General features: G+C 68.0%; 62 protein-coding genes, 1 other RNA gene and 1 pseudogene (1 of these 64 running past the window's edge). 16 read left to right on the top strand and 48 right to left on the bottom strand.

Annotated features, from left to right (window positions below; all coding sequences use genetic code 11):
• The 5 genes from J7346_RS06995 to J7346_RS06975 all read right to left on the bottom strand — a co-directional run.
• A protein-coding gene (locus J7346_RS06995; RefSeq protein WP_209119129.1) for an MFS transporter crosses the window boundary here: on the bottom strand, window positions 1-376 show its start. The gene continues 1298 nt to the left of window position 1, outside the view; the window shows 376 of its 1674 coding nt (coding positions 1-376); the start codon lies at window positions 374-376; its stop codon lies beyond the left edge, outside the window.
• A gap of 189 nt (window positions 377-565) precedes the next feature.
• Window positions 566-703: an entericidin A/B family lipoprotein gene (locus tag J7346_RS06990; protein WP_209119128.1), complete on the bottom strand. Its 138-nt coding sequence runs from the start codon at window positions 701-703 to the stop codon at window positions 566-568.
• Window positions 704-803: 100 nt separating this feature from the next.
• Entirely contained in the window at window positions 804-2525 is a 1722-nt protein-coding gene (locus J7346_RS06985) for a sensor histidine kinase (protein ID WP_209119126.1), read from the bottom strand.
• 1 nt (window position 2526) lies between these two features.
• Window positions 2527-3129, bottom strand: a complete 603-nt coding sequence (locus J7346_RS06980; protein WP_209119124.1) for a sigma-70 family RNA polymerase sigma factor — start codon at window positions 3127-3129, stop codon at window positions 2527-2529.
• On the bottom strand, window positions 3126-3326 hold the full coding sequence (locus J7346_RS06975; RefSeq protein WP_209119122.1) for a NepR family anti-sigma factor: 201 nt from the start codon (window positions 3324-3326) through the stop codon (window positions 3126-3128). The genes J7346_RS06980 and J7346_RS06975 overlap by 4 nt, the downstream gene beginning before the upstream one ends.
• 198 nt (window positions 3327-3524) lie before the next feature.
• On the opposite strand from J7346_RS06975, the gene J7346_RS06970 reads away from it, so the two are divergent.
• From J7346_RS06970 to J7346_RS06960, 3 genes are all read left to right on the top strand, one after another.
• The gene (locus tag J7346_RS06970) at window positions 3525-4310 is read left to right on the top strand and encodes a response regulator (protein WP_209119121.1); all 786 of its coding nucleotides are present in this window, start codon (window positions 3525-3527) and stop codon (window positions 4308-4310) included.
• Between the two features lie 239 nt (window positions 4311-4549).
• Complete coding sequence (locus J7346_RS06965; protein ID WP_209119119.1) at window positions 4550-5566, top strand: NADP-dependent oxidoreductase; 1017 nt, start codon at window positions 4550-4552, stop codon at window positions 5564-5566.
• A 27-nt stretch (window positions 5567-5593) separates the two neighbouring features.
• A complete protein-coding gene (locus J7346_RS06960) occupies window positions 5594-6019 on the top strand; it encodes an acyl dehydratase (RefSeq protein WP_209119117.1) in 426 nt (141 codons plus the stop codon).
• Between the two features lie 59 nt (window positions 6020-6078).
• Here J7346_RS06960 and J7346_RS06955 read toward each other — a convergent pair whose 3' ends face one another.
• From J7346_RS06955 to ffs, 10 genes are all read right to left on the bottom strand, one after another.
• Window positions 6079-7047: a TraB/GumN family protein gene (locus tag J7346_RS06955; protein ID WP_209119116.1), complete on the bottom strand. Its 969-nt coding sequence runs from the start codon at window positions 7045-7047 to the stop codon at window positions 6079-6081.
• Between the two features lie 45 nt (window positions 7048-7092).
• Entirely contained in the window at window positions 7093-7674 is a 582-nt protein-coding gene (locus J7346_RS06950; RefSeq protein ID WP_209119114.1) for a hypothetical protein, read from the bottom strand.
• Between the two features lie 3 nt (window positions 7675-7677).
• On the bottom strand, window positions 7678-7869 hold the full coding sequence (locus J7346_RS06945) for a helix-turn-helix transcriptional regulator (RefSeq protein WP_209119112.1): 192 nt from the start codon (window positions 7867-7869) through the stop codon (window positions 7678-7680).
• 7 nt (window positions 7870-7876) lie between these two features.
• Window positions 7877-8317: a hypothetical protein gene (locus J7346_RS06940; protein ID WP_209119110.1), complete on the bottom strand. Its 441-nt coding sequence runs from the start codon at window positions 8315-8317 to the stop codon at window positions 7877-7879.
• An 89-nt stretch (window positions 8318-8406) separates the two neighbouring features.
• Entirely contained in the window at window positions 8407-9639 is a 1233-nt protein-coding gene (locus tag J7346_RS06935; RefSeq protein ID WP_209119109.1) for a DNA recombination protein RmuC, read from the bottom strand.
• Between the two features lie 46 nt (window positions 9640-9685).
• A complete protein-coding gene (recR, locus tag J7346_RS06930) occupies window positions 9686-10288 on the bottom strand; it encodes a recombination mediator RecR (protein ID WP_209119107.1) in 603 nt (200 codons plus the stop codon).
• 7 nt (window positions 10289-10295) lie between these two features.
• Complete coding sequence (locus J7346_RS06925; protein ID WP_209119105.1) at window positions 10296-10625, bottom strand: YbaB/EbfC family nucleoid-associated protein; 330 nt, start codon at window positions 10623-10625, stop codon at window positions 10296-10298.
• Window positions 10626-10671: 46 nt separating this feature from the next.
• A complete protein-coding gene (locus J7346_RS06920) occupies window positions 10672-11355 on the bottom strand; it encodes a hypothetical protein (protein ID WP_209119103.1) in 684 nt (227 codons plus the stop codon).
• 121 nt (window positions 11356-11476) lie between these two features.
• A complete protein-coding gene (locus J7346_RS06915; RefSeq protein ID WP_209119101.1) occupies window positions 11477-13336 on the bottom strand; it encodes a DNA polymerase III subunit gamma/tau in 1860 nt (619 codons plus the stop codon).
• Window positions 13337-13397: 61 nt separating this feature from the next.
• An RNA gene (gene ffs, locus J7346_RS06910) (signal recognition particle sRNA small type) lies at window positions 13398-13493 on the bottom strand.
• A gap of 73 nt (window positions 13494-13566) precedes the next feature.
• Here ffs and nudC point away from each other — a divergent pair.
• The gene (gene nudC, locus J7346_RS06905) at window positions 13567-14493 is read left to right on the top strand and encodes an NAD(+) diphosphatase (RefSeq protein WP_209119099.1); all 927 of its coding nucleotides are present in this window, start codon (window positions 13567-13569) and stop codon (window positions 14491-14493) included.
• Window positions 14494-14505: 12 nt separating this feature from the next.
• On the opposite strand, the gene J7346_RS06900 is transcribed toward nudC, so the two are convergent.
• Entirely contained in the window at window positions 14506-15240 is a 735-nt protein-coding gene (locus tag J7346_RS06900; protein ID WP_209119097.1) for a 3-deoxy-manno-octulosonate cytidylyltransferase, read from the bottom strand.
• Between the two features lie 187 nt (window positions 15241-15427).
• On the opposite strand from J7346_RS06900, the gene J7346_RS06895 reads away from it, so the two are divergent.
• The gene (locus tag J7346_RS06895) at window positions 15428-16129 is read left to right on the top strand and encodes a cytochrome c family protein (RefSeq protein ID WP_209119095.1); all 702 of its coding nucleotides are present in this window, start codon (window positions 15428-15430) and stop codon (window positions 16127-16129) included.
• Window positions 16130-16142: 13 nt separating this feature from the next.
• On the opposite strand, the gene J7346_RS06890 is transcribed toward J7346_RS06895, so the two are convergent.
• On the bottom strand, window positions 16143-16919 hold the full coding sequence (locus J7346_RS06890) for an NlpC/P60 family protein (protein ID WP_209119093.1): 777 nt from the start codon (window positions 16917-16919) through the stop codon (window positions 16143-16145).
• 74 nt (window positions 16920-16993) lie between these two features.
• Entirely contained in the window at window positions 16994-18388 is a 1395-nt protein-coding gene (locus J7346_RS06885) for a leucyl aminopeptidase family protein (protein WP_209119092.1), read from the bottom strand.
• A 224-nt stretch (window positions 18389-18612) separates the two neighbouring features.
• On the opposite strand from J7346_RS06885, the gene J7346_RS06880 reads away from it, so the two are divergent.
• The 4 genes from J7346_RS06880 (at window position 18613) to thrS (ending at window position 22163) form a co-directional block, all read left to right on the top strand.
• On the top strand, window positions 18613-19377 hold the full coding sequence (locus J7346_RS06880; RefSeq protein ID WP_209119090.1) for a tetratricopeptide repeat protein: 765 nt from the start codon (window positions 18613-18615) through the stop codon (window positions 19375-19377).
• Window positions 19378-19416: 39 nt separating this feature from the next.
• Window positions 19417-19893, top strand: a complete 477-nt coding sequence (locus tag J7346_RS06875) for an iron-sulfur cluster assembly scaffold protein (protein WP_209119088.1) — start codon at window positions 19417-19419, stop codon at window positions 19891-19893.
• A gap of 72 nt (window positions 19894-19965) precedes the next feature.
• Window positions 19966-20244, top strand: a complete 279-nt coding sequence (yidD, locus tag J7346_RS06870) for a membrane protein insertion efficiency factor YidD (RefSeq protein ID WP_209119086.1) — start codon at window positions 19966-19968, stop codon at window positions 20242-20244.
• The gene (thrS, locus tag J7346_RS06865; RefSeq protein WP_209119084.1) at window positions 20241-22163 is read left to right on the top strand and encodes a threonine--tRNA ligase; all 1923 of its coding nucleotides are present in this window, start codon (window positions 20241-20243) and stop codon (window positions 22161-22163) included. Before yidD ends, thrS begins: the two co-directional genes overlap by 4 nt.
• A gap of 9 nt (window positions 22164-22172) precedes the next feature.
• Here the strand turns inward: thrS and J7346_RS06860 are convergent, their stop codons facing one another.
• Window positions 22173-22382, bottom strand: coding sequence for a hypothetical protein (locus J7346_RS06860; RefSeq protein ID WP_209119082.1), 210 nt, complete (start codon window positions 22380-22382; stop codon window positions 22173-22175).
• A gap of 99 nt (window positions 22383-22481) precedes the next feature.
• Here J7346_RS06860 and J7346_RS06855 point away from each other — a divergent pair, with 99 nt between their 5' ends.
• Together J7346_RS06855 and J7346_RS06850 are read left to right on the top strand one after the other, a co-directional pair.
• The gene (locus J7346_RS06855) at window positions 22482-23204 is read left to right on the top strand and encodes a Crp/Fnr family transcriptional regulator (protein ID WP_209119080.1); all 723 of its coding nucleotides are present in this window, start codon (window positions 22482-22484) and stop codon (window positions 23202-23204) included.
• 71 nt (window positions 23205-23275) lie between these two features.
• Window positions 23276-23776: a ferritin-like domain-containing protein gene (locus J7346_RS06850; RefSeq protein WP_209119079.1), complete on the top strand. Its 501-nt coding sequence runs from the start codon at window positions 23276-23278 to the stop codon at window positions 23774-23776.
• 55 nt (window positions 23777-23831) lie between these two features.
• Here the strand turns inward: J7346_RS06850 and J7346_RS06845 are convergent, their stop codons facing one another.
• The 6 genes from J7346_RS06845 to J7346_RS06820 form a co-directional block, all read right to left on the bottom strand.
• Window positions 23832-24209, bottom strand: a complete 378-nt coding sequence (locus J7346_RS06845; protein WP_209119077.1) for a hypothetical protein — start codon at window positions 24207-24209, stop codon at window positions 23832-23834.
• A gap of 124 nt (window positions 24210-24333) precedes the next feature.
• Window positions 24334-25731 (bottom strand): dihydrolipoyl dehydrogenase, encoded by a 1398-nt coding sequence (gene lpdA, locus J7346_RS06840; protein WP_209119075.1) that lies wholly within the window; start codon window positions 25729-25731, stop codon window positions 24334-24336.
• The gene (locus tag J7346_RS06835; RefSeq protein ID WP_209119073.1) at window positions 25728-26195 is read right to left on the bottom strand and encodes a hypothetical protein; all 468 of its coding nucleotides are present in this window, start codon (window positions 26193-26195) and stop codon (window positions 25728-25730) included. The genes lpdA and J7346_RS06835 overlap by 4 nt, the downstream gene beginning before the upstream one ends.
• Window positions 26196-26638: 443 nt before the next feature.
• Window positions 26639-28372: a 2-oxo acid dehydrogenase subunit E2 gene (locus tag J7346_RS06830; protein WP_209119071.1), complete on the bottom strand. Its 1734-nt coding sequence runs from the start codon at window positions 28370-28372 to the stop codon at window positions 26639-26641.
• Window positions 28373-28374: 2 nt separating this feature from the next.
• On the bottom strand, window positions 28375-29442 hold the full coding sequence (locus J7346_RS06825; protein ID WP_348521472.1) for an alpha-ketoacid dehydrogenase subunit beta: 1068 nt from the start codon (window positions 29440-29442) through the stop codon (window positions 28375-28377).
• A 56-nt stretch (window positions 29443-29498) separates the two neighbouring features.
• Window positions 29499-30731, bottom strand: coding sequence for a 3-methyl-2-oxobutanoate dehydrogenase (2-methylpropanoyl-transferring) subunit alpha (locus tag J7346_RS06820; protein WP_209119067.1), 1233 nt, complete (start codon window positions 30729-30731; stop codon window positions 29499-29501).
• 144 nt (window positions 30732-30875) lie between these two features.
• Between J7346_RS06820 and J7346_RS06815 the strand changes: the two genes are divergently transcribed.
• From J7346_RS06815 to J7346_RS06805, 3 genes are read left to right on the top strand one after another with little or no spacing between them, the layout of a single operon-like run.
• A complete protein-coding gene (locus J7346_RS06815; protein WP_209119065.1) occupies window positions 30876-31364 on the top strand; it encodes an Lrp/AsnC family transcriptional regulator in 489 nt (162 codons plus the stop codon).
• 10 nt (window positions 31365-31374) lie between these two features.
• Window positions 31375-32691 carry a hypothetical protein gene (locus J7346_RS06810; RefSeq protein ID WP_209119064.1) on the top strand — a complete coding sequence of 439 codons (1317 nt, stop codon included), beginning with the start codon at window positions 31375-31377 and terminating at the stop codon, window positions 32689-32691.
• A 2-nt stretch (window positions 32692-32693) separates the two neighbouring features.
• Entirely contained in the window at window positions 32694-33629 is a 936-nt protein-coding gene (locus tag J7346_RS06805) for a pirin family protein (RefSeq protein WP_209119288.1), read from the top strand.
• Here the strand turns inward: J7346_RS06805 and J7346_RS06800 are convergent.
• Window positions 33601-34809, bottom strand: coding sequence for a hypothetical protein (locus J7346_RS06800; protein ID WP_209119062.1), 1209 nt, complete (start codon window positions 34807-34809; stop codon window positions 33601-33603). The two genes, J7346_RS06805 and J7346_RS06800, sit on opposite strands and share 29 nt — an antisense overlap.
• Before the next feature lie 166 nt (window positions 34810-34975).
• On the opposite strand from J7346_RS06800, the gene J7346_RS06795 reads away from it, so the two are divergent.
• On the top strand, window positions 34976-35956 hold the full coding sequence (locus J7346_RS06795; RefSeq protein ID WP_209119061.1) for an LLM class flavin-dependent oxidoreductase: 981 nt from the start codon (window positions 34976-34978) through the stop codon (window positions 35954-35956).
• Here the strand turns inward: J7346_RS06795 and J7346_RS06790 are convergent.
• The 20 genes and pseudogenes from J7346_RS06790 to J7346_RS06695 form a co-directional block, all read right to left on the bottom strand.
• The gene (locus J7346_RS06790) at window positions 35953-36912 is read right to left on the bottom strand and encodes an alpha/beta hydrolase (protein ID WP_209119060.1); all 960 of its coding nucleotides are present in this window, start codon (window positions 36910-36912) and stop codon (window positions 35953-35955) included. The two genes, J7346_RS06795 and J7346_RS06790, sit on opposite strands and share 4 nt — an antisense overlap.
• A gap of 4 nt (window positions 36913-36916) precedes the next feature.
• Entirely contained in the window at window positions 36917-38863 is a 1947-nt protein-coding gene (ftsH, locus tag J7346_RS06785) for an ATP-dependent zinc metalloprotease FtsH (protein WP_209119058.1), read from the bottom strand.
• Between the two features lie 69 nt (window positions 38864-38932).
• On the bottom strand, window positions 38933-40171 hold the full coding sequence (gene tilS / locus J7346_RS06780) for a tRNA lysidine(34) synthetase TilS (protein ID WP_209119056.1): 1239 nt from the start codon (window positions 40169-40171) through the stop codon (window positions 38933-38935).
• Between the two features lie 29 nt (window positions 40172-40200).
• Window positions 40201-41079 (bottom strand): tol-pal system protein, encoded by an 879-nt coding sequence (locus tag J7346_RS06775; RefSeq protein ID WP_245157704.1) that lies wholly within the window; start codon window positions 41077-41079, stop codon window positions 40201-40203.
• A 136-nt stretch (window positions 41080-41215) separates the two neighbouring features.
• Window positions 41216-41767, bottom strand: coding sequence for a peptidoglycan-associated lipoprotein Pal (pal, locus tag J7346_RS06770; RefSeq protein ID WP_209119054.1), 552 nt, complete (start codon window positions 41765-41767; stop codon window positions 41216-41218).
• A 146-nt stretch (window positions 41768-41913) separates the two neighbouring features.
• Window positions 41914-43302 carry a Tol-Pal system beta propeller repeat protein TolB gene (gene tolB, locus J7346_RS06765; RefSeq protein ID WP_209119052.1) on the bottom strand — a complete coding sequence of 463 codons (1389 nt, stop codon included), beginning with the start codon at window positions 43300-43302 and terminating at the stop codon, window positions 41914-41916.
• Window positions 43303-43486: 184 nt separating this feature from the next.
• Window positions 43487-44266 carry a hypothetical protein gene (locus tag J7346_RS06760; RefSeq protein WP_209119050.1) on the bottom strand — a complete coding sequence of 260 codons (780 nt, stop codon included), beginning with the start codon at window positions 44264-44266 and terminating at the stop codon, window positions 43487-43489.
• 3 nt (window positions 44267-44269) lie between these two features.
• Window positions 44270-44758, bottom strand: a complete 489-nt coding sequence (locus J7346_RS06755; RefSeq protein WP_209119049.1) for a biopolymer transporter ExbD — start codon at window positions 44756-44758, stop codon at window positions 44270-44272.
• Between the two features lie 2 nt (window positions 44759-44760).
• Entirely contained in the window at window positions 44761-45495 is a 735-nt protein-coding gene (gene tolQ / locus J7346_RS06750; protein ID WP_209119047.1) for a protein TolQ, read from the bottom strand.
• Between the two features lie 121 nt (window positions 45496-45616).
• Window positions 45617-46072, bottom strand: coding sequence for a YbgC/FadM family acyl-CoA thioesterase (locus tag J7346_RS06745; protein WP_209119045.1), 456 nt, complete (start codon window positions 46070-46072; stop codon window positions 45617-45619).
• Window positions 46069-46446: a hypothetical protein gene (locus J7346_RS06740; RefSeq protein ID WP_209119043.1), complete on the bottom strand. Its 378-nt coding sequence runs from the start codon at window positions 46444-46446 to the stop codon at window positions 46069-46071. The genes J7346_RS06745 and J7346_RS06740 overlap by 4 nt, the downstream gene beginning before the upstream one ends.
• A 90-nt stretch (window positions 46447-46536) precedes the next feature.
• Window positions 46537-47067, bottom strand: a complete 531-nt coding sequence (locus J7346_RS06735) for a hypothetical protein (protein WP_209119042.1) — start codon at window positions 47065-47067, stop codon at window positions 46537-46539.
• Entirely contained in the window at window positions 47067-48104 is a 1038-nt protein-coding gene (gene ruvB, locus J7346_RS06730) for a Holliday junction branch migration DNA helicase RuvB (RefSeq protein WP_209119040.1), read from the bottom strand. Before ruvB ends, J7346_RS06735 begins: the two co-directional genes overlap by 1 nt.
• On the bottom strand, window positions 48101-48718 hold the full coding sequence (gene ruvA / locus J7346_RS06725; RefSeq protein ID WP_209119038.1) for a Holliday junction branch migration protein RuvA: 618 nt from the start codon (window positions 48716-48718) through the stop codon (window positions 48101-48103). The genes ruvB and ruvA overlap by 4 nt, the downstream gene beginning before the upstream one ends.
• A gap of 140 nt (window positions 48719-48858) precedes the next feature.
• Window positions 48859-49338 (bottom strand): annotated as a pseudogene (gene ruvC, locus J7346_RS06720) (crossover junction endodeoxyribonuclease RuvC); the annotation flags it as partial.
• A 56-nt stretch (window positions 49339-49394) separates the two neighbouring features.
• A complete protein-coding gene (locus J7346_RS06715) occupies window positions 49395-50087 on the bottom strand; it encodes an MgtC/SapB family protein (protein ID WP_209119034.1) in 693 nt (230 codons plus the stop codon).
• Window positions 50084-50620, bottom strand: coding sequence for a hemerythrin domain-containing protein (locus tag J7346_RS06710; protein WP_209119032.1), 537 nt, complete (start codon window positions 50618-50620; stop codon window positions 50084-50086). The genes J7346_RS06715 and J7346_RS06710 overlap by 4 nt, the downstream gene beginning before the upstream one ends.
• Before the next feature lie 66 nt (window positions 50621-50686).
• Entirely contained in the window at window positions 50687-51460 is a 774-nt protein-coding gene (locus tag J7346_RS06705; protein WP_209119286.1) for a YebC/PmpR family DNA-binding transcriptional regulator, read from the bottom strand.
• 171 nt (window positions 51461-51631) lie between these two features.
• Window positions 51632-51964: a hypothetical protein gene (locus J7346_RS06700; protein ID WP_209119030.1), complete on the bottom strand. Its 333-nt coding sequence runs from the start codon at window positions 51962-51964 to the stop codon at window positions 51632-51634.
• A 432-nt stretch (window positions 51965-52396) separates the two neighbouring features.
• Window positions 52397-52834, bottom strand: a complete 438-nt coding sequence (locus tag J7346_RS06695; RefSeq protein WP_348521467.1) for a thioesterase family protein — start codon at window positions 52832-52834, stop codon at window positions 52397-52399.
• Window positions 52835-53070: 236 nt separating this feature from the next.
• Here J7346_RS06695 and J7346_RS06690 point away from each other — a divergent pair, with 236 nt between their 5' ends.
• Window positions 53071-54195: a zinc-dependent alcohol dehydrogenase family protein gene (locus tag J7346_RS06690; RefSeq protein ID WP_209119028.1), complete on the top strand. Its 1125-nt coding sequence runs from the start codon at window positions 53071-53073 to the stop codon at window positions 54193-54195.
• A 3-nt stretch (window positions 54196-54198) separates the two neighbouring features.
• On the opposite strand, the gene J7346_RS06685 is transcribed toward J7346_RS06690, so the two are convergent.
• Together J7346_RS06685 and J7346_RS06680 are read right to left on the bottom strand one after the other, a co-directional pair.
• Window positions 54199-54396 (bottom strand): hypothetical protein, encoded by a 198-nt coding sequence (locus J7346_RS06685; RefSeq protein ID WP_209119026.1) that lies wholly within the window; start codon window positions 54394-54396, stop codon window positions 54199-54201.
• 71 nt (window positions 54397-54467) lie between these two features.
• The coding region (locus tag J7346_RS06680; protein WP_245157703.1) for a PfkB family carbohydrate kinase at window positions 54468-54746 on the bottom strand (279 nt) is incomplete at its 5' end.

Raw genomic sequence — 54746 nt, 5'->3', positions numbered from 1 at the left:
TCAGCAGGATCGGCGCGGCGACATTGATCTGGTCGTAGTCCGGCAACAGACCGATGGTCACCGTCGCCCCACCCATGAGGGTGATGGTCACGAGGAACGTCGTCTTGCGCCCGGTCCTGTCGCCGAACCAGCCGAACACCAGCGCGCCCAGCGGCCGGACGACAAAGCCGACCCCGAAGGTCAGCAGGGCGAGGATATAGCCCGTCGTCTCGCCCACCTCGGCATAGAAGTGACGGGCGATGATCGTCGCCAGGGAACCGAAGATGAAGAAGTCATACCATTCGAAGGCCGTGCCCGCCGCCGAGGCGGTCACCACGGTCCTTAGGCCCGGCTCGCCTTTCGGCTGGTCCGAAGCCTGAATCCGGTCGGCCCCCATGCCGCCCTCCCCCTGTTGCCGGGCCTTCTGGCGAGGCCCTCCCCACGGCCATGCTTAAACCGTCAGACGGCGTCCGCAAGCGGGCGCCGGACATGACAGACCCCACCGGTGGGGGAAACCGGTGGGGTCCGACCTTCACGCCATAGCCTGGGGGGAGGCAAACGCGGCGTGGCTGTACTTTGGTTCGCCTTAGTTGGCGGCGTCTTCGGCGGCTTCTTCGACGGCACCGCCGACGGCCTGGGTGTCACGACCGGCGCCGGCGATGGTGTTGCAGGCGGCGGTCGTCAGGGCGGCGGCAGCGGCAACCAGAATGAAGATCTTGCGCATGGTGTATATCCTTCTCTCGGGGCGCCGGAGCGCGGGGTGTCTCGCCGGAAATAACACCGGACCGGCCCCCGGGTTCCCGGGCAAGTGACGGTTTTGGCGACTACGCGCGGGGCGTGACGAAGGTCATGCGCACACAGGTGCCGTGGGGGGTCGCGCCGAGCACTTCGGTCTGGCCGCGCAATTGGCGCCCGAAAGCCGTCATCAGGGTTCGGCCCACACCTACGGGATCGGTCTCTGACAGGCCGGGGCCGTCGTCCTCGACCTCGAGCACGCTGGTCTCGCCATCCACCTTGAACCGCACGGTCAGGGTGCCGCCCTTTTCGGCCAGGGCGTGCTTGAGGGCGTTCGAGATCGCCTCGACCAGCCACAGGGCCATGGGCGCCAGCTTGTCCGGGTCCATGATCAGACTGTCGGCCTCGACGCGGCTGCTGACAGCCGGGCCTCGCCCCACCTCGCTGGCGACCAGCTGGCCCACCAGATCATTGAGGAAGACCTTGGCGTCCGCGTGCCGGATGTCCTCGCTCTGGTACAGAGTGCGATAGATCAGCGCGAGCGCCGAAATCCGGTGGCGGGTGTCGCCCAGGGCCACCTTGGCCGCGTCATCGTTCAGGGCGCGCTGCTGCAGGCTGAGCAGCGAGGAGATGATCTGCAGATTGTTCTTCACCCGGTGGTGGATCTCGCGCATCAGCACGTCCTTCTCTGCCAGACTGTCCAGCAGGGACTGGTCCCGGGCAGAGACGGCTTCGGCCAGGCCGTCGAGGGTCTCGGCCAGCACGCGGATTTCGGTCGGGGCGTTGACCGCGGCCACCGGGCGGACGGTGAACCGGCCCCGGGTGTAGAGGGCGGCCACCCGCTCCAGATAATCGAGCCAGCGCACCACGACGCGCTCGGACACCAGAATGACGGCCGCGAACACCGTGAACCACACGGCCATGGGCAACAGGATCGACCCGATCGGATTCAGCCGGGCCCAGGACAGGATGCCCGGCGAGGGTGCCGCCAGCAGGACATAGACATCCTGACCCGACAGGCTGGCACCCGCATAGGCGCGCCGGTGGCCGTCGGCGTCCCTCAGTTCGACGACCGTATTGTCACCCGCTGCCACGCCGGAAAACCAGCTGGCCAGATCGCTGTCCTGATCCCCCATGTCGAAAGCCTCGGGGTCCGTCGCCACCAGAATCTGCCCCTGCGAATCGACAAGCGCGGCCTCCGTCCCCTCGGGCAGGGCGCGGTCGGCGGTGTCGGGCTGCAAGCCCTCCAGCGGAATGGCGGCCGCCATGGCCCCGTCAAACCGCCCCATGGGCCGCTCCAGTCTCAGCCCTGCCACCAGCGCCGGCCGGTCGCGGATCGAGCGCGCCACCACCCATTTCTCGCCGGATTTCAGACGCTCGAACCAGGGACGCCCCCGGACATCGGTCAGGGCCGCGGCTCCGGCACTGCACGTCACCGTGCCCTGGGCGCTGACCCGGACCAGATTCGCATAGCCTTCCAGACGCCCCAGCAGGGCGCCGAGGCGTTCCTCGCAGAAGGGAGACTCGCCTTCCAGCCGCAGGGCCTGCAGCAGGGTGGTCGCCCCTTCCAGCCGCGTGCGGGCCGAGGTCGCGCTGCGTTCAGCGGCGAGCTGGAGGTCCAGACGGCGCTCGCGGGCCTGGTCGCGGAAGTCGGCATCGACCTGAAAGGCGCTGAGCACCAGAAACGGCACCAGCGCCCAGGCCATGGCGACGCCCAGCCGGAACCGGATTCCCTGGAATTTCTGGCGTGAGAGGCCCTTGCCCCAGCGCCGACCGAACCGCCGACCGAAGGCGCGACCCAGCCTGCGCATCCTACTGGCTGTACCCGCCGCTCAAACGGTCAGCTGCACCGAGGATCGAGGCCATGGCGTCACCGGCGGCCTTGCCGTCGCGGTCGTAGCCGCCGCTTTCGAGCACGCCCAGCAGGGCCTTGCGGGCGCGGCTGACGCGGCTTTTCACCGTGCCGACGGCGCAATCGCAGATGGCGGCCGCTTCTTCATAGGCAAAGCCGCCCGCGCCGACGAGGATCAGCGCCTCGCGCTGTTCTTCAGGCAGGGACGCGAGGGCGAGGCGCAGTTCGTCCAGCGCCACCGGAGCCTCGGGATTGTCCACGGCCACCAGGGTGCGTTCGGCGGCTTCCTGGTCCAGCTGTGACTGGCGCCAGGACCGGCGCTTGTCGGAGTAGAACTGGTTGCGCAGGATCATGAAGGTCCAGGCCTTCATGTTCGTGCCCATCTGGAAGCTGGCGCGGGCGTCCCACGCCTTGACCATGGCATCCTGGGCAAGGTCGTCTGCGGCCGTCGCATCGCCCGTCAGCGTACGCGCAAAGGCCCGCAGATGCGGGATCAGGGTGACCAGCTCGGCCTTGAAGGCCTTGTCGTCAGACGAGGGCGGCTTGGGTGCAGGACTGCTCATTCGCCACCTTCACCGGCAGCGCGACTGTCGGCCCGGCGCAGGATGTCGAGAAACTCATCGGGAACCGGCTCGTTCACCACCTCGTCGAAGATGTGACGCAGCTTGACCCCGATCGCCTGCTGGCGAAGCCGGGCCTCCTCGAGATCTTCGGAACTGGCGTCATCGATCGGATGGCCGGTTTTGGATTTTTCAGTCATGAACGGCTGTGTGCCCCTTGAATGCCGGTCGTCATTAACGCCACCTTGGGCGGCGGGTTCCGCGCTGCGACGCCATTTTTCCCACTGCAGTTCAGGCGGCGCGGAACCTTGGCTGTTAAGCCGCGTTTTGCCTGCTTGTCACCACCTGACGTTCAAGGCGTCGGGGGTGAAGAACCATCAGTCGGGAATGTCATATCCATGAGTCTGCTTGCCAGGTTGGCCCCTCACCTTCCGTACGTCCGCCGCTATGCCCGTGCCCTGACCGGCGACCAGACCACAGGTGACAACTACGTCCGCGTGGCGCTGGAGGCGCTCGCGGCCGGCGAGCGCCAGCTGTCGCAGGACATGACCCCCCGGGTGGCCCTCTATCACGTGTTCCACGCCATCTGGACGACGACCGGGGCCCAGCTCGAGGGCCGCGGCGGCAGCGGCGATGAAGCCTCGCGTCGCCTGATGCGGATTTCCCCGCGTTCGCGGCAGGCCTTCCTGCTCACCGCCCTCGAAGGGTTCACCCCGTCCGAGACCGCCCAGATCCTCGGATCGGACGTCCCCTCGGTCGAGGCCCTGATCAGCGAAGCCCAGGCCGACATCGACGCCGAACTGGCGACCGACGTGCTGATCATCGAGGACGAAGCCATCATCTCGGCCGACATCGAGAGCCTGGTGAAGGATCTGGGTCACCGCGTGACCGCCACCGCCACCACCCACGACGAAGCGGTTGACGCCGTGTCGCGCCACAAGCCGGGTCTGGTTCTGGCCGACATTCAGCTGGCCGACGGCTCGTCAGGCATCGATGCGGTCAAGGACATCCTGAAGGCGATCGACGTGCCGGTAATCTTCATCACGGCCTTCCCCGAGCGTCTGCTGACCGGCGAACGCCCAGAGCCGACCTTCCTGATCACCAAGCCCTTCCAGCCCGAAACCGTGAAGGCCGCCATCAGCCAGGCGCTGTTCTTCCACCCCGGGCGAAAAGAGCTGGCCTGATTTTTTTTTCGCTCTGTGCGGGAACCGGAGTTTTCGGTCCGCATTCTCAAATGTGCGGAGGCGACGACGCCCCCCCGACAGAGACCGGTTCACTCCGGTCAGTCGCCTCCGCGCCTCATTCTCGATGATACCCCCTGAAGGCGGATCCTGGCGATCCGCCTTCTTTTTTGCGTTCGGCCCTCGACATGTGGCGCGAGGCCGCCATGATCCCGTTCGCAAAGAAAACGCAGGAGACGTTCATGACCCGCACGAACCGCCAATGGGTGCTTCGCCGCCGGCCGCAGGGCCTGATTCAGGATGGCGACCTTGAGCTTGTCGAGAGCCCGGTCGGAGAACCCGGCGAAGGCGAGGTCCTGGTCCGCACCATCTATCTGTCGCTGGACCCCACCAACCGGACCTGGATGAATGACTCCGAAGGGTATCTGCCGCCCGTGGGTCTGGGCGATGTCATGCGCGGCCTGACGCTCGGCGTGGTCGAGGCGACCCGCTCGGAGCGGTTCAAGGAGGGCGATCTGGTCATGCCCCAGTCCGGCGGCTGGGCCGACTATGCCATCGTGCCCGACAGCCAGCTGCGCCCCGTGCACCGCTTCCCCGGCCTGCCGCTGACCGCCAATCTGTCGGTGCTCGGCATGACCGGCCTGACCGCCTGGGCCGGGGTGACGGACGTCCTGCGCCCCGAGCCGGGCCAGACCATGGTGATCTCGGCCGCCGCCGGCGCCGTGGGCTCGATCGCCGGACAGATCGCCAAACAGAAGGGTGCCCGCGTGATCGGCATTGCCGGCGGCGCCGACAAGGGCCGCTGGCTGACGGAGGAGCTCGGCTTCGATGCCTCCATCGACTACAAGAACGAGGATGTCGGCGAGGCCCTGGATCGTCTGGCCCCGGACGGCATCGACCTGAATTTCGAGAACGTCGGTGGCGACATCATGATCGCCGTCTGGAACCGGCTGAACACCCATGCGCGGATGGCCGTCTGTGGCCTGATCTCGGCCTATAACGCGACGCGCATGCCGCCCTCGCCGAACTTCTCGCGGATCATCACCCACCGGCTGGAGGTGCGGGGCTTCCTCGTGCTCGACTATGCCCATCGCGCGAAGGAGATGGTCAGCGAGGTCGGTCCCTGGCTGGCGGACGGCAGCGTGAAGTGGAAGGTCCATGTCGACCACGGGCTGGAAGGCGCCGTCACCTCGCTGAACCGCTTGTTCACCGGCGACCACGACGGCAAACTGCTGGTCCGCGTCTCCGAGGAGCCGTAACGCCGCACGCACGAAAGGCAGGGGCCGATGAACGAAACCGGATCGGACGACCCCTTCCGGGTCTGTTTCGAGGATCTGTCGGTCGGACAGGTCGTGCCGCTCGGCGCCTGCAGTGTGGATGCCGAGGCCCTGTCCACCTTCGTCTCGACCTTTGCGCCGCGCTGGCCGGTCGAGGCGGGGGCGCCGCCGGCCATGGTCTATGCCCTGTGGATGCGGCTGTTCACCGAGAAGTCCAGCCACTGGGCCCAGACCAAGGTGCTGGCCGTCGATGGCCTGCGCTATATGCGCGACCCCCCGGCCGGCGAGCTGCTGCGCGGGCGGATGACGGTGATGGGCAAGGACCCGGTCGGCGACGACAAGGGCATCGTCATCGCCCAGCATGACCTGCTGGATGAAGGCGGGCGGCTGGTCTTCTCGTGCCTGACCCGCGCCCTGTTCACGCGCCGCACCTGACACGGAAACGCCCGACCCGGAGACCGGATCGGGCGTTCGTCTGTCCGCGGGCCTGAGGCTTACTGGACGCGTTCGACCGTGTAGCCGCGCTGTTCCAGCAGGGCCTGGACGCTGTCGTCACCGGCCAGGTGGGCCGACCCGACGGCAATGAAGATCACGCCTTCGCCGTCCATCAGGGTGTCGATCTGGCCCGCCCAGTTGGCGTTCCGCTTGACCAGCAGGGTCTGGTAGAACGGCTCGCTCTCCTCGCGCATCGGGGTCACGCCGATTTCCTCAAGGGCCTCGACGTCGCCGGCGGCCCAGGCCGCGACCAGGCGATCCAGCTCGACGGTCGCGCTTTCATAGTCGTCCAGAACCGAGCGCAGGAAGCCCATCTGGCCCTCCTCCGGCATGCCGGCCAGGATCTGGATCTGCTCTTCCATGGTCTCAAGACCATCGACCGGCTTGCCGGCTTCCAGGGCGCGGGCCCGCAGCACCAGTTCGACACCGGACTGCGGGTCGTAGCCGGCCTTGGCCAGCGGGGCCATCGACAGCGTCAGGCCCGCCAGCCAGGGGCGCATCGGCTCCAGCATGGCGCCGGTCATGCCCATGTCGCCGGCGGCCGTGTTGAGCTTGGCCTGCTCCTCGGCCGTGAGACGGCTGGAGAGCGGGGTCTCCATATCGATGCCATAGCGCTGGATCAGCGGCATGGCGGCGGCCTGGTCGTCCGGATTGCTGATCTCGAACAGGACCCGGTCAGCGCTGGCAAAGGCCTGATCGACCGCATCGGAGTGCCAGGCCGTTTCGGGCCGCAGGATGTGGACCGTGCCGAACAGATAGATGGTCGAGTCCGCATCGCGCAGCACCCACAGCGCCGGGCTTCCGTCCGGGGCCGAGGTCAGGGCGGCGTCCTGGGCATAGGCGGCTTCGGGGGCACCACCGATCACGGCAAGGCCGAGACCGAGGCCGAGGGCGGCGGCCGTGGCTGTGGTCATCAGGCGACGGCCGAGCCCGAGGGTGGAGGCGGTGAAGGATTGGACGAGGGTCATGGGTGATCCTTTCAAGATCGAGGGGAAGTCAGAGGTTGGAAACAGTCAGTGGATGCCGCGCCGGGCGGCGGTGAGGGCCGAGGCCACCATGTAGACGGCCAGCAGGATGCCGATCATGCCCCAGGCGGTCATGCCCTCGACGAGAGCCAGCCGTTCGGCGGCGGCATAGATGAACAGCGCCAGTTGCAGGGTCCAGAAGGCCAGGGCCCCGGTCTCGACGATGATCCGCCGCAGCATCTCGTCAGCCTGGCGCCAGAGCATCACATTGGCGACGGTCTGGATGACCAGCAGTACCAGCACGCCGGCCATGGCCACCTCGGCCGACACCCAGTCGGCGCCATAGATGGGCAGGATCAGCATCAGCCCTGCCAGCCCCATGACCGAGGTCTGCAGCAGGCCGCAGCCCTTGGCCACCACCGTCGGCCGCACCACCACGATCACGATCATGATCACCGAAATGGCGACCAGTACTACGCCGATGAACAGGTTCAGGGCGTCGTCCTGGGCCATGCCCGAGACGTCGATATAGCGGGCGGTCGCGGAGCCCACGGCGGCACCCAGCAGGGCCAGCACCACCATGCCGGCGATCTTGAGGGCCTTGTTGGGGCGGGTTTGTTCGGACGTCACGGATCAGTCCTCCAGGAAGATGGATTCAATGGGTTGTTCAAAGACGCGGGCGATCTTGAAGGCCAGCGGCAGCGAGGGGTCGTAGCGGCCGGTTTCGAGGGCATTCACGGTCTGACGGGAGACCCCCAGCCGGTCGGCCAGCTCGGCCTGACTCCAGTTGCGCTCGGCGCGCAGCACCTTGAGACGATTGTTCATGATGCGCTTACCGGTGCCGCAGCCACCAAAAGGCCCAGGCGATCAGATAGCCGGTCATCTGGACACCGAGCGTCAGACCTGCGCCGGTCATGATCAGGTCCGAGGGATCGCCCGAAAAGTCGGCGGGCACGAGGTCGATGACCTCCCATGTGCCCAGGCCCAGGACGATGATGACCACCACAATGCCGGCCGAGCCACCCCAGTACCATGCCCATTTGTGGGCCTCGCGCACCGCCTCGTCCGCTCCGCGCCACCAGACGACGCAGATCCAGAAGACGACCGCCATGCACACGGTCAGCAAACCGGTTTGCAGTAGATCACTGGACGCTCCGCCGAAGGCGTCGATCAGCGCGGAGGCAAAACCGACGACCAGCCCCAGACCCGCACAGAGGCCCAGCATGCCGAGGTAGCCAAGGCGGCGGCGCTTTCGGATGGGTTGGTCGTTCATGGGAAACCCCTTATCGATCTGACAAGGGTGTTTTACATCAGCGCGTCGCCATGTCAAGCGACCTTGTCAAAAAGTCTGCAAGCCTTGTCTTAACCCTCTGAAGCGCCGGTTTCAGGCGATTTCAGCAGCTCCGGGCGGCTGAGCGTACGGGGCGCGCTTTCGACCGGCGACAGGTCCGGCAGATCCTTGCCCTCATGATCGACCTTGAGGTCCTCGAAGCGCCGGGCCGACACCATGACCTGGCTTTCCAGCGAGCCGACGAACTGGTTGTAGCGGCCGACGGCCGCGTCCAGCGCCTTGCCGACCGAGGCGGCGTGACCGCCCATCACGGACAGGCGCTTGTACAGCTCCTTGCCCAGCCGGGCGACGTCCTCGGCGTTGCGGGTCTGCTCCTCGGCCCGCCAGCCGTAAGCCACCGCCTTGCACAGGGCGAACAGGGTGGTCGGGGTCACGATCACCACGCGCGAGGCCATGGCCTGGGTCATCAGATCGGGCTCGTGATCCAGCGCGGCGGACAGGAAGGCATCGCCGGGCACGAACATGGCGACAAAGTCGGGGCTGGGCTGGAACTGGTCCTGATAGGCCTTGGACGCCAGCTGGCGCACATGGGTCTTCATACTGGCCGCCGTGCGGACCGAGGCGGCGTGCTGGCGCTGCTCCTCGTCGCCTTCCCCCTGATCGGCAAAGGCCAGCGGCACCTTGGCGTCGATCACGAACATGCCGCCGCCCGGCAGGCGCACGATGAAGTCGGGCCGCTGCTGGCGCCCGGCGTCGTCCGCGCTGGAGGTCTGCTCCTCGAAGTCGAAGCGGCCGGCCATGCCGGCGGCCTCCAGCACATTGCGACAGGTCTGCTCGCCCCAGCGTCCGCGTCGCCCGGTGTTGCCGCGCAGGGCCTCGGTCAGCTTGCGGGCCTCGTCGCGCGTGGCCGAGGATGCCGACATCAGCGCGGCCAACTCGCTCTTCAGCCCGCCCATGTCGCGGGCGCGGACCTGTTCCAGCTGGGCCACCTGGGCCTCGAACTTTTTGAGTGTGTCGGCGACGGGCTTCAGCTGGGCCTCGATACGGGTCTGGCTGACCCGGCCCTCGGCGCGGAAGGTTTCGGTCGCCCGGCTGACCAGACGCTCCGCGACCGTCTCGGCCGAGGCCGCCGCCTGGGCCTTCAGCAGATCGGTCAGGGTTTCGCGGCTCTCCTGCATCAGCGCCAGCCGCTCTTCCGCCGCCACAAGGGACGACCGGCTCCTTTGCCAGCCCGCATAGGCCCACAGAAAACCGCCGCCCGACAGGACGGCGACTGCGATCAGGATCAGCTCAAGCGTGTTCATGCTCCGTTCCTAACCTGAGTCAGGAAGCGGGGAAAGGCGCCGCCCTCTACGTCGGCCGCCTTGCGCGCATGGCCTGGATGATGGTGCCGTCGTCCAGCCAGTCGAGGTCGCCGCCGACCGGCACGCCGCGCGCCAGAGAGGTCACGCTGACCCCGGCATCGGCCAGCCGTTCGGCGATATAATGGGCGGTGGTCTGGCCATCGACGGTGGCCGGCAGGGCCAGCACCACCTCGCGCACACCGCCGTCCGCCACCCGGCCGACCAGTTCGCCGAGCCGGAGCGCATCGGGTCCCACCCCGTCCAGCGCCGACAGCAGGCCACCCAGCACATGATAGCGACCGCGAAAGGCGCCGGACCGCTCCATGGCCCACAGGGCGCCGGCCTCCTCAACCACGCAGATCAGGCCGGCGTCGCGTGCCGGATCGGAGCACAGGGTGCAGGGATCGCGGGTATCGGGCGCGCCACAGACGGAGCAGGATTTCACCCTGTCCGCCGTCTCGGCCAGCGAGGCCGCCAGCGGCAACAGCAGCTGTTCGCGCCGCTTGAGCAGCGCCAGCGCCGCGCGCCGGGCCGAGCGTGGCCCCAGCCCGGGCAGTTTCGACAGCAGACCGATCAGCCGCTCGATCTCGGGTCCGGCAGACGCGGCCACCGGCGGATCAGAACAGCTTGGGCATGCCGGGGATGTTCATCCCGGCCATGGGACCGGCGGCCTCGCGCATCAGCACGGCATTGGCCTCGTCCAGCTTGCGCTTGGCATCCGCATGGGCGGCCACGATCAGGTCGGCCAGGATGTCCTGTTCGCCGGCCACCATCAGGCTCTCGTCGATCTGCACGCGGGTGACTTCGCCGGGGCCCTTCAGGCTGACGGTCACCAGCCCGCCGCCCGAGGTGCCCTCGGCGGCGGTTTCGGCCATCTTCGCCTGGGCGTCCTGCAGCTTTTGCTGCATCGCCTGGGCCTGTTGCATCAGTTGGGTCAGGTCTTTCATGCCCCCTATCTAGGATGAAGCGGACCGTTCCGACAGGGGGTGGGGCTCAGGGCGCCACATCGGCCGCAGGCTCGCCGCCGAGATAGGCGTCCACGGCAAGGGTCTCGATCTCGGCCGCCATGACATTCAGGGCGTCGAGCCGCTCGAGGCCGATCCGGCTGGACAGGGCATAGCCGTCCTCCTCACTCGCCACGGCGCCGCCGGTCGTGACCTCGAGGTAGGCCTCGGGCCCCTCCAGCACCAGCCAGGAGGCATAGACCCAGGCATCCTCGAAATCGGGGCTTTGACCGGCGATGATGCAGCGGTGCCCCGAAAGTCCATTTATCTCGACCCTTTCGAAGCGGATCACGGGGATGTTCCGGTTGGCGGCGGCGCACGCCTGGGCGTCGGCGTGGACCGGGCGCCGCTTGCGCGCGTCTTCGTCCGCCTCCCCCGAGTCCAGACCGTCAGGGTTCTTCGTCCCGTACATCTCGAAATCGACGGTGAACCCGTAGTTGCCCTCGTCCGGCAGGTCCCTGAAGACGTCGCCCAGCAGCGCCTGCATCATCGGTCGGATCGAAAAACTCTCGACGTCAAACTGCTCTGCGAGCACCGCAAACGACTCATCGAGCTGGCGCGCGAGGTCATCGATCACGGCCCGTTCGTCATCGGAGATACTGTTCGAGGACGGGGCAGCCTCGACCGGATCCGTCTCCTGCGCCCCCGCCGCCCCCGCAGCGACCATCAACATGAGGGCTGATAGCCCTCCCAACAGCCAGCCCCGCATGTCCGCCTCCCGGATAGAATGTCCGGCGAGACTAGGTCAGCGATCACGGTTCGCCCATGGCTGGAGGCCGTCCTGACAGGTTCCGTCAGGTGTCGTCGGTGCCCGCATCGTCATCGCCCTCATCGGGGATGGACGGCAGCGACACGGCGGGCGCGAGGTCGCGAATCTCGCCCAGTTCGGCACCGGGGAAAGCCTCGAGCACCGAGCGGATGAAGGGATCGGCCTCGACGTCGGCGCGACGCTTCTCGCGGGCGCGTCGCTCCTGCTCGATCAGGGTCTCGCCCCCGCCCTGGCCATTGGCGGCGACCAGCCAGGTACGACCGGTCCAGTCCTTGAGCCGGCTGGCCAGCTTGCGCGCCAGATCGGGCGGCGTGCCCTGTACGGGCTCGAACGTCAGGGCGCCGGGGCGAAAGGCCACGGGCCGGACATAGCGTTCGACGTCCAGCTTGAGCGCGATCTCGCGCCTTTCGTCGATCAGGGCGACCACCGCCTCGAAGGTCTGGGGATCGGGCAGGGCCGGCTGCGCCACGGTCATGGGCCGGGCAAGGGTCGCCTGGCTCCCTCCGCCCGAGCCGCCGCCTCCCCCGCCGCGAGGCGCGGGGCCGCCGTCCAGTCCCTCGCCGGACTTCAGGGCCTTGAGCGCCTCTTCCGGACCCGGCAGATCGGCGGCATAGGCCAGCCGGATCAGGGCCATCTCCACGGCTTCGGCCGGATTGGGGGCGCGGCGGGTCTCTTCCAGCCCGCGCAGAAGCATCTGCCAGACCCGCGACAGGGTCCCGGCCGACAGGCCCGCGCCCAGCGCCGCCAGAATGGCCGCCTGATCGCCCGGCAGGCGAGTCGCCTCCGGGCCCAGCATCTTGGCGACCGAGGCCGCGTGGCAATGCTCCAGCAGGTCGCCCATGACCTGCACCGGATCGGCGCCATAGCCATAGAGGTCGCGGAACATCTCCAGCGCCTCGGGCGTGCGCCCGCCCATGACGGTTTCGAACAGGGCGATGGTCCGGGTGCGGTCGGCGAGACCCAGCATGTCCCGCACAACCTCGGCCTTGACCGCCTCACCCTCTCCACCCTGGACGAGCGCCTGGTCCAGCAGCGACAGGCCGTCGCGCACCGATCCTTCCGCTGCGCGCGCGATCAGGGCCAGGGCGTCGCGCTCGATCGCCATGCCTTCCTTCTGGGCGACGCGTCCCAGATGCTCGATCAGGATTTCCGGCTCCACCCGCCTCAGGTCAAACCGCTGGCAGCGGCTGAGGATAGTGACCGGCACCTTGCGGATCTCGGTGGTCGCAAAGATGAATTTGGCGTGGGGCGGCGGCTCTTCCAGCGTCTTCAGCAAGGCGTTGAAGGCCTGGTTCGAGAGCATGTGCACTTCGTCGAGCACATAGACCTTGTAGCGCGCCTCGACCGGCGCATAGCGCACACTGTCCAGGATCTCGCGGATGTCGCCCACGCCGGTGTGGCTGGCGGCGTCCATCTCCATGACGTCCATGTGCTGGCCCGCCATGATGGCCGCATCGTGCCGCCCGTCCGGCGTCAGGGCCAGCGAGGGCCTGTCGATGCCGGGGGCCTGGTTGTTGAGGGCCCGGGCCAGCAGGCGCGCCGTCGTGGTCTTTCCGACCCCCCGCACCCCGGTCAGCATGAAGGCGTGGGCGATCCGGCCGGTCTCGAACGCGTGGGTCAGGGTGCGGACCATGGCCTCCTGGCCGATCAGGTCCTCGAAGGTGGTCGGGCGGTATTTGCGGGCCAGCACCTGATAGGCGGCCGAGGGGGCCTCCTTGGCCGGCGCGGGCTGGGGCAGAGGGGCAAGCGCAGGTTCAGGCGCGGGGGCCGGCTCCGGCGTGGGCGGGGCGCCGAACATGTCATCGGTATTCGGATCGCGTTCGACGATCTCCGCGTCCGGGGCGTCGTCTTCGTCCAACGGCGGAATCGGGTCCATCTCGCTCATGACCTTGTCATAGCTCGTGACACGATGCCGGGCGAGGCCGGATGACGGTTTTGCTGAGGGAGAAGGGTGGAGACCGCGACCCGAAGGGGAATTCGTTGTGGCTGCTGCCTTCCGGCCCTGACCAGGTTGGCGAAGCCTTCGCCCGCGATCTCCACCCCCGATATGCGCGCTCAGGGCCCCGAGATCAAGATGCCTTACGGCGCGAACCTCGGCGGGGTATGGAGGGCGCCATGTCCCGGCCGCTCATTACCGCCTTTTCCGCATCCCCCCTCGACCGGGGCGGCGACAGTCGCAACGATCCCGACTGGATGGCCGCGCGCCGGGCCGATCCTGCGGCCCTGGCCATGGCGCTGATCGACGGTCGCCCCCGACTGGAACCCGTCGGGGATCAGGAGCGGCTGGCCTGGGCACCGCTGGCCCGGCTGTCGCCGCTGAGCCCGGATGAGCCGGTCTTCCTCGGCCTGTGGAAAGAAGCACCGGTCTTTGCCTGTTCGGTGCCGGGGGGCCGCCTCGCTGAACTCGAGACCCTGATGGGACCGGGCGACCATCCCGACATGCGCGCAGCAGCCCCGCGCCTGCCCGCCGGAGATCTGGCCATGGCGGGGGCGGCCAAGGGGCTGTTCGACTGGCACGGTCGAAACCGGTTCTGCCCCGGTTGCGGGCGGGAGACCCGGATGGCCTCGGGCGGCTGGCGCCGCACGTGCGAGACCTGTAGCGCGGAGCATTATCCACGGGTGGACCCGGTCTGCATCATGCTGCCGGTCTATAACGGGGGCGCCGAGCCGATCTGCCTGCTGGGACGCCAGGCCGCCTGGCCGACCGGGAGGATGTCGGCGCTGGCCGGTTTCATGGAGCCCGGCGAAAGCCTCGAGGAGACCTGTGCGCGCGAGGTAAAGGAAGAAGCCGGCCTGACCGTCACCTCGGTCCGCTACCTGGCCAGCCAGCCCTGGCCGTTTCCGCATCAGTTGATGATCGGCCTGATCGCCGAGGTCAGCGACAACAAGGCACAGCCGGACCTGACCGAACTGGAGGCCGTGCGCTGGCTGACCCGCGATGAGGCCCGGCAGGTACTGGAAGGGCGCCACCCCGATGTTGTGGCGCCCTATCCCTTTGCGATCGCCCACAGCCTGCTCAAGGCCTGGGTCGACGATGTCTGACGCCGTGGACCGTCAGCCTGAGATTGCCGCCTGGGCGCGGGCGGCGGCCAGGTCATCCGGGTTGTCCACCGACAGGGGCGCGTCGGCGATCACGGCGGCATGGATCTGCAGGCCCATTTCGAGCGCCCTGAGCTGCTCCAGCTTCTCGCGGCGCTCCAGCGGCGACGGCGGGGCGGCACAGAAGGCCTCAAGTGCCGCGCGCCGATAGCCGTAGAGTCCGATATGCCGCCAGACCGGCCCGTCGCCGTACAGGGTGGAGCGGGTGAAATAGAGGGCCCGCCCCTCGGTGCCTTGAGGCGCCATGGCCAGCACGGCCTTGACCACATCCGCATTCGCCCGGTCCGCCGCGCTGCTCTCGGGGGCCACCAGGGTGGCAATGTCGCATTCGGGATGGCGGGCCAGAAGATCCACACAGGCGCCGGACAGCCCGGAATCGGCAAACGGCATGTCGCCCTGCAGGTTGACCACCACATCGTGCCGCCCCGCCGGATCGATGGCGTCGAGCGCCGCCCGTATCCGGTCCGAACCGGACGGAAGGTCCGGGTCGGTCAGCACGGCCTGGCCCCCGTCGGCCTTCACGGCCTCGACGATTTCGGGGTCCCCCGCCGCCACGGCTACGGCCAGCCCCGAGGCCCGCGCCTGACGGCTGGCGCGCACGATCATGGGCACGCCGCCGATGTCGGCCAGCGGCTTTCCGGGCAGTCGCGTCGCGGCCATGCGCGCAGGGATGAGGATCAGCGGAGTCATGAGGGATCGTAGGGGCTCTGGAGGAGGGGCGCGGCAGGCGGGGTCTTTGGTCGCAGCCGGGCGGGAAACCCAACCGGACAGTTGCGAAGGCCGTCTTACCGTGTCAGAGACGCGCACGCGAAACAATGCCTGCCACCCTGCCACCGGCCGGGGATGCGGGCCCTTCAGATACGGGACTGACGACCGGATGAGCGGCGACCTCGAGTTGAACAAGATTTTCGGTGCGGGCCTGGCGACGGTCTTCACGATCCTGGTGGTCCAGCAGGCTTCGGGCTTTGTCTACAAATCCGAGCCCGCCCACGAGATGGGCTATAAGGTCGACATCCCCGAGGGCGGCGCTGAAGGCGGTGCCGAAGCCGAGCTGCCGCCGGATTGGGGCACGCTGATTCCGGTCGCCGATCTGGCCGCCGGTGAAGCCGCCTTCGCGCGCTGCACGGCCTGTCACACCATTGAGGCGGGCGGCGCCAACAAGATCGGCCCGAACCTGTACGGCATCGTCGGCCGTCCGGTCGCCAGCCACGCCGGCTTTGCCTATTCGGATGCCATGGTCGCCCACAAGGCCGTGGATCCGACCTGGACGCTGGACGCCCTTGACCACTTCATCACCGCCCCCGCGCGCTATGTGTCGGGCACCAAGATGTCGTTCGCCGGTCTGCGTGACACCGAGACCCGCGTGAACCTGATCGCCTGGATGATGTCGCAGGGCTCGAGCGGCTATGCGGTCCCGGCGCCCGATCCCGCGCGTCAGCCCGGTGCTGCGGCCGGTGAGCCGGGTGAAGCCGGCGAAGGCGTGGAGGCGGCCCCGATCGAGGGTGCGGCCGGTCAACCCGCCGTTGAGGAAAGCCCCGCGGCCCCGCCGGCTGCGGACAGCGCCCCGACGGGCGGCTGATACCGGGTCTCTTCTAGAGTCGTCTGATGATCAGCGCGTCGAAGCCCTCGGCGCGCTGATTCGTATCCGCTTCATCCAGCGACTGCCGGCACACCGACCCCGCGCGTCCGCTGGCGTGGATGACGGTCGCGGCATCCAGGGCGATGGCGGAATGGCCGGTCCAGCCGGGGCCGCCTTCGGCGTGCCGCCAGAGGATCAGGTCCCCCCGCTGAACATTCTCCCGCGCAACCGCCCGGCCCAGCTCGGCCTGGCCTTCGGTATAGCGGGGCGCCGCACGGCCACAGGCCATCAGGCAGGCCTGCACCAGGGCCGCGCAGTCCATGCCGGCCCCGGTCCGGCCGCCAAGACTGTGCGGCACATCGATCAGCGCTTCGGCCACGGCGGCGAGGTCGGCCGCGAACTCTCCCAGCGGCATGAGGACCACATCGCCGGCCGCATCCCGGGTCGGATCAACCAGGCTGTTGAACGGCAGGACTCCGCCGGGGGCCGCCACGCGATGGGTTGGCGTACCGACGCCGGCCGTCAGATCCGCTTCGGCAATCCAGCCGATCACGCCATCCCGGCGCGAGCGTCCCCAGTGACGCCCCCGCTCGACCAGAAGACTGTCGAACGCCTCTCCGAACAGAAGCTGCGAAATGCGATGGCCGTCGTCGTCCAGAATGTCCGCCACGGCGCCCGTGGTCCGGAAGACCTCGGTCGCGCGGTAGGCCTCGGCGCGCACCAGCCCTTCGACCGCCGCTTCAGCGAGGTCGGGTCGGATCAGCAGGGCAGAGGGTTCGGCGTGGATCATTCCGGCGGGGCAAGGGCAGCTGTGACGCTGCACCCTGACTCACAAGGCCGAAGGTCACGTTAACGCGCGGCCCCTCAGGCCGGATAGCGGGCCGCCAGCATGTCGAAACAGGCGCGGATGGCCTGGACCTCGCTGCCCTGCGGCCAGCCGGGACGGCCACGCGGGTTCCAGGCGAAGATGTCCATGTGCGCCCAGGCCCCGGTGCCGGGGGCGAAATTCTTGAGGAACAGGGCCGCCGTCACCGATCCAGCCTGGGCCCAGGCGGCCGAGTCATTCCTGAGATCGGCGATGTCGCTGTCCAGCGAGTCGGCATAGGGCGCCCACAGTGGCATGCGCCAGACCGGATCGCCCACCCGGGCCGAAGCGGCCAGCACGTCGGCGGCCAGCGCCTCGTCATCCGTATAGAGCGGCGGCAGGTCCGGCCCCAGGGCCACGCGCGCCGCACCGGTCAGGGTGGCGAAATCCAGGGTCAGATCGGGCTCCAGCTCACCGGCGCGGGCCAGGGCGTCCGCCAGGATCAACCGTCCCTCCGCATCCGTATTGCCGATCTCGATCGACAGGCCCTTGCGGCTGGACAGGACGTCGCCGGGACGGAAGGCGTCGCCCGACACAGCGTTCTCGACGGCCGGCACCAGCAGCGCCAGCCGCACGGACAGCCTCTCCCGCATGACCATCCGGGCTAGGCCCAGCGCATGGGCCGCGCCTCCCATGTCCTTCTTCATGAAGCGCATGCCGGCGCCAGCCTTGAGGTTCAGGCCGCCCGTGTCGAACACCACACCCTTTCCGACCAGCGCCACAAGGGGAAGATCCGTGCGCGACCGGTTCCAGTGCATCTCGATCATGCGCGGGGCGCGGGCGGCCACGGCGGCCCGGCCAACGGCGTGGACGGCGGGATAGTTGGCCTCGAGCAGGGCCTCGCCCTCGATGACCGAGATTTCGGCGCCGGATTCCTCGGCGATCTCCCGCGCCAGGGTCTCGATCTGCAGCGGCCCCATGTCGGCGGCCGGCGTGTCGACCATCTCGCGCACCAGATCGCAGCTGCGCGCGGTATCCAGCACCCGGTCCACATCCACGCCGACCGGGGCGACCAGACGGGCGCCGTCGTCCTGGGCGGGCTGGGTGTAGCGATCAAAGGCGTAGCGGCCGAGGCAGAAGGCCAGCGTGGCCAGGTCCGCATCGCCGTCCGGCAGGCCGTCCAGCCGCCACAGTCCTTCCGGCAGCCGGGCCGCCAGCGCCCGCACGCCGATCGGATCGAAGGTCTCGCCGGTACCGAACAGGGCCTCCGTCAGTTCGCCCGAGCTGTCGGCGCAGAGCAGCAACCGCCCGGCCTGACCCTTGAACCCGTTGGCCTTCGCCCAGACACCGGTCGGCCCCTCCAGAGCCGTATCGCGGGGCACCAGACGCACGGGCCGCGCCGATGCGGCTTCCGGACTGTCGGCGGCGATCACGAGGGGCGGGCGACGGGACATGATTTCTCCACGGTACGAGCATGATCGTTCGAGGCAGAACCACTGCGTGGTTCTGACGAGAGCGTGAATCATGCTCTCGCTCAATTCTGGAGCCTGATTCACCGCATCGGCGAAATCGCGAAGCGATTTCTCCTCAACGGATCAGGCTCCTGCGGGGTTAACGAAGGATTGACCGAAGCGGCCCACCCTCATGGTGACCTGAACCCTATCGCCGGGAACGCTCCATGTCGCGCCCACTTCTGCTGATCGCCACCCTCGCCGCCCTCGCCACACCCACCGCCCTGCTGGCCCAGGACCGCCAGCCCGCCTCGGCCGAGACGCGGGCCACCTATGAGCGGATGGATCCGCTCAGCCGCTCGCTGTTCTGGCAGCAGGAGTTCGAGATCAACCCGGCCGATCCCATCGCCGGGGTGCGGCTGGCACAGGCGCTCAGGGAACTGGGACAGTATGATCAGGCCGTCGAGGCCGCCGACAAGGTGCTGATCGTCCAGCCCGACAATACCGAGGCCATGATCGAGCTGGGCCGCGCCCATATCGCACGCGGTCAGGCCTTCTACGGCATTGCGGCGCTGGAGCGGGCCCGGGACCTGCTGCCGGGAGACTGGCGTCCGTGGTCGCTGCTGGGGGTCGCCTATCAGCAGGTGCGCCGCGAGGCCGATGCCCAGGCGGCCTGGGCCGAAGGGCTGCGCCTGTCGCCCGACAATCCGTCGATCCTGTCGAACATGGCCATGGTGCACCTGACGGCCGGGGATCTGCCGGGCGCGGAAACCCTGCTGCGGCGCGCCGCCGCCCAGCCCGACGCGGGCCTGCAGGTCAAGCAGAACCTGGCGCTGGTCGTGGGCCTGTCCGGCAACATCGGCGAGGCCGAGGCCATCCTGCGCCGTGAACTGCCACCCGCCCAGGCCGACCAGAACCTGGCCTGGATTCGCGAGCGCGCGGCCGGACCGGTCGCCGCCGGCGGGGCGCGCACCTGGCAGTCGCTGCAATAGGCAGTTTCGCCCGCCCGGCCCCCGCCCTATATTCGGCTCATGATCGACGATCTCTACAGCGCCCGCATTCTGGGGTTGGCGGCCAATCTGCCCCACGCCGGGCGTCTGGCCGCGCCCGAGGGCACGGGCGAGCGCGTCGCCCGTCTGTGCGGATCGCGCGCCGTCGTCGATGTCGTTCTGGATGACGCAGGCCGGGTCGCCGACTTCGCCCAGGACATCAAGGCTTGCGCCCTCGGTCAGGCGGCCGCCGGCGTGATCGGCGAGGCGGTTCTTGGCGCCACAGCCAATGAGATCACGGCCGCAGCCACTGCCCTCACCGATATGCTGAAGTCTGGCGGCGAGGGTCCGGAGGGCCGGTTCGAGGGCCTGCGGGTGCTGAAGCCCGTCTCCGACTATCCCCAGCGTCATGCCTCCACCCAGGTGGCCATGGGCGCCTTGCTGGATGCCCTCGACATGGCATTGGCCACCCGCGACACGCCCGAGGCCGAGCGAACTCGCCGCGCCGGAGCGGCCTGATCCGCCCGGCTCTCCCCGACCTTGCCCGCGGTGCTTGCCCGGGCGGACGATGCGGGGGATAAGCGCGGCGACATGGCATCCGGCGAAACCCTTTACGAACGTGGCGTCCGCGCGGCCCATCGGGGCTACAAGCTGACCCTGTCGCCCCTGATCGGGCAGTCGTGCCGGTTCCTGCCGACCTGCTCCGACTATGCCCGCGACGCCCTGATCCTCCACGGGCCGGTCCGGGGCGGGTGGCTGACCGTACGGCGCCTGTGCAAATGCCATCCTTTCGGAAGCTCGGGCTACGACCCGGTTCCGGCGCGGGATCCCTCCCCTCCCGCGATCCAGACAACGAAGACAGACCGATGATTGACCTGAAATTCCCCGACGGTGCCGTCCGCCAGTTCCCGTCCTCGACGACGGGGCGCCAGGTGGCCGCCTCCATCTCGTCCTCGCTGGCCAAGAAGGCCGCGCTGGTCGAGATCAATGGCGAGCAGCGCGACCTCGACCGCCCGATCGAGTCCGGTGGCGACTTCCGCCTGATCATGCGCGATGACCCGGCGGCGCTGGAAACCATCCGCCACGACGCCGCCCACGTGCTGGCCCAGGCGGTGCAGGAGCTGTTCCCCGGCACCCAGGTCACCATCGGCCCGGCCATCGAGGATGGCTTCTACTACGACTTCCACCGGGAAGAGCCCTTTTCGACCGACGACTTCGCCGCCATCGAAAAGCGCATGGCCGAGATCGTCGACCGCGACGAGAAGCTGGTCCGCGAGGTCTGGGACCGCGACGAGGCCATCATCTATTTCGACAGCATCGGCGAGCGCTTCAAGGCCGAGCTGATCCGCGACCTGCCCGAGAACGAGGTCATCACCGTCTATCGCACGGGCAAGTGGCTGGACCTGTGCCGCGGCCCGCACTTCCCGTCGACGAAGTTCGTGGGCAAGGCCTTCAAGCTGACCAAGCTGGCCGGGGCCTACTGGCGGGGCGATCATCGCAATCCGCAGCTCCAACGCATCTATGCGACGGCCTGGGCCTCCAAGGAGGACCTCGAGGCCCACCTGAAGCGTCTGGAAGAGGCCGAGAAGCGCGACCACCGCAAGCTGGGCCGCGCCATGGACCTGTTCCATATGCAGGAAGAGGGCCGCGGCATGGTCTTCTGGCACCCCAAGGGCTGGGTGCTGTGGCGGGTGATCGAGGCCTATATGCGCCGCCGGCTGGATGCGGCGGGCTATGTCGAGGTCAAGACACCCCAGGTTCTGGACCGCAAATTCTGGGAGGCCTCGGGCCACTGGGACAAGTACCGGCCGAACATGTTCGTCTGCGAGACGGTCGAGGGCGAGGAACTGAGCCTCAAGCCCATGAACTGCCCGGGCCATGTGCAAATCTTCGATCAGGGCCTGCGGTCCTACCGCGAACTGCCGCTGCGCATGGCCGAGTTCGGCGCCTGTCACCGGTATGAGCCGTCGGGCGCCCTGCACGGGCTGATGCGGGTGCGCGGCTTCGTCCAGGACGATGCCCACATCTTCTGCCGCGAGGACCAGATCGTCGACGAGACGGCCCGGTTCATCGATCTGGCACGCAGTGTCCACGCCGACCTCGGCATGGAGACGGCCTACATCAGCCTCGGCACCCGCCCCGAGGTCCGCGCGGGTACGGACGAGTTCTGGGACAAGGCCGAGGCCCAGATGGCCGAGGCCGCCCGGGCCGCCGGCACCGAGCCGGTCGTGACCGAGGGCGACGGCGCCTTCTATGCGCCCAAGCTCGACTTTGTCGTCAAGGACGCCATCGGGCGCGAGTGGACCTGCGGCACCATCCAGCTGGACTATGTCCTGCCCGAACGTCTGGGCGCGGAATATGTGGGCGAGGACGGGGCCAAGCACCGGCCGGTCATGCTGCACCGGGCGATCCTCGGCTCATTCGAGCGCTTCATCGGCATCATGATCGAGAACTACGCCGGGGCCTTCCCCCTGTGGCTGGCACCGGTCCAGGCCGTGGTCGCCACCATCGTCTCGGACGCCGACGACTATGCGAAGGAGGTCGCGGCGAAGTTCAAGGCGGCGGGCCTGCGCGTCGAGACCGATCTGCGCAACGAAAAGGTCGGCTACAAGGTGCGCGAGCACTCGGTCGGCAAGGTTCCGGTCATCGCCGTGGTCGGCAAGAACGAGGCCGAGGAGGGCAAGGTCGCCCTCCGCCGTCTGGGCTCGCAAGGCCAGGAGATCGTGTCGGTCGAGGAGGCCATCCGCATCCTGACCGAAGAGGCCACGCCGCCCGACCTGCGCCGCTAGGCCGGCTGATCAGGCCGGCCTGACCTCAGGGGATCGCGTCGCCCGCACCGTGCCGATACGCATGTCGTCGCACAGCACATGGGCCGCGATCCCGCTGGCGTGGGTGCGCAGCAGGGCCTCGGCCTCCTTCAGCGCCTCGTCATCCGTCGTGGCGTTGAGGGGCTCGACATGGGGGGTGCCCATGATGTCCCTCTCGATGAAGCAGAAATAGGTTTTCACACAGCCTCCCGGTCAGGCTGTGCCGTAACATGCTTCACGGTTGTCGAAAGTTCGCCGGGCGACACTGCACCCAAGCGTGGCCTTGAGCGTTGCTGTTTCATGACCCAGTCCAGCGATCCGCTCCCCGAGAACCGTTTCATCGCCAATCTGCCGGCGGAGGAGGCCGCCGCGCTCCGGCCGCTTCTGCGCCGGATCGAGGTCACGTTCGATCAGACGGTCGTCGATGAGGGCGCAGTCATCACCGAGGTGCACTTTCCGATTGATGCCCAGTTCGCCAATCTGATCCGCTTTCCCGACGGCAGCGCCGTCGAGACCGCCGTCGTGGGATTCGAGGGTGTGACGGGGCTGGCGCCTTTCATGGCGGATCGCCCCAGCTCCTGGGAGATCGTATGCCGTGCCGCCGGGACGACGTGGGTGGCCAGCGCCGCTTCCTTGCGAAAACTGTCGCTGGCGCGTCCGCGTCTGCTGGAGCGGCTGCTGGTCCTGACCGACCTGTACCAGGCCCAGGCGGCCCAGACGGCGGCCTGCAATGCGCTGCACCCCATCCCCGACCGGATCGCCCGCTGGCTGCTGACGGCATGGGACCTGTCCCCCCACGAGAGCCTCGCCTTCCGGCAGGAAGAGCTGGCGCGACTGATCGGCACGCGGCGCTCCACGATCAGCGAGGCCGCCTCGGAGTTGAAGCGCCGAAAGGTGATCGCCTATGGCCGCGGAGCAATCCGCATTACGGATCGGGCCGGGCTCGAGGCCGCAGCCTGTGATTGCTATCACATGCTCAGGCCGCGGATGAATGCCCTCCTGGGCGGCGCCAAGGGGGCCTGAGTCGGTTTTCCGACATAGGAACCGGGCCGCGACCACTCGGTTATCTGGGTCCGCCTCAAAGGAGAGACACCATGGCCGACAAGACCCTTGAGAACCTGTTCCACGACACCCTGCGCGACATCTATTACGCCGAGCGCAAGATCCTCAAATCCCTGCCCAAGATGAAGCGGGCGGCGCAGTCCGAGAAGCTGAAGGCCGCCTTCGAAAAGCATGAGGGCCAGACCGAGGGTCAGATCGAGCGCCTGGAGAAGGTCTTCGAAATCATCGGCAAGACCCCGCGCGGCAAGACCTGCGACGCGATCAACGGCATCCTCGATGAGGGCGACGAGATCGCCGAGGAATACAAGGACAGCCCCGCTCTGGATGCCGGCCTGCTGGCCGCCGCCCAGGCCGTCGAACACTATGAGATCACGCGCTACGGCACGCTGAAGCGCTGGGCCAATGTCCTGGGACTGGACGAGGCCGTCAAACTGCTCGACGAAACGCTGGAAGAGGAGTCGCAGACCGACGAGGATCTCACGTCGATCGCCGACGCCAGCATCAATGAGGCCGCTCTCAAGGACGCGGCCTGAGCCAGGGATCGGGACCGGCCGTCAGGGCCGGTCCCGTCTCCATCATGCGACCGGATCAGCCGCTGACGAAGGCGATGGTGAATTTGCCGTCGACATAGCCGCCGATGCCCCAGGTCAGCATCTGGCCGCTCTCGAAGAAGACGTCATAGGTCTCGACGCGGCTTTCGCCCTCACCCTCGGCGCTGACGAAGCTCATGTCCTTGACCGGGCCGAGCGACTGCAGGGCCGGCCCGATCTGGTCGACCTGGTCGTTGCAGGCGGCGAGCAGGTCCGCCGCCATCAGGTCGGCAGGGCATTCGCCGTCGGCGGTCGAGGTGATCATCCGCCCCAGCGAGGCGCGGTACTCGCCATCAGTGGCGGCATCCTGGGCCTGGGCGGCGCCTGCGAGCGCCAGACCGGCCACCACGGTCGCCATCATCATCTTCAAACGCATAGCTGTCTCCTTGAAGCTGGAGCCCACGATGCGGCAGCCCGCCCGCCCACTCAAGTGAAAGCGCGGTAATGCCCGCGCGCGCTCAGGCAGCGAGCCGCCGCGCGGCGAGCGGTAGCGCCTCTTCTCAAATGTGAATTGCGTGGCCCAGCGCCCGCAGGCTGGCCTCGTGGAAGGCTTCGCCCAGCGTCGGGTGGACGTGGATCACGCCGGCCACATCTTCCAGCACCGCACCCATCTCCAGCATCTGGGCAAAGCTGTTCGACAGCTCTGACACATGCTGGCCGACGGCCTGGATGCCGAGGATGCGGTGGTCGCTCTTTGACGCGATCACCCGGACAAACCCGCCGTCATCGCCCGCCTCGATCGCCAGGGCCCGGCCGATGGCCATGAAGGGGAAGACCGAGGTGATGACGTCATCGCGGCCCTCGACCTCCTGCGGCCCCAGCCCGGCCGAGACGATTTCCGGCTCGGTGAAGCAGACGGCGGCGACGGTCACCGGATCGAAGGTCCGGTCGTGGCCGGCCAGGATTTCCGCGACCACCTCGCCCTGGGCCGACCCCTTGTGCGCCAGCATGGGCTCACCGGTCAGGTCGCCGATGGCCCAGACGTTCTTCATCGAGGTGGCGCAGCGGTTGTCGATCTTCACGAACGGACCGGCCATGGCCACGCCCATATTCTCGAGCCCCCAGCCCTTGGTGCGCGGACGACGGCCGACGGTGACCAGCACCTTGTCGGCCTTCAGCTTCAGGGCGGCGCCGTCCTTCGCGGTGACATTCAGCTGGCCCTTCTCGAACGACCCGGCTTTCGCGCCCAGATGCAGTTCGACGCCATGCTTCTCCAGCCATCTGGTGACCGGATCGGTCAGGGCCTTGTCGTAGAGCGGCAGGATGCGGTCGGCCATTTCGACCACCGTCACCTCGGCGCCCAGCTTGCGGAAGGCGATGCCCAGTTCCAGTCCGATATAGCCGCCGCCGACGACGACCAGCTTGCCGGGCACCTTGTCCAGTGACAGCGCCTCGGTCGAGGAAATCACATCGCCGCCGAACGGCAGGAAGGGCAGCTCGACCGGCTCGGACCCCGTGGCCAGAATGACGTGCTCGGCGCTGATCGTGATGTCGCCGTCGGCGGTCTTCACCGTGCAGGTCTTGGCGTCGGAAAACTCGGCCCAGCCCTTGATGACCTTGACCTTGGCCTTCTTCAGCAGGGCCGCGACCCCGCCATTCAGTTTACGGACAATGCCATCCTTCCACTCGACCGTCTTCGACAGGTCGACGGCCGGCTTCGACGCCGTGATGCCCAGCGTGCCGCCGTCCGCCGCCCTGGCCACGGTCTCGAACTTGTTGGCCGCGTGGATGATCGCCTTGGACGGAATACAGCCGACGTTCAGGCAGGTGCCGCCGAGGCCGTCGCCGCCATCGACGAGGATGGTATCGAGGCCCAGCTGGCCACAGCGGATCCCCGCGACATAGCCGCCGGTACCGGCCCCGATGATGAGGACTTTGGTGGAGAGGGTCTGGGTCATTGGTAAGCTTCCAGGACGGCTTTCAGGTCCGGCGGGACATGGTACGGCTGCGGAATATGGAGGGCGCCGCTGCGATTCTCGTAGGCAACGACCACGTCCCCAACATTGAGTTCAACCCGCCAGGGAAGGCACCGCATCGGCTCATCGGACAAAGGCCGCCAGGAATGAAGCTGTGTCATTTGGTACTGGGCATCTGGAGCGCCCTGCAGCGCCTGCACCAGTTCGACCGTCACCGTTTCATCGAACAATTCTGAGCGGTCGGATGATATGCGCGGCGTCTCTGCAACATCGATGCGTGTCACGCGGACGATCATCAGGTCGGGCCCGCCCGGCCGCTGAATGTCAGACCATTGAGGCCACGGCTCCGGGAGACAGGCCATCGCCGGCGTTGCTGCGAGAGCCACAATGATCGCGCTGGCTACTGCGCCGATGAGGCGGACTCTAGGGGTGAGGGTCCGGGTCATTGGAACTCGTTGAAGAGTGCGCTTAGGCGAGGAAGGGTGATGCGCTCTTTCGGCCAAGCCTCCGTGCGCGCGCCCGAAAATACCATGACCGTGTCACCAACGGCTGGTGCCCAGCGATACCAGCACGAAGGATTTCGCTGATATTGAGCGCGAACGATCATGGGGCCAGAGCCCTTCAAGTCCCGAACAACCTCGATGTCAGCCATGCCGGAACCCTGCCTCAGAGGCGCAACCGAACGCACCTCATTCAACCGAGCGAGTTCTGCCGCCGAATAGGGGGTCACTCGAACAATCCGGCCAAGAGCCACCCTTGAGCTATTCGTCCAGCTACTCTGCCAGTAGGCGTCGTTCAACGCCACAGGTCGACACGCGAGAGCCGGGCTTGCGGTCGCCAACACCACGAAGGCCAAGAGGGCCGGGACTATGCTCAGGCTCTTCATGCTTCACCCCATCCACAGCGTCGCGGGATGCTCCAGCAGCCCCTTGATGCGCTGCACAAACACCGCCGCATCGTGGCCGTCGACGATGCGGTGATCGAAGCTGGAGGACAGGTTCATCATCTTGCGGACGACCATCTGGCCGTCCCTGACCACGACCCGCTCGGCAATCTTGTTGGGGCCGACGATGGCGACCTCGGGATGGTTGATGATGGGCGTGTGGACCACGCCGCCCAGCGTGCCCAGCGAGGTGATGGTGATGGTCGAACCCGACAGTTCCTCGCGTTTGGCGGTGCCGGCCTTGGCCGCGCCCGAGACCCGGGCGATTTCCTCGGCCGTGTCATAGGGATCGCGCGCCTCGGCGTGACGGACCACCGGCACCATCAGGCCGTTCGGCGTCTGGGCGGCGATGCCCAGATGGACAGCGTTGTGCGTCGTCAGCACCCCGCCCTCGTCGTCATAGTGGCTGTTGATAGCCGGCTGGTCGCGCAGGGCCACCACGATGGCGCGGGCGATGAAGGGCAGGACGTTCAGCTTGGGCTGGTCCTTCCTGCGCGTCGCGTTCAGGTGGGCGCGCAGCTCCTCGACCGCCGTCATGTCGATTTCCTCGACATAGGTGATGTGCGGAATGCGGCGCACGCTCTCGGCCATCTTCTCCGCGATCTTGCGGCGCAGGCCAATGATCTTGGTCTCGGTCGTGCCTTCGGCCTTCGCCCAGGTCGAGGCCGATGATCCGGAGGCGGACGATCCGTGGCTGCCCGAGGCGACGTAAGCGTCGAGATCGCCATGCTCGATGCGACCGGCCGGCCCGGAGCCGGGCACGAACTGCAGTTCGACGCCCAGGCCGCGAGCGCGCTGGCGCACCGCAGGCGAGGCCAGCGGGCGTTCACCCCGGGCGGACAGGGTGCGGACGGGGTCAGAGCCCCTCCCCCTCGATGGGGGAGGGGTTGGGGTGGGGGTGGAGGCGGTGGCGGGTTCAGGGCTGGAGGCAGCGGAAGCACCGGCGGGCCGTTTGGCGGAAATGTCACCCCCATCCCCAGCCCTTCCCCCATCAAGGGGGAAGGGAGCAGAGGCGGTGGACGCCGCCACATTGCCCTTGCCGTCGACCTTGAAGGACACCAGCGGACCACCGACGGCCAGCTGCTGGCCGGGCTCGCCGTGCAGGGCGACCACTATGCCGGCGACCGGGCTGGTCAGCTCGACGGTCGCCTTGTCGGTCATGATGTCGGCGATGATCTGGTCTTCCTCGACCGCGTCGCCGACCTTGATGTGCCAGCCGGCGAGCTCGGCCTCGGCCGTCCCCTCGCCCACGTCCGGTAGTTTGAAGACATAGTTGGCGCCGGATGCGGAAGAGCCTGAGCCCCCCTCCCCGGCTGCGCCGGTACTCCCCCCGGTGGGGGGAGATTGAGCCGCAGATCCTCCCCCGTCGGGGGAGGGGGACCGCGAAGCGGTGGAGGGGGCATCGCTGCCGTCAGACGCTGCGGCCGCATTCCCCGCGCCCTCGACCTCGAACTCGACCAGCGGGCCGCGCACGGCCAGCATCTGGCCGGGCTCGCCGTGCAGGGTGGTGACCTTGCCGGCCACCGGGCTGGTGATCTCGACGGTCGCCTTGTCGGTCATGACGTCGGCGACGATCTGGTCCTCAGCGACCGTGTCGCCGACCTTGACGTGCCAGCCGACCAGTTCGGCCTCGGCCGTGCCTTCGCCCACGTCGGGCAGTTTGAACACATAGCGTCCCATGATCAGCGCCCTCCGTTCATGGTCGATTTCAGGGCCTCGGCCACCCGTTCGGGGCCGGGGAAATATTCCCACTCGAAGGCGTGCGGATAGGGCGTGTCCCAGCCACAGACCCGCGCGATCGGGGCCTCAAGGTGATAGAAGCAGCGCTCCTGTACCAGGGCCGACAGTTCTGCTCCGTACCCGGAGGTTTTCGGCGCCTCGTGCACGATCACGCAGCGACCCGTCTTTTTGACCGAGGCCTCGATGGCCTCGATGTCGAGCGGTACCAGCGAGCGCAGATCGATCACCTCGGCATCGACACCCGCGTGCTCGGCCCCGGCCAGCGACACCCAGACCATGGTGCCCCAGGCCAGGATGGTGACGTCGGCGCCTTCCTTCATGATGCGCGCCTTGCCCAGCGGCACGGTGTACTTCTCGGTCGGAACCTGGGCCAGGTCCTGGGCCTTCCACGGCGAGACGGGCTTTTCATGCCAACCGTCGAACGGGCCGTTGTAGAGGCGCTTGGGCTCGAAGAAGATGGTCGGGTCGTCATCCTCGATACAGGCGGTCAGCAGACCCTTGGCGTCATAGGGGTTGCTGGGCACGACGACCTTCAGGCCGGCGATGTGGGTGAACAGGCTCTCGGGGCTCTGGCTGTGGGTCTGGCCGCCAAAGATGCCCCCGCCATAGGGCGAGCGCACCGTGATCGGGCTGGTGAACATGCCGGCCGAGCGATAGCGCAGCTTGGCCGCCTCGGAGACGATCTGGTCGTAGGCCGGATAGATGTAGTCGGCGAACTGGATCTCGACGACCGGGCGCAGGCCATAGGCGCCCATGCCGATGGCGGTGGCGACGATACCGCATTCGCTGATCGGGGCATCGAAGCTGCGGGTCAGGCCGTGCTTTTCCTGCAGCTTGTCGGTGACGCGGAACACGCCGCCGAAATAGCCCGCGTCCTCGCCGAACGAGAGCACATTCGGGTCCTCGGCCATCTTGGTGTCGAGCGCCGAGTTCAGCGCCTGGATCATGTTCATCGGCACGGTGCCGCTGCCGCCGGCGGTCGATTTCGGCGCGTGGTCCTGATCGACCATGTCGGGCTCAATGCCGTCGTTGCGGTCGGCTTCGGTGAAGGTTTGCTCGCTCATCTTCAGACCCCCACTTCGCGGCGCTGTTCGACCAGACGCCAGTCCTCGGTCGCGAACACATCCTCGAACATCGTCTTCACGCTGGGCCGCGACTGGCCGAGCGTGCCGATGGCCTCGGACTCCTTGCCCGCCGCGCGGACCTGTTCGGCAGCGTCCTTCTCGGCGGCTTCCTGCTGTTCGTCGGACCATTCGCCGAGCGCGATCAGGTGCTGCTTCAGGCGGGCGATAGGATCGCCCAGCGGCCATTTCTCGTGCTCGTCGCCGGGGCGATAGCGGCTGGGATCGTCCGAGGTCGAGTGCGGAGCGCCGCGATAGGTGAACAGTTCGATGACGGTGGCGCCCTTGTTGGCGCGGGCGCGCTCCTCGGCCCACCGGGTCGCCGCCCAGACCGCCAGGAAGTCATTGCCGTCAACCCGCAGCGCCGGCAGGCCATAGCCGATCGCCTTGGAGGCAAAGGTGGTCTCCAGACCGCCCGCAATGCCCTGGAAGGAGCTGATGGCCCACTGGTTGTTGACGATGTTGAGGATCACCGGCGCGCGATAGACGGCGGCGAACGTCAGGGCGTTATGGAAGTCGCCCTCGGCCGTGGCGCCATCGCCGATCCAGCTGATCGCCAGTCGGTCATCGCCCTTGTAGGCCGAGGCCATGGCCCAGCCCACGGCCTGCGGCACCTGGGTGCCGAGATTGCCCGAGATGGTGAAGAAGCCATAGTCGCGGCTGGAGTACATGATCGGCAGCTGACGGCCCTTGATGGGGTCCGAGGCGTTCGAATAGATCTGGTTCATCATGTCGACCAGCGGATAGCCGCGCGCAATCAGCAGCCCCTGCTGGCGATAGGTCGGAAAGCCCATGTCCTCGGCCGGCAGGATCATTCCCTGGGCGACCGCGATGGCCTCCTCGCCGGTGCACTTCATGTAGAAGCTGGTCTTGCCCTGACGATGGGCGCGGTGCATCCGGTCATCGAAGGCGCGCGTCAGGACCATGGCCTTCAGGCCCCGGCGCAGGGTGTCCGGGTCGAGCTTCGGATCCCACGGGCCGACGGCCTTGCCGGAATCGTCCAGCACCCGCACCAGCCGGAAGGCCATGTCGCGCATCTCGTGCGGGTCGGCCAGCGCGTCTGGCCGGACCACGGCGCCGGCGGCATCCAGTTTCAGGTGGCTGAAGTCGGGGGTGTCACCCGGACGGCCGGTGGGCTCCGGCACCCGCAGGGACAGGGGCTTGGTGTTCTTTTTCATCGTGGTTGCCGTCCGTTGATCCGTCAGCGTTTCCTCATCCCGCGATCTACCACGGGCGAACCGTGATTGCTCGCTCAAATCCGACCTTGATTTCCGCCCGATTGAGGTATTTTATTTCGCCAAACTAAGACCGGGAGAAACGCATTGGCCGAAGAACTGGACGCGATCGACGCCCGCATCCTCGACATTCTCCAACACGATGCCGGGCTTTCGGTTGCGGATGTGGCCGAAAGGGTCGGTCTGTCGGCGTCTCCATGCTGGCGACGCATCAAGAGACTGGAGGATACGGGCTACATCCGCAAGCGGGTGACGCTGCTCGATGCCGACAAGCTGGGCCTGGACTTCGAGGTCTATGCCATCGTCAAGCTCAACCTGCCGTCCACGGAAAATCTCGAGGTGTTCGAGAGCGCCGTCGCCAACTGGGCCGAGGTCGTCCAGTGCGCGACCATTACCGGCCGTGAAGACTATGTCCTGCGGATCGTCACGTCCGACATGCACGCCTTCGACAAATTCCTGCGCGAAAAACTGCTGGCGCTGGGCATCGTCTCCGACTGCGAGAGCCACATCGTCACGCGGGGCGTGAAAAACGTGACAGCCCTGCCACTCGGCATCGTCAGTCCGCATGTGAACTAGGGACAGGACCATGGGGCGGTCGGGGGGAGTGGTCTTCGGGCTGGCGCTGCTGGCGTTGACGGCCGGGGCGTCTGTCGCCCAGACGCCGGAGGGCGAGGTCGCCGCCTTCCGCCACCACCGCGCCGCAGCCGTGACGGCGCTGCGGGCCGAGGATCTGGACACCGCCACCCGGGAACTGGCCGAGGCCGAGACCTTCATCGCCAACCATCCCGGCGTCATGATGCTGCGGGCCCGGGTCGCGGCCGCGCAGGGCGACGGGCTTGAGGCCCTGCTCCACTACGGACGCTACGGCGGAGCCGGTCTGGTGTTCGACGTCGATGCCGAAGAGGCCCTCGCGGACCTGCGCACCCGGCCGGACCACGCCGCGGCGGTCGAGGTCATTGCCGACCTGATCCGCTCGAACCGGGCGCCGGTCGGGGCCGGAAGGCTCGAGCCGCTGTTCCGGATCGACGGCACTGTCCTGGCCGAAAGCGTCGTTCGCGACCCGCGCCGGGATCGCTGGCTGGTGTCGCTGGTGGCGGGGCGAACCATTGTGGCAGTCGCCGACGACGGCACGGCCACGCCCTGGCTTCAGCCAGATCCGGCAGTGTCCGGCATGGTCGGTCTGGCGCTCGACGAGTCGCGCGGCATCCTGTGGGCGACGACCGCACCCCTGCCCCCGGCCATCCATGGCCTCGCGGCGGACAAAGCGCCGGCCACGGCCCTGCTGCAGATCGATCTGGAGACCGGCGGGGTGGTGCGCGTGTATCCCGTGCCTGCCGACGACCGCGAGCACGGTCTGGGCGATCTGGTCCTGATGCCCGACGGGGCCGTGGTCGTTTCGGATGGCCAGTCCGGCAATCTCTACAGACTGGCAGGCCCGGATCAGGCGCTGACCCCCTTTGTGACCGGCGTGTTCGGCTCCCCTCAGGGACTGGCCGTCGTGCGCAACACCCTGTTCGTGGCCGATTACAGTTCTGGTCTGTGGCGCATGCCTCTCGAGGGCGGCACGCCCGTACCGGTCGTCCTGCCCCCCGACGATACCCTGGTCGGAATTGACGGCCTGACCACCGACGGCACGCGACTGTTCGCCATTCAGAACGGCGTAAACCCGCAGCGGGTGCTGCGACTGGTGCTCTATCCGAACCACGAAGAGGTCGGCATCGTCGTCGTACTGGCCGCTAACCTGCCCGAGATCGAGGAGCCGACGACCGTGACCGTGGTCGACGGACAGCTTGTCTTCGTCTCGCGTTCGCAGTGGAATGGCTTTGACGACCATGGCGCCCCGCGCCAGACCGACCTGCCGCCCGCCCTGATTTCCCGACTGCCCCCGACGACGGAGCCCTGATGATGATCGAAATGGTGATTGAGGCCCGCAAGAAGGACCTCGGCGGGTTCGAGGTCGGCCGCATTCTGCCCTTCCATGCCCGGCGCATGGTCGGCCCCTTCATCTTTCTGGACCATATGGGCCCGGCGGAGTTCGCGCCCGGCGCCGAGGGCGTCAATGTCCGCCCCCACCCCCATATCGGCCTGTCGACCCTGACCTATCTGTTCGAGGGTGAGATCAAGCACCGGGACAATCTGGGCTACACCCAGCCGATCCGGCCGGGCGAGGTCAACTGGATGACCGCCGGCAAGGGCATCGTCCACTCCGAGCGCACCGACCCGTTGAAGCGGTCCACCGGCGGCCCGATGCACGGCATGCAGGCCTGGATCGCCCTTCCCGACGACCTGGAGGAGACCGACCCCGCCTTCCATCACCATGGCGAGGACGATCAGCCGACCTATGACAACGGCGGCCTCTACGCCCGCCTCGTGGCCGGTGAAGCCTATGGCGCCAAGGCCGCCGTGCCGATCTCGTCCCCGCTCTTCTACGTGCACTGGGAACTGGCCGAGGGCGTCCGTACCGCCCCGCCGCCCGGCAAGGGCGCGGGCGGCATGAGCGAGCGCGCCTTCTATGTCGTGAAGGGCGAGATCGAGGTGGGCGACCGCACCTTCGGCGAAGGCCAGCTGGTGGTGCTGGAGCCGACGGCCGAGCCGACCATCAAGGCGATCCGCCCGTCGACCGTCATGGTTCTGGGGGGCGAACCGGTGGGCCAGCGCCTGATCTGGTGGAATTTCGTGGCCTCCAGCCAGGCCCGTCTGGATCAGGCCAAGGCGGACTGGAAGGCCGGTCGCATGACCCTGCCCAAGGACGACGACGCGGAGTTCATCCCGCTCCCCGAAACCCCGTCCATTTCGGAAACCGGTACGCCCGCTAAGCCGGGACCGACGCATCCGGTCTGACGGCCTCGGGCACCGGGGCTGCCTGAACCCGCTCATCAAGCTCCGTCACATGACTGATGCCGGCGCGGCGGAGTGAGGCCTCATCCAGCCCGCGCGGCGGATTGACCAGCAGGATATTGCGCGTGCACCTGCGCGCGGCGCGGATCAGGCGACCAAGCAGGCCGGGTGCCGCCATGCGATCCCCGTCGATCACCACCCCGCTGAAGGGGTGCTCGGACAGGGCCTTCTCTGCCGCCTGCACATCGTCGATCTCGACCATCAGTCCCCGGAAGAAGGGGGAGAGCATGGCCGCGGTGTCGCCCGAGCGGCCCATGGGGACACCGGCGTCCACATCCTGAATCTCGAGGATCACGGCCTGCCGCATCAGGTCGGCGACCGAGGCCCACTGCTGGATCAGCGACAGGCGCGGGCGCCCCATGGCCAGGGTCGGGAAGGACAGGGGGGCGATCATGGCGAACACCCCGCCTTCGCGGCGATACTCCTCGAGCAATGGGATCAGGAATTCGATCGTTGCGCGATCAACCGCCTCGATCTGGGCCGACGAAAGGCTGGCGACCTCGCGCACATCCCGGGAAATCCGGAAGGCCCCAACGGCGCCCGTATCAAGCCGCCAGACCGGCACAATCTCGAATTCCACCTCGACGGGCTCATCAGTCGAGGTGAAGATCGCGGCCGTATGCCGCCGCCCGGCAAGCGGTGGCGTCCAGTTCTCGGGGCCGCGGGTCGGTTCGGGCGCCGCCTGTGACTCAGCATGGGGCCGGGGCGCGAAGGGGTCGATGCGCACGCATTGCAGCGCGCCGCCGTCCAGCGAGGCCACCCGCTTGAGCACCATGTCGTCGTCGGCGTTGCGACCGAGGAAGAATGACAGCAGTCCCCGGAGGATGTCGGCGCACAGGACCTGACCGTCATAGGAATCGCGCGAGGCCACGGCCGCGACAAAGGTCACCTCGTCTACACGCATGAAGACGTCGGGCGGCGGCAGGCGCCGTTCCAGCGTCCGCTCGGCCGCATCCCAGATATGGTCCCGCCTGGCCTGCCACCGGTCGCCCAGCGATTGCCGTACCGGTTCAAGCGACAGGGCAAAGACACGGCCCTGTGCTGCCAGACCCGCCTCGATCACGCGGTCCAGCTGGTCCCGGCGAGAGGACCCGAGTTGGGTCAGGGGTACGGTGATCGGCACGAGGGTCCCGGGAGGTTAACTGATCTCGCCATTCTGACCCCGACGCCTTGCCCAAGGCTTTATGATCACGCTGAACAGTCAGGGTTATCGGGACCTTTCCGGGGGGATTTACGCCGGCCTTGCTGCCGGGCCTTGAACCCCGACCGGGGATACCGATCTGAAGGCCATGCCCGTTCTTTCCGTCCTTGATCTGTCGCCCGTTGTCGAAGGCGGCGATGCTGCCCGTGCCTTGTCCGAGTCCGCCCGCCTCGCGCAAACCGCCGAGCAGGCGGGATACCGCCGCTTCTGGCTGGCCGAGCACCACAACATGCCCGGCATCGCCTCGGCGGCCACGGCGGTGGCCATCGGCCATGTCGCGGGGAAGACAAGGACGATCCGCGTCGGCGCCGGCGGCATCATGCTGCCCAACCATGCGCCGCTCATGGTGGCCGAAGCCTTCGGCACCCTGGCGGCCCTCTATCCCGACCGGATCGACCTGGGCCTTGGTCGGGCACCGGGCACGGACGGCCCGACCGCGCGCGCCCTGCGCCGCTATTTCGACGGCGCCGACCGCTTCCCCCAGGATGTTCTGGAGCTGCAGGGCTATCTGGCCCCGGCCGTCGAGGGCCAGCGGGTCGCCGCCTGGCCGGGTCAGGGGTCGAATGTGCCGCTCTGGCTGCTGGGCTCCAGCCTGTTCAGCGCCGAACTGGCGGCCCAGCTGGGCCTGCCCTTTGCCTTCGCCAGCCATTTCGCACCCGAGTTGCTGCTACAGGCGCTCCGCACCTACCGCGAGGGTTTCCGCCCGTCCGCAGCGCTGGCCGAGCCCTATGCCATGGCGGTCATCAATGTCTTCGCCGCCGATACGACGGCCGAGGCCCGGCGTCTCGCCACCTCCATGCAGATGGCCTTTGCCAATGTGGTGCGGGGCACCCCGGGCCGTCTGAAGCCGCCGGTCGACGACATCACCGCCGTCCTGAACGACGCCGAGCGGGCCGCTGTCGCCAGCCGCCTGACCTATGCCGCCATCGGCGACGGGGAGACGGTCGGCCGGTCCCTGCGGGACTTCCAGGCCCTGACCGGCGTCGAGGAAATCATGGTCACGGGCATGATCCACGATGTGGAGGCCCGGCTACGCAGCCTGGAAATCACGGCCGACGCCGGTCGCTAGAGTCCGGCGAGAAAGTCCAGCAGCAGGCGGTTCACCACCTCTGGGCGTTCCTGCTGGATCCAGTGCCCGGCGCCCTCGATTTCATGCTGGCCGCGCAGGTCCGTCAGCCAGTCGCCCAGTGCCTTCTCATGCGCCCCGGCATAGTGGCGGACGGGATCATTCTGGCCGACGATGAACAGGGACGGCACGGTGATCCGCCGGTCCTGCAACCAGGCCGTCAGCGACCAGTTGAGGTCCAGCGCCCGATACCAGTCCAGCGGGCCCTCGAACCCGCCGGCGGCGAAGGCCGAAACGTACTGACCGAAATGCTCTTCCGTCATCCAGGGCGGCAGGACCGCCCGGTCGCTGATGCTGTCCAGCATGTCGACGCCCGAGGCCAGAAAGCCGGTATGACGATCGGCGGCGTCCGTCGCCCCGTCATAGGCCCAGAACATCCTGCGCAGCGCGGTCCCGGGGTCGGCGTCCATGGGCCTGTGCGCGTCCGGGTCCTGGAACCGCACGATATAGAGGTCGCCCAGACCCGCCCGTTTCGTGATCGCCTTCATCGCCGGGATCGGCGGGCCGTTCGGGCGGCGCGGCTGGAACGGCACGCTCAGGCCCGCCACGGCCTGGAATATGTCGGGCCGCATCAGGGCACAGTGCCAGGCGACCGGCGCCCCCCAGTCGTGGCCGACAACCACACAGGTCTCGTGCCCCAGGGCCCGCACCAGATCGACCATGTCGCCGACCAGATGCAGCAGGGTGTGCTGCGCCACCCCCTTCGGCTTGTCCGTGCCGCCATAGCCGCGCATGTCGGGCGCCACCGCATGCCAGCCGGCCTCGGCCAGCGCCTCGACCTGGGCCTGCCAGCTGATCCCCAGCTCGGGAAAACCATGGATCAGCAGGACCAGCGGACCGCCGCCCGCCTCCAGCACGGACTGGGTCAGACCGTCGGTGGCGATGCGCCGGGTCCGCACGCCCCTAGTGGACCGTGGGCTGGGCCGGGCGCGGCGTGTCCGTGACCGGTACCTCGGTGACCGGCGTCACGGGCACCGACACCGAAGGACCCGGCGTCGGATCGTTGGACTCGTCCCGATCCGGGCGCTTGCCTTCCTTGAGCAGGGCGACGATCTCGTCCCCGGACAGGGTCTCGAACTCCAGCAGGGCCTGCGACAGGGTCTCGTGGTCCTTCGCCTTGGTCTTGAGGATCTTGCGGGCCGTATTCCAGCCCTCGGTCACGATCCGCTTGACCTCCTCGTCGATGATGCGCGCCGTCTCTTCGGAGACGTTCTGGCTGCGCGCCACCGAATGGCCGAGGAAGACCTCTTCCTGATTCGCGCCATAGGCCACCGTGCCCAGCTTGTCCGAGAAGCCCCAGCGCGTGACCATGGCGCGGGCCAGCTTGGTCGCCTGCTGGATGTCGGAACTGGCGCCCGAGGTGATGTTGTCCTTGCCGAAGATCAGTTCCTCGGCCACCCGGCCGCCGGCCATGATGGCGATCCGGTCGATCATCTGCTGGTGCTTCATGGAATAGCGGTCGCCTTCCGGCAGCTGCATGACCATGCCGAGCGCCCGGCCGCGCGGCACGATGGTGGCCTTGTGCACCGGGTCGGCCATCTTGACGTTCAGGGCGACGATGGCGTGACCGGCCTCGTGATAGGCGGTCAGGCGCTTCTCTTCCTCGTTCATGGCCATGGACTTGCGCTCGGCGCCCATCATGACCTTGTCCTTGGCGTCCTCGAAGTCGCGATGGACGACCATCTTGCGGTCCTTGCGGGCCGCCAGCAGGGCCGCCTCATTGACCAGATTGGCCAGATCGGCGCCCGAGAAGCCGGGCGTTCCGCGGGCCAGCGTCTTGACGTTGACGTCGGCGGCCAGCGGCACATCCTTCATGTGGACGCGCAGGATTTTCTCGCGGCCCGAGACATCGGGGTTCGGCACGACCACCTGGCGGTCGAACCGGCCCGGACGCAGCAGGGCCGGATCCAGAACGTCCGGACGGTTGGTCGCGGCGATCAGGATGATGCCCTCGTTGGACTCAAAGCCGTCCATCTCGACCAGCAGCTGGTTCAGGGTCTGCTCGCGCTCGTCATTGCCGCCGCCGAGGCCTGCACCCCGGTGACGACCGACGGCGTCGATCTCGTCGATGAAGATGATGCAGGGGGCATTCTTCTTGGCCTGTTCGAACATGTCGCGCACGCGGCTGGCACCGACGCCCACGAACATCTCGACGAAGTCCGAGCCCGAGATGGAGAAGAAGGGCACGCCCGCCTCACCGGCCACGGCCCGCGCCAGCAGGGTCTTCCCGGTACCCGGAGGGCCCACCAGCAGGGCGCCCTTCGGGATCTTGCCGCCCAGACGCTGGAACTTGGCCGGGTCCTTCAGGAAGTCGACGACCTCCTGCAGTTCGTCCTTGGCCTCATCGACCCCGGCGACATCCTCAAAGGTCTTGCGGCCCTTGTGTTCGGTCAGCAGCTTGGCCTTGGACTTGCCAAAGCCCATGGCGCCGCGCGCGCCGCCCTGCATCTGCCGGGTGATCAGCAGGAACAGGCCGACCAGCACCAGGATCGGGAGAAGACTGAACAGGATGCTCTGCCACAACGGCGTCCGCATCGGCTTGACCCGCACGTCCGCGCCGGTTGCCTGAATCTGGCCGACCAGTTCGGCATTCGGCATCGGGGTGATCGTCTCGAACGTCTTGCCGTCCTTGTACTCGCCCTTCAGGTTCTCGCCGTGGACCTCGACGCCCTTGATGCGGTCCTGCTCGATCGCGGTCAGCAGTTGCGAATAGGTGATCTCCTCGGGCGGGGCATTGCTGCCCTCGCCCTTCTTGCCGGTCAGGGCTCCGCCGCCCTGGCTCATGCCGGCGTAGATGGCCAGCATTGCCAGGATAATCATGCCGACGACGGCGAGTCTGCGAAGGTTCATGTGGTCCTCAGTCTGTGGTGCGAATGCCGACCGGAGTCGCCGGTCCAGGTCATTCGCGACCGTGTCACGTCACAAGATAGAGACTCGATCTCGCGTGCGCCATTCCCTGCGACACTTGAGGTCCGCCTCATGCACAATCTGTCCCAGACCCAGCGCCAGCCTTTCCTCCGCCAGCGCCTCCACCCGGACCCGGGACTGTGCAAGAACCGGCCCAGTTCCATCGTCCCGAACGAGGACAGGCAGGCCGGGGCGCACCGCCGCCGGGAGGGCGCGTACAAGGGCGTGGTCCTCGGCCTCCAGTCGCGCCGTCCGGCCCGCCAGTGGCACAACGGTCCAGCCGGCCTCGGCCGACATCAGGGCGAACCGGCCGTCCCATACGGTGTCCCGACCGGGGACCAGCGGGACGCGCGGTTCGCCGGTTCGCCGGTAGTTGCCTGTCTCACGCACGATCATGATGCTGTCGGCCCCGGCCATCAGGCGGGCGCCGACCAGACCGGCCTCGAAATCCTGGCCACTGGCGAGACGGTCGCGCAAGGCGGCGAGCCGTCGGCCCCGAGGCAGGCGATCTCCGCCGCCCGCCACCACAAGGGCAAAAGCCAGCGCTTCGCCGGACAAGGCTCGAGGTGCCCGGATCACGCCGTACGGATCGACGTCCAGCGCCGCGGGCGGGCTGCCGACGGCTCGGAAGGGGATGTCAGCCTGCCGGTCAGCCAGAGCAACTCTCGCCCGGCTGCGCAGGAAGCGGGGATCGGTATTGGCCGGATCATCCATCCAGGCCTCGCCCCTCGCCTGCAACAGGTGCCGGAGGTCCGCGCGTCGCTCGCCCAGAAGGGGACGCAGCATCATCAGCCCGCGCCCCTCGGGCCAGGCGGGCGAAGGGCTCCAGTCGCGCAGCGTGCCGAGGGTCGGCGCCTCGGCCTTCATCCACTCCCCTTCGGCCACATCGTCCGCCGTGTGGCCGGTCAGGATGACGCGCGCGCCGGCCTCGCGGGCCATGTCGGCCAGATGGGCATGCCGCGCGGCCCGGGCGGCGGCGGGCAGGCCGCTCTGCGGAAAGGGTCCTTCCCACCGGGCGCTCCGAAAACCGGCACCCAGCCTTTGGGCCAGAGCTTCCACCCGGCTCCGCCAGACGGCGCTGTCGGGATTGAGGCCATGATCGACATGCAGCACGACCAGAGGCCGGGTGTGCGTTCGGACCCAGTCCGCAGTCAAATGAAGAAGCGCGACGGAGTCTCCCCCGCCCGAAACCGCCAGCGCGACGGGCACGGGATCGTCGGCCAGCAGGCGCGCATCCAGCGCCGCGGTCACCCGCGACGCCAGAGCGGTGAGCGCGTCGGTCAGCGGCAGCTGGCCTCGGTCCGGACCGAGGCGGCGCGGGTCTTGAGCGCCGCCGGCGCCGCATCGCCATAGCGACGGCCGAAATCGGTCAGGGCCGCGCAGGCCTGGGTGTCGCGGTCGGTTGCCACGAGCGCCTGGGCCAGATCAACCGTGGCCTTGGCCGCCCACGCTTCGGCGGGCCAGCCGCGCAGGGCCTGGGCATAGAGGGGCACGGCCGCCGCCGCATCGTTCGGCAGATACAGATCGGCCAGGCGCACGGCCGCCAGACGGGCTTCGGGCTCGTCCGGCCAGGTGACCAGCAGCACCTCATAGGCGCGGGCGCCCCGGCGGCTGTCCTCGCTCATCAGACGGTCGGCGGCGCGCAGGTCCCCCGAGGCCGTTCCGCTGGGCGAGTTCGGCTCGATCGGCGCATTCAGCTCGGCCTCAAGGCGGGCGGCAGACTCCAGTTCCTCAATGCGGGCTTCCGCCTCGGTCAGCTGGCGTCGCAGAAGGGTGTTCTCGCGCTCGGTTTCGTCCAGCGCGAAGGTCAGGCGCTCGATGTCGCCATTCATGCGCTGAATGGTGCGCTCCACATCGGCCAGGCGCGTGTCGACGCCGCCCATCTGGCCCTGCAGGGCCACGACGTCCGGGTCGGGTTCCATGATGAAGGGCTGGCCCGACGAATTACGCTGAAACAGGGCGCGCTCGATCCGGCGAACATTGCGTTCAAGCGTGCTCAGGCGGCGTGCGTCCCAGATGATCGGCTCGCCGCTGGTGGATTGGGCAGCCGTCGGCCCGGCCAGCATCGTCGCCCCGACGAAAGCCAGCACCGCCAACGAAATTCCGCGACCGCGGGTCAGGGTCGCGAGGGTGATCGGGCGAGAAAAAAACTTGAACATGACGATCTCGTTCCACGGATTTGCGGCCTCGGCAAGGCAGGGGCCGCACGACGGACTCTGACGCAGGCGGGGTCAGACAAAAGGGGCGCATCGACCGACGCGCCCCTCTGTCATTCCTCGATAGCCGTACAGCCGATCAGCGGGCGCCCGACACAATGGCGGTGTGGGCATTCCGGTTGCGGGCCCAGGCTTCCTCGTTGGAGCCCTGGGCGATCGGGCGCTCCTTGCCGAAGCTGATGGTGTCGATGCGCGAGGCCGGCACGCCCTGCTGCACCAGATAGGTGCGGACCGCCTCGGCGCGGCGGGCGCCCAGGGCCAGGTTGTACTCGGCCGTGCCGCGTTCGTCGGCATTGCCCTCGATGCGGATGGTGACCTGCGGATACTGGCGCAGCCAGGCCGCCTGCTGGTTGAGCCGCGGATAGGCTTCCGGACGGATCACATAGCTGTCGAGATCGAAATAGACGCGGTCGCCGACATTGTTGGCGAAATCGGCGGCCGAACCAGGCACGGCGGCGCCGATGTCACCGCCCTGGACGGGGCGATCCGGATAGGTCGGGTTGGTGGTGCCCGGCTGGGTACCGCCATTGTCGACCATGGGTCCGGTGTTGTCGGCGGGACGGGCACAGGCGGCCATGGCCGACACGGCGACGCCCACCAGGGCCAGGCGAAGGATACGGGACTTGATCATGTGGCTCTCCTTGACGTTGCCGCCAGAACGCCTGGCAAGCTTGACGGTTCTCGAAGCGCTATCCGAACGCATTTGAACGGGCTAGCAGCGATAACGCACAGTTTATCCGATGGGTGCGCGGATTCTCCTCGGGCGCGCATCGGACATCAGCTGGGACAGCTGTCCGGAGCCTGCCCATAACCGAGATTGGCGGGCGGGGCGTCCAGCAGGGGCGACCAGGCGGGGCTGGTCCCGCGCCCGTCATAGCCGGCCTGGGCGATGACCCGACCCGACAGGTCCACGGTCCACAGGCGCGTGTCGCCGCCCCGCGTCTGGCGGGCGAACATGATGTAGCGGCCGTTCGGCGCCCAGGACGGGCCTTCCTCGAAATAGCTGGACGACAGGATGCGCTCACCCGTGCCGTCGGTGCCCATGACGCCGATGTGGAACTGGCCCCCCTGTTGCTTGGTGAAGGCGATCAGATCGCCGCGCGGGCTCCACGAGGGGGCGGTATAGGCCCCGCCGCCGCGCGAGATCGGGCGCTGGCCCGACCCGTCCGCATTCATCACATACAGGCGCGCCGACCCCGACCGGTCCGAGGTGAACACCAGCCGGCGGTTGTCGGGCGAGAAGCTGGGCGAGGTGTCGATGCCCGGATCGCTGGTCAGGCGCCGCAGCTCGCGCGAGCGCAGGTCGATCGTATAGACGTCGGTATTGCCCGACCGGATGATCGAGAAGGCGATCTTGGACCCGTCATTGGAATAGCGGGGAGCCAGCACCTGACCGTCGAACTCGCCGAGCGACTCGGTGCGGCCGGTCGTCAGGTTCTTCAGATAGATGCGGCTGTAGTCCTGTCCCAGCGCCACATAGGTGACCTCGTCCGGGTTGGAGGTCGAAAAGCGCGGCGACATGATCACTTCGTCGCCCTGGGTCAGGAAGACGGGGTTGTAGCCGTCCTGGTCCACGATCGCGAGGCGGCTGAGGCGGTTCAACTGGGTGCCGCTCTCGGCCACATAGATGACGCGGGTGTCGAAGAAGCCGCTCTCGCCCGTCATGCGCTGATAGACGACGTCGGAAATCTTGTGCGCGATGCGCCGCCACTGCTCGGGCGTGGCCGTGAACTGGTAGCTGACCAGCTGGCATTCCCGGTAGGTGTCATACAGCCGGAAGCCCACGTCGTTACGGCCATCGGGGCGCGGGGTGACCGAGCCGTACAGCACCACCTCGGCGCCGATGGTCGTCCACTGCGGGAAGGTCGGCTGATTGGCCAGCGACAGGCCGGTCTCGATGAAGGTGCCCGGGCTCAGCGGGTCGAAGAAGCCCGAGCGCCGCAGGTTGCCGCGAATGACGCCGGAGATGTCCTCGCCGTACTGGCCCGTGAACCCGACCACGGCGATCGGCAGGGGACGCAGGACGCCCTCGCTGACGGTCACTTCCTGAAGGGGCGCAGGGTCCTGCGCCAGGGCCAGCCGGGGCGCGCCCAGGGCAAGCATCAGTCCAAGGCCCAGTGTCGCCCCGATCCCCGTTGCCGATTGCAGCCGCCGCTTCAGACCCATTCATACCTCCCGAACGCCTGTTCGTGTGTGCGGACACGTACGCTGACGCATCCTGTTCCTGTTCGCCACCTTGTGCGCGATTGAGGCGACTTTCAGGCCGCCCGCCCGGCACGCGCCGGAATGTCACCTTTGGTCATGACATGCTGACGAAGGCTGAACGGCATCAGGCCAACGGCCCACAGGCTTAGCGGTTGCAGGCCTGGTCCAGCGGGAAGTTCAGAATGAAGTCCTGCTCCTCGTAGCCAACCGGCATACGGTAGCGAGGCGGTATGCGGATGGCCCTGAGAATGCTGTCCGACGCGGCTCGCCCGGTCGCGTCGCTGCGGGGGTTCAGGACTCGCGGTGACCCGATGAGGCGTCCATCTTCCGACATGCGGACCTGGACGCGCAGCGTCACCTCGTCGATGCCGGGCAGGTGACAGGGCGGGTTCCAGTTGGGTGTCACCTGGGTGCCAATCGAGTTCAGGTCCGCCCGACCCATGGCGCGCGGGGCGTTGCCCGCGCCGCTGTCGCCGGTGGAGGGACGGCCCCGCGTATTGCCGCGCTGGGGCCGATCAGCCAGGTCGTCGAGGTTCAGGCCCGGGTCCTCGCGCGGGGGGGGCGGGCGCTGTGGCGGTGTAGAAGGCTGGCGAGGAGGCGTTCGGGGGGGAGTCGTCCGCGGGCTCGGCGTGGTGCGCGGCGCCGGATCGGTCCGGGGCACCGGCGGTGTCGCCTCGGGCACCGGCTCGGGCGGGATTTCGGCCGGAGGCTCGGGCGAGGCCGAACCGTCCTCGGTGATCAGCTCGTCAGCCGGATTGTCCGGCGCGGCCGCCAGCACAGTGATGTCGGAGACGATCGAGACCGGCACGGTGGCCATCAGCTCACGCGGCTCACGGCCTTCCTTCGGCCAGGCGATCAGGACCAGGCCGATCAGGCCCGCATGCAGCAGGACCGATCCGAGAAAGGAAGGCAGGCGGTTCGCCATCGATCAGCCGCCGTCCGGGCTTTCGACCGGTGTGGCGCGCGCTGCGGCCGAGCCCGCCGTGTCGGTGATCAGGTTCAGCTTGACGAAACCATTGGTCGACAGGCGCGCCATCACCCGGGCCACCGACTCATAGGGAACCTTGGCGTCGGCCCGCAGGAACAGGGGACGGTCGCGGGCATCCTCGCCCCCGTCGTCCAGCACAGCCCCGATCAGGCTCTCGAAAGCCACTTCGCGTTCACCGACAAAGATAGTGCCGGCCGAGTTGAGCGATACGGTCACAGGTTCCTGCGAGGCCTCGACCGCGCTGGCCTCGGTCTCGGGCAGATCGACCGGGACGGCCACCGTCAGCAGGGGCGCCGAGATCATGAAGATGATCAGCAGCACCAGCATGACGTCGACCAGCGGGGTGACGTTGATCTCGCTCAGCGGGCGCCTGCGGGCGCGTCGGCGGCCGCGCACATGGCCGCCTCCGCCGGGTCCTCCCATGGCCATGCTCAGATCTCCCGGGGGGTCGAGGACGGCGGCGGGGTGGCCGGGCCGGTGCCAAGCCGGCGCGCGATGGCGGCCTGCAGGTCGTCGGCGAAGCTCTCCAGCCGGGCCGCAAACTTGCCCGCCTCGATCGAGAAGGCGTTGTAGGCGATGTAGGCGGGGATGGCGGCGGCCAGGCCGATGGCCGTGGCGAACAGGGCCTCGGCGATGGCCGGGGCGACCGTAGTCAGATTGGTGTTTCCTGCCGTCGCGATGGCGTCAAAGGCGTTCATGATGCCCCAGACCGTGCCGAACAGGCCGATGAAGGGGCTGGCCGTGGCCACGACCGACAGAACGCCCAGACCGGTCTCGACGCGCTGGCTCTCGCGCGCGATCAGGCTGTCGAGCGCCCGGTCGATCCGCGAGATCAGCAGGTGGCTCTGGGCCTCGCTCATCGTCTGGCGGGCGCGGGCCTCACGCCAGTCGGTGATGGCCGCCACCAGCATGCGCGGCAGGATGGGGTCCGGGTTCGGCCCGGCCTGATGGGCGATGTCTTCCAGCGAGCGGCCGGACGAAATGGCCTTTTCGAACTGGTCGGCCTGGCGGTTCAGCGCCGCGAACCGGAAGAACTTGTCGAGGATGATGGCCCACGACCAGAGCGAGGCAATGACCAGACCGATCATCACCACCTTGACCACCCAGTCGGCGGCCATGAACAGCTCCACGGGATTGAGCATCGAGGCTTCGGCGGGCACGGTCATGAATCGATCCTGAGAACAGCGTCCCGCCTTTGCAGCGCCAAGGCGTGACCATTTGATGGCGGATTAGCGGGCCGGGCGCACGGCGTCATCCCCTTGCACGCGAGAGGCGCGGCCCGGCGCGTCAAATCCCGTCAGCCGGGGCCAGCCATGGCCGCACGGCCTCGATCAGACGCGGGGTCGGTCGGGCCGGGCGACCGTCCGGGCGGATGCACACCGCCTCGACCGAGGCCCGGCACAAAACCTCTCCGTCGCGCGTGATCCGCTGGTCGATCTGCATGCGCGGCCCCTTCATCGTCTCATAGGTGGTGAGCACCTGGAGCGCATCGTCGATCCGGGCGGGCCTGAGGAATTCCAGGGCCATCTTCGACACGACGAACGCCAGCGGCCGGTCCCCGTCCAGCAGGTCGGCATGGCCGATCCCCGCCGCCCTGAGAAAATCCGACCGCCCGCGCTCGAAGAACCGGACATAGTTGCCGTGGTAGACCAGGCCAGTGAAGTCGGTGTCCTCGTAATAGATCCTGACCGGCAGGATGTGCGTGCGGCCGTCGAACCGCCCGGCCGTGGGCTGGTCGCTCATCGTCCGCCCCTCCCGGTCGGCACCGCAGTCAGGTAGTCGGGGCATTCGCGCGCGATCTGGTCCCGGAACTCGCTCGACAGGGGGTCCGCGCTGGTCATCAGACGGTTGGGGCGCGCCACGAAGGTCACGGTCGCCTCCCGATCCCCCGGTACCCCGGCATGGCCACAGACGACGCCCGGCGTTTTACCGTCGGTCATGTCGAACAGCGACAGGGCCGGGTCATAGTCCTGCAGCTGGCCGCGTACCCGCTCGACCACCGGCTCCCGCGAGAAGCTGCCGGTATCGACCACGCGCCACAGGACGACCGCGCCAAGCACCAGAACGGCCCCGCCCAGTACGGTGATGATCCGGTTTGCACTGATGCGCCGCGCCATGCCGCCTCCCTGAAGGCCCAGCATGCAGGCGTTTGTCCCCGAGGTGAAGGGTCAGGCGGCAGGCTTTCACCCGGCCCGGACGCGCGGGGGCTAGCGAACGACCCGCCCGTCCACGGCCTCGACAATCAGATCGGTAAGGAAGCTGCCTTCATGCCGGGCGAACCAGCGGCACACCACGATCAGCAGCACGGCAAGGGTCAGCATGAACATCGGGACCAGCGCCAGGCTGAACCGCCCCTCCCTGAATTCAGCGGCCATGACGCCACTGCCGATCATCGCGACCCCGCCTGCCCATAAGATTATGAATATGCGGGAGAACCAGGCCGCTCCTACCCAACAGGTCAGCCGGGACCCCACCCCATCCCCCGTGACGTCGAACCGAACTACGGTCTGTAGGGAATTCCGGTAGTGGATGCGCTTGCGCAGCCATCCGCCACGCGTCCCGACATGCCCCCGGGCCGGTCGTTTTCCGAAAAGGGTGAACATCGGATCGACCTGCTCCGACAAGGCGGCCAGGGCCTCGATCGGTCGCATCGGCGAGCGGATCACCACCGTCTCGTCGCGCCAGAATCCGAGGAAGAGGCTGATCGGCCCCTGCGGCCGCGCGTCCTCGAGCGCCATCAGCGGTCCCCGAAAAGGTCCGGCGACGCGGACGGGGCGACCGATGGCTCGGCCAGACCCAGATGGGCATAGGCCTTGGCACAGGCCATGCGCCCGCGCGGCGTGCGCTGGATGAAGCCCTGCTGCAGCAGATAGGGCTCGATCACATCCTCGACCGCATCGCGGGCCTCGGCGATGGCGGCGGCAAGGGTATCCATGCCGACCGGTCCCCCGCCATAGTTCTCGATCAGGGCCTTCAGGAAGCGCCGGTCGAGGCTGTCCAGCCCGGCCTCGTCAACCTCCAGTCGCGACAGGGCCCGGGCCGCGACCAGCCGGTCGATGGTGGCCGCGCCCTCGGCATCGGCAAAATCCCTTACGCGACGCAGCAGGCGTCCGGCCACGCGCGGCGTGCCCCGTGCCCGGGTGGCGATCTCGCGCGCGCCGTCCTCGGCCATGGCGGCACCCATCTTCCGCGCAGCGCCCAGAATGACCTTCACCAGTTCGTCGGGGCTGTAGAACTCCAGCCGGAGCGGAATGCCGAACCGGTCGCGCAGCGGCGTGGCCAGCAGACCCGCCCGCGTCGTTGCCCCCACCAGGGTGAAGGGCGCCAGATCGATCCGCACCGAGCGGGCCGACGGGCCCTCGCCGATGATCAGGTCCAGCACATGGTCCTCCATGGCCGGATACAGGATTTCCTCGACCGCCGGGTTCAGCCGGTGGATCTCGTCGATGAACAGCACATCGCGCGGTTCCAGATTGGTCAGGATGGCCGCCAGATCCCCGGCCTTGGCCAGGATCGGCCCCGAGGTCGCCCGGAAACCGACGCCCAGCTCCCGCGCCACGATCTGGGCCAGCGTCGTCTTGCCCAGACCCGGCGGTCCGAACAGCAGCACATGGTCCAGCGACTCGCCCCGCCCCCGCGCGGCGTCGATGAACACCTTCAGATTGCCCTTGGCCTGGGCCTGCCCGACGAACTCGTCCAGCGTCTGCGGCCGCAACGCACGGTCATAGGTTTCGCCGGGCGTGGCATCGGCCGAGATGATCCGCTCGTCGGTCATCTTCCCAGCTCCTGAAGTGCCGCGCGGATGACGGCCGACAGGTCCGCGTCCTCACCCAACCGGATCAGGGCCTGATCCACGGCGCGGCGGGCATTGACCTCGACCACGCCCAGCCCCAGCAGGGCCGCCACGGCCTCCCCGGTCAGGGAAGGCGTCGCCGGCGTCGCTGGAACGGGTCCGGCGCCGGCGCCGACCGTCAGACCTCCGGCGCCCAGTGGCTTGCCCTTCAACTCGGTGACGATCCGCAGGGCCAGTTTTGGCCCCACGCCATTGGCGCGCGCCACGGCGGCCTTGTCCTCACGGGCGACCGCCGCCGCCAGCTCACCGGGCGGCAACACATCCAGCACCGACAGGGCTGCCTTGGGCCCAACGCCCTGAATGCCGGTCAGGGTGCGAAAGGCCTCCCGCTCATCCCGGGCCAGAAAGCCATACAGACGCGGGCCGTTCTCGGCGGACCAGCTGCTCTCGATATGCAGGGTCACCTCATCGCCCGGCGCCGGCATCCGGCCCAGGGTCCGCGCCCCGCAGGTCACGCCATAGCCCACCCCCATACAGTCGATCAGGCAGTGGTCGGTCTCGACCTCGGCCAGCACGCCGCGCAGTCTGCCGATCATGCGATCCTCCCCAGCGAGCGGAGCGATGCGGGGGAGGGGGACCGCCGCAGGCGGTGGAGGGGGCGGACGGCGGCGCTGGGGGTCGCCCCCTCCACCACTTCGTGGTCCCCCTCCCCCGCTCCGCGGGTGAGGATCTTCGCACGCCGCAGCTGGGCATGGGTGATGGCGACCGCCAGGGCGTCGGCGGCGTCCGCCGTAACATCCCCCGCCGCCGGCAACAGGCGTTTGACCATAAAGGCGATCTGGCTCTTGTCCGCATGGCCGGCCCCGACCACCGCCTTCTTGATCAGGTTCGGCGCATATTCGGCGACGCTCAGCCCGCATCGGGCAGGCGCCAGCATGACCGCCGCCCGCGCATGGCCGAGCTTCAGCGTCGAGGCCGGGTTCATATTGACGAACACCTCCTCGATCGCCGCCTCGTCGCAGCTGTGGGCCGCACAGATCTCGCCCACGGCCTCCAGCAGGTGCAGCAGCCGCGCGCTGAACGGGGCCCGCTCGGGCGGCGCGACCACCCCGTGCGCGATCCAGCGCAGGCGCGACCCCTCGGCCACCACCACGCCCCATCCGGTGCGCCGCAGGCCCGGGTCCAGCCCCAGAATGCGAGTCGGTTCGTTCGCCATCCGTTCTATGTGCCCGAAAGAGGGTTAGCGGGCAATGAACCGATGCAGCGCGTGTCTCAGTCGTCTCGCGGCGCCAGATCGTAGCCGGTCACCCCCGGCACCGACTGGATGCGTCCCGCCAGCGCAGCGAGGTCGCGCGAACGGACCGTCAGCCGCCAGCTCTGGCGGCACAGCTGTCCGTTCTCGATCAGCTCCAGCCGGACCCGCTTCAGCCCCGCATCCCCGGCGGTGAGCGCTTCCTCGACCGCCTGCGCCGTGTCCGCAGCCGTGCCGGGCCAGCGGACCTCGACATCCACCACAGTGCGGTCCGGCACCTTGCGACTGATCAGCTTCAGGGCGGCCAGGATCGCCAGCGTTGCCAGCGCACCGGCCCAGCCCAGCCAGAACAGGCCCGCGCCGAACAGGATACCGAGCGCCGACACTGTCCAGAGCGACGCCGCCGTTGTCAGCCCGTGGATGGAGAAGCCCGCCCGGAAGATCACCCCGGCGCAGAGAAAGCCGATGCCGGTGAGCACGCCATGGGCCATGCGGGTCGGGTCGGCGATCACCTCCTGGCCGGGCAGGACCGAGAACATCCACGCCCCCTGGGAGGTCGACGCCAGCATCAGCAGGGTCGAGGACAGGCAGACCAGAATGTGGGTGCGAAAGCCCGCGGCCCGCCCGCGCCATTCCCGCTCAAGACCGATCAGGGCGCCCGCGACAAGGGCGCTGAGGAGCGGCAGGCCGTAGGTGAACAGCAAGGTCGTCATCGGGCGGAGCGGGCCTGGCTGTGTTTCTCGATATAGTCGTCGACGTCCTTGTTGACCGGCTTGACCCCGGTGATGTGCCGGGCCTGGAAGGCGGCATATTTCACGCCCAGATCGTGGCGGTCCTTCAGCGACACATTCCGGCGGAAGTCGGTCAGGCCCTGACGTTCCTCCTCGCCCATATGCTTGGAGTTGACGACATTGGCCTCACCCACGGCGTCGATCCAGGCCTTGCTGCCGACCTTGTGCTTTTCGACCGCCTTGACCGCATCGCGCAGCTTGTTGTGGTCCTCGATGGCGTCCTCGGTCTCGCCCTCGACCGTGCCGTCGTCGGCGTCGTTGGCGCCCTCGCCCTTCTTCAGCAGGTCGGGATAGAAATGGCGTTCCTCGGCCTCGGCGTGGGCGTCGAGGAAGGCGGCCAGCCGGGTCCAGACCGCCGAAAGCGCGTCGGTATTGCCCGGGTCGATCTGCTCGATCAGGCCGAACAGGCGGCGTTGTTCGGCGTGGTCATCCAGAATCAGCTGGCAGATATCCATGGGGCCCTCGGGTCAAAGCGTTGCGGTTCGCCCTGACCAACCCTTGAGGTCGCCCGGATGTTCCGGTCAGCCCGCGTACTGCGCCGCGTCCTCGTCCGAGATGTCCTCGTTCGAATAGACGCTCGACACGTCGTCCTCGGCGTCCAGCGCATCCAGCAGCTTCATCAGCGTGCCGACGGCCTCGCCGGTGACCGGCACCAGCGACTGGGGCTTCCAGACGATGGCCGTCGATTTCGGGTCGCCGAGAATCTTCGACATGGCCTCGGCCACCTCGTTCAGGTCCTCGAACGCGGTCCAGATGGTGTGGCCCGGAGCGTCCTCATAGATGTCGGGCTTTTCCAGATCGCTCTCGACGTCCTGGGCGCCGGCCTCGATGGCGGCTTCCATGACGGCATCCTCGCTGCCCGCCTCGGCCGCATAGGTGATCTTGCCGACCCGATCCCACATGAAGGCGACCGAATTCATCTCGCCCAGGGCGCCGCCGTTCTTCTTGAAGGCCGTGCCGATGTTCGAGGCCGCGCGGTTGCGGTTGTCGGTCAGGGCCTCGACGATGATGCCGACGCCGCCGGGGCCGCGGCCCTCGTAGCGGACCTCTTCCATCGTATCGACGTCGCCGGACGAGGCCTTGTTGATGGCCCGCTGGATCACGTCCTTGGGCAGGCTCTCGGCCTTGGCGTTGTTGACCGCCAGGCGCAGGCGCGGGTTCATGGCCGGATCCGGCAGGCCCGACTTGGCCGCCACGGTGATGTCGCGCGACAGCTTGGAGAACAGCTTGGACCGCTGCGCATCGGCGCGGCCCTTGCGGTGCATGATGTTCTTGAATTTGGAATGGCCGGCCATGGTCGTCGTCTCGGCAGTCGCGGGAGGGAATGTGAGGCGCGCCGCATAGCCCGGCGCGACGCGCTTGTCACCCATGGCCGCGCGGTGGGCACTGTGTGTACCCTGAACCGCCGATGCGAAGGGTCCGCTTGCAAGCGACAAGTCAATGTCGGCTGCCGACCCTTGGCGGACCTAGCTGGTCGCGGGACTGAGTTCGGTTACGACATCGAGTTCAACGAAGATGCGGCTGCCAATAGGCACCTCATCTTTCGTGAGATGATGAAATGTCGGCACGACACGCCAACGCCGATCAAGCGGCGCTGACGGGTCTCGGACATTGAAGTGGCTCACCTGCAAACCCAGAACCGCGCCGAGTGTAGTTCCGTCGGGCCGCAAGACGCGGGCAGCTAGGGTGCGAGTTTGCCATCCGGTCTCGGGAACGGAGAAATCCGGCACCACAATTAGCCCGACTCCCGAAATCTGGAAGCTGTCGGCAACTTCGAGCAGTTCCGCATCTGTCTCCATAGCTAGCTAGATTAGGCGGAGTTCCGTCCGCTTTCCACCCGCAGGCGACGGTCCGGTCTCGACCCGTTGCGGACATTCGCCTTTGAGGTGCAGAGTCGGCGTATGACCGAAGCTGAAGAACGCCTGCTGCGCACACTGGTTGGCATGTGCCAACAGTATCTCCAGACGCGTGACGGCGGCTTGGATCACGAGTGGATGAGCGCGGGAGAACACGCCGTCGAGTTGCTCGCTGAGTACAAGCTGGTCGAGCCCTCTGGTCGGGGAGGAGATTGGACACCAGCAGGCTTGGCGTTGCTCGCTTCGCCTGACGTCCCACGTCGCCGCCGCTAAGCTCAACTGCTGTGGCAAGCCAAATGTCCCCTTTCCACCCATAGCCGACGTTCCGTGAGCCCCCTTTTTGGAGGCTTCGCGGATCGTTGATGAGCACGCGACCTAGCTGCGAAGGCCTTCGAGGAAGCCGCGCATCTTGTCGTCGACCGGCACCGGCCGCTTGGTCTCGCGGTCGACATAGACGTGGACGAAGTGGCCGACGGCCGCCGCCTCGTCCTCCTTGTTGCGGAACAGGCCGATCTCGTAGCGCACCGAACTGGTCCCGACATGAGCCACGCGCACGCCCGCCTGGATCTCGTCCGGAAAGGCCGTGGGCGAGAAGTAACGACACCCCGTCTCTGCCACCAGGCCGATGACCGAGCCCTCGTGGATATCCAGCAGGCCGTTGACGACCAGCAGGCGGTTCACCGCCGTATCGAACCACGAATAATAGACGACATTGTTCACATGGCCGTAGACGTCATTGTCCATCCACCGCGTGGAGATGGCCTGGAACCGCTTGTAGTCCTCGCGCCGAGTCCGCTCGATCGTACCTGTCACGTTTAGCCTCCCGTTTTTTTCCAGTCGTAGGCGATAACGCGGGTTTGCTCCAGAGCCGGACGGGATCGGCGTCCGACCGCTTCTGACGGAGCGGCATGCCACAGTGGGATGGATCAGCGCCGCCACAGGAGGTGTTGCAGTTGGAGAAAGTGGAGTCTGTTTTTCGGGACTCCACTCCACCCCGGGCCCCGACCCGGGCTTGACGGACGCCGCGTCAACGCGTCTCGCATGAGCTCATGAAAACCCGCGCCGCCGTTCTCCGCAGCATGGGGGCCGCCCGCCCCTATGCCGACAGCCGTCCGCTCTCGATCGAGACGGTGACCCTGGATCCTCCCGGACCGGGCGAGGTGCAGGTGCGCATCCGCGCGGCCGGCCTGTGCCATTCGGACCTCAGCGTCATCAATGGCGACCGCCCCCGCCCCCTGCCCATGGCCCTGGGTCATGAGGCGGCGGGCGAGGTCGAGGTGCTGGGCGAAGGGGTCGAGGATCTGGCCGTCGGCGACCATGTGGTCATGGTCTTCATGCCCTCGTGTGGCCACTGCGCCCCCTGCGCCGAGGGCCGACCGGCCCTGTGCGAGCCGGGGGCCGCCGCCAATGGGCGGGGCGAACTGCTGACCGGCGCCCATCGCCTCCATGCGGAGGGCGAGACGCTGAACCACCACCTCGGCTGTTCCGCCTTTGCCGAGCGCGCCGTGGTCTCGCGGCGGTCGCTCGTGCGCATCGATCCGGCCCTGCCGTTTGATCAGGCGGCCCTGTTCGGCTGTGCCGTCCTGACGGGTGTCGGCGCGGTGGTGAACACCGCAGGCGTCCGGCCGGGTCAGTCGGTGGTCGTGGTGGGTCTGGGCGGTGTGGGGCTGGCGTCGGTGCTCGGGGCTCTGGCCTGTGGGGCCTCGCCGGTCGTGGCGGTCGACCTCAGCGAGGACAAGCTGGCCCTGGCCCGTACCCTCGGCCCGGTGCACACCGTCAACGCCGCCGACGCCGATGCCGTCGATCAGGTCCGCGCCCTGACCAACGGCGGGGCAGAGGTTGCCATCGAAATGGCCGGCTCGGCGCGCGCGCTCGAGGCCGCCTGGAAGATGACCCGCCGGGGTGGCACCACGGTCACCGCAGGCCTGCCACCGCCCGACGCGACCCTGCCGGTCAATATCGTTGGGCTTGTGGGCGAAGAGCGTACCCTGAAGGGCAGCTATATCGGCACCTGCGTGCCCTCGCGCGACCTGCCCCGCTATGTCGCCCTGTTCCGCGAGGGCCGCCTGCCGGTCGACCGGCTGATGAGCGGCACCCTCGCTCTGGATCAGATCAACGCGGGCTTCGACCGTCTGGCCGAAGGCTCGGTCGCCCGGCTGGTCGTGACCCTCTAGGGGTCAGCGCACCTTGTGCGAGCGCTCCAGCACAGGCCGGTGACCTTCGGCATCCAGCGCCCCCATCGGGGCGCCGCTGGTCTCGGAGGGCTGCATGCCCTCGTTGGCGGTCTGGCCGGATTCGGGGTGCTCGGGCGGGGTGGCCTCGGCCTTGAGCTTCATCGCCTTGTCGGCTTCGGCCTTCTGCGCAGCTTCGGTCATGGGGACCTCCTTCGTTCCGGGCGACGCCATGCCGCCCTGTCAGGAGAACAACCCCTCAGGGCGCCAGCCGTTCACCAGACCATCTGCAGCTTCAGCAGGGCCTCGACCTGATCGCGCGTCGGCAGCGAGGGCTGGGCCCCTGCCCCGGTGGCCGCAAAGCCCCCGGCCGCACAGGCGAACCGCAGGGCGTGTTCCACGGCCTGACCTTCCAGCAGGGCGACCGTGATGGCGGCGACAAAGGCATCGCCCGCTCCGGTCGCATCCACCGCCTCGACCCGCGGCGCCCCGACCTCGGCGACCACCGCCCCGCGCTTGTAGAGGCTCGCCCCCTCCGCCCCCCGGGTGATGAC

This window comes from Brevundimonas sp. A19_0 (assembly GCF_017744255.1).
GTDB lineage: Bacteria > Pseudomonadota > Alphaproteobacteria > Caulobacterales > Caulobacteraceae > Brevundimonas.
Note: the sequence above shows the minus strand (reverse complement) of the source record. Positions and strands in the feature narration are given on the sequence as shown.

Coding starts and splice junctions, on each gene's coding strand:
- J7346_RS06990 (WP_209119128.1), bottom strand. CDS start 703: ATGCGCAAGATCTTCATTCTGGTTGCCGCTGCCGCCGCCCTGACGACC.
- J7346_RS06985 (WP_209119126.1), bottom strand. CDS start 2,525: ATGCGCAGGCTGGGTCGCGCCTTCGGTCGGCGGTTCGGTCGGCGCTGG.
- J7346_RS06980 (WP_209119124.1), bottom strand. CDS start 3,129: ATGAGCAGTCCTGCACCCAAGCCGCCCTCGTCTGACGACAAGGCCTTC.
- J7346_RS06975 (WP_209119122.1), bottom strand. CDS start 3,326: ATGACTGAAAAATCCAAAACCGGCCATCCGATCGATGACGCCAGTTCC.
- J7346_RS06970 (WP_209119121.1), top strand. CDS start 3,525: ATGAGTCTGCTTGCCAGGTTGGCCCCTCACCTTCCGTACGTCCGCCGC.
- J7346_RS06965 (WP_209119119.1), top strand. CDS start 4,550: ATGACCCGCACGAACCGCCAATGGGTGCTTCGCCGCCGGCCGCAGGGC.
- J7346_RS06960 (WP_209119117.1), top strand. CDS start 5,594: ATGAACGAAACCGGATCGGACGACCCCTTCCGGGTCTGTTTCGAGGAT.
- J7346_RS06955 (WP_209119116.1), bottom strand. CDS start 7,047: ATGACCCTCGTCCAATCCTTCACCGCCTCCACCCTCGGGCTCGGCCGT.
- J7346_RS06945 (WP_209119112.1), bottom strand. CDS start 7,869: ATGAACAATCGTCTCAAGGTGCTGCGCGCCGAGCGCAACTGGAGTCAG.
- J7346_RS06940 (WP_209119110.1), bottom strand. CDS start 8,317: ATGAACGACCAACCCATCCGAAAGCGCCGCCGCCTTGGCTACCTCGGC.
- J7346_RS06935 (WP_209119109.1), bottom strand. CDS start 9,639: ATGAACACGCTTGAGCTGATCCTGATCGCAGTCGCCGTCCTGTCGGGC.
- J7346_RS06925 (WP_209119105.1), bottom strand. CDS start 10,625: ATGAAAGACCTGACCCAACTGATGCAACAGGCCCAGGCGATGCAGCAA.
- J7346_RS06920 (WP_209119103.1), bottom strand. CDS start 11,355: ATGTTGATGGTCGCTGCGGGGGCGGCGGGGGCGCAGGAGACGGATCCG.
- J7346_RS06915 (WP_209119101.1), bottom strand. CDS start 13,336: ATGAGCGAGATGGACCCGATTCCGCCGTTGGACGAAGACGACGCCCCG.
- nudC (WP_209119099.1), top strand. CDS start 13,567: ATGTCCCGGCCGCTCATTACCGCCTTTTCCGCATCCCCCCTCGACCGG.
- J7346_RS06900 (WP_209119097.1), bottom strand. CDS start 15,240: ATGACTCCGCTGATCCTCATCCCTGCGCGCATGGCCGCGACGCGACTG.
- J7346_RS06895 (WP_209119095.1), top strand. CDS start 15,428: ATGAGCGGCGACCTCGAGTTGAACAAGATTTTCGGTGCGGGCCTGGCG.
- J7346_RS06890 (WP_209119093.1), bottom strand. CDS start 16,919: ATGATCCACGCCGAACCCTCTGCCCTGCTGATCCGACCCGACCTCGCT.
- J7346_RS06885 (WP_209119092.1), bottom strand. CDS start 18,388: ATGTCCCGTCGCCCGCCCCTCGTGATCGCCGCCGACAGTCCGGAAGCC.
- J7346_RS06880 (WP_209119090.1), top strand. CDS start 18,613: ATGTCGCGCCCACTTCTGCTGATCGCCACCCTCGCCGCCCTCGCCACA.
- J7346_RS06875 (WP_209119088.1), top strand. CDS start 19,417: ATGATCGACGATCTCTACAGCGCCCGCATTCTGGGGTTGGCGGCCAAT.
- yidD (WP_209119086.1), top strand. CDS start 19,966: ATGGCATCCGGCGAAACCCTTTACGAACGTGGCGTCCGCGCGGCCCAT.
- thrS (WP_209119084.1), top strand. CDS start 20,241: ATGATTGACCTGAAATTCCCCGACGGTGCCGTCCGCCAGTTCCCGTCC.
- J7346_RS06855 (WP_209119080.1), top strand. CDS start 22,482: ATGACCCAGTCCAGCGATCCGCTCCCCGAGAACCGTTTCATCGCCAAT.
- J7346_RS06850 (WP_209119079.1), top strand. CDS start 23,276: ATGGCCGACAAGACCCTTGAGAACCTGTTCCACGACACCCTGCGCGAC.
- J7346_RS06845 (WP_209119077.1), bottom strand. CDS start 24,209: ATGCGTTTGAAGATGATGATGGCGACCGTGGTGGCCGGTCTGGCGCTC.
- lpdA (WP_209119075.1), bottom strand. CDS start 25,731: ATGACCCAGACCCTCTCCACCAAAGTCCTCATCATCGGGGCCGGTACC.
- J7346_RS06835 (WP_209119073.1), bottom strand. CDS start 26,195: ATGACCCGGACCCTCACCCCTAGAGTCCGCCTCATCGGCGCAGTAGCC.
- J7346_RS06830 (WP_209119071.1), bottom strand. CDS start 28,372: ATGGGACGCTATGTGTTCAAACTGCCCGACGTGGGCGAAGGCACGGCC.
- J7346_RS06825 (WP_348521472.1), bottom strand. CDS start 29,442: ATGGTCGATCAGGACCACGCGCCGAAATCGACCGCCGGCGGCAGCGGC.
- J7346_RS06820 (WP_209119067.1), bottom strand. CDS start 30,731: ATGAAAAAGAACACCAAGCCCCTGTCCCTGCGGGTGCCGGAGCCCACC.
- J7346_RS06810 (WP_209119064.1), top strand. CDS start 31,375: ATGGGGCGGTCGGGGGGAGTGGTCTTCGGGCTGGCGCTGCTGGCGTTG.
- J7346_RS06805 (WP_209119288.1), top strand. CDS start 32,694: ATGATCGAAATGGTGATTGAGGCCCGCAAGAAGGACCTCGGCGGGTTC.
- J7346_RS06795 (WP_209119061.1), top strand. CDS start 34,976: ATGCCCGTTCTTTCCGTCCTTGATCTGTCGCCCGTTGTCGAAGGCGGC.
- ftsH (WP_209119058.1), bottom strand. CDS start 38,863: ATGAACCTTCGCAGACTCGCCGTCGTCGGCATGATTATCCTGGCAATG.
- J7346_RS06775 (WP_245157704.1), bottom strand. CDS start 41,079: ATGTTCAAGTTTTTTTCTCGCCCGATCACCCTCGCGACCCTGACCCGC.
- pal (WP_209119054.1), bottom strand. CDS start 41,767: ATGATCAAGTCCCGTATCCTTCGCCTGGCCCTGGTGGGCGTCGCCGTG.
- tolB (WP_209119052.1), bottom strand. CDS start 43,302: ATGGGTCTGAAGCGGCGGCTGCAATCGGCAACGGGGATCGGGGCGACA.
- J7346_RS06760 (WP_209119050.1), bottom strand. CDS start 44,266: ATGGCGAACCGCCTGCCTTCCTTTCTCGGATCGGTCCTGCTGCATGCG.
- J7346_RS06755 (WP_209119049.1), bottom strand. CDS start 44,758: ATGGCCATGGGAGGACCCGGCGGAGGCGGCCATGTGCGCGGCCGCCGA.
- tolQ (WP_209119047.1), bottom strand. CDS start 45,495: ATGACCGTGCCCGCCGAAGCCTCGATGCTCAATCCCGTGGAGCTGTTC.
- J7346_RS06745 (WP_209119045.1), bottom strand. CDS start 46,072: ATGAGCGACCAGCCCACGGCCGGGCGGTTCGACGGCCGCACGCACATC.
- J7346_RS06740 (WP_209119043.1), bottom strand. CDS start 46,446: ATGGCGCGGCGCATCAGTGCAAACCGGATCATCACCGTACTGGGCGGG.
- J7346_RS06735 (WP_209119042.1), bottom strand. CDS start 47,067: ATGGCGCTCGAGGACGCGCGGCCGCAGGGGCCGATCAGCCTCTTCCTC.
- ruvB (WP_209119040.1), bottom strand. CDS start 48,104: ATGACCGACGAGCGGATCATCTCGGCCGATGCCACGCCCGGCGAAACC.
- ruvA (WP_209119038.1), bottom strand. CDS start 48,718: ATGATCGGCAGACTGCGCGGCGTGCTGGCCGAGGTCGAGACCGACCAC.
- J7346_RS06715 (WP_209119034.1), bottom strand. CDS start 50,087: ATGACGACCTTGCTGTTCACCTACGGCCTGCCGCTCCTCAGCGCCCTT.
- J7346_RS06710 (WP_209119032.1), bottom strand. CDS start 50,620: ATGGATATCTGCCAGCTGATTCTGGATGACCACGCCGAACAACGCCGC.
- J7346_RS06705 (WP_209119286.1), bottom strand. CDS start 51,460: ATGGCCGGCCATTCCAAATTCAAGAACATCATGCACCGCAAGGGCCGC.
- J7346_RS06700 (WP_209119030.1), bottom strand. CDS start 51,964: ATGGAGACAGATGCGGAACTGCTCGAAGTTGCCGACAGCTTCCAGATT.
- J7346_RS06690 (WP_209119028.1), top strand. CDS start 53,071: ATGAAAACCCGCGCCGCCGTTCTCCGCAGCATGGGGGCCGCCCGCCCC.
- J7346_RS06685 (WP_209119026.1), bottom strand. CDS start 54,396: ATGACCGAAGCTGCGCAGAAGGCCGAAGCCGACAAGGCGATGAAGCTC.